At 58.9% G+C, this 57,671-nt stretch carries 50 protein-coding genes, 2 tRNA genes and 1 other RNA gene (1 of these 53 running past the window's edge); 21 read left to right on the top strand and 32 right to left on the bottom strand.

The features are described 5' to 3' along the window. From ACQRAX_RS11975 to ACQRAX_RS11960, 4 genes are all read left to right on the top strand, one after another. On the top strand, positions 1 to 146 hold the 3' end of the coding sequence (locus tag ACQRAX_RS11975; protein WP_412040301.1) for an oxygenase MpaB family protein. 724 nt of this gene lie to the left of the window's left edge; the window shows 146 of its 870 coding nt (coding positions 725-870); the start codon falls outside the window, past its left edge; it ends in the stop codon at positions 144 to 146. A 125-nt stretch (positions 147 to 271) separates the two neighbouring features. Then, positions 272 to 1,450, top strand: a complete 1,179-nt coding sequence (locus tag ACQRAX_RS11970; protein ID WP_412040300.1) for an acetyl-CoA C-acetyltransferase — start codon at positions 272 to 274, stop codon at positions 1,448 to 1,450. A gap of 79 nt (positions 1,451 to 1,529) precedes the next feature. After that, positions 1,530 to 2,546: a class I SAM-dependent rRNA methyltransferase gene (locus ACQRAX_RS11965; protein ID WP_412040299.1), complete on the top strand. Its 1,017-nt coding sequence runs from the start codon at positions 1,530 to 1,532 to the stop codon at positions 2,544 to 2,546. A 91-nt stretch (positions 2,547 to 2,637) separates the two neighbouring features. Next, on the top strand, positions 2,638 to 5,574 hold the full coding sequence (locus ACQRAX_RS11960) for a DUF748 domain-containing protein (RefSeq protein WP_412040298.1): 2,937 nt from the start codon (positions 2,638 to 2,640) through the stop codon (positions 5,572 to 5,574). Between the two features lie 121 nt (positions 5,575 to 5,695). Here ACQRAX_RS11960 and ACQRAX_RS11955 read toward each other — a convergent pair whose 3' ends face one another. From ACQRAX_RS11955 to rlmE, 16 genes are all read right to left on the bottom strand, one after another. After that, a complete protein-coding gene (locus tag ACQRAX_RS11955; protein WP_412040297.1) occupies positions 5,696 to 6,049 on the bottom strand; it encodes a BON domain-containing protein in 354 nt (117 codons plus the stop codon). Between the two features lie 259 nt (positions 6,050 to 6,308). After that, positions 6,309 to 8,414 (bottom strand): polyribonucleotide nucleotidyltransferase, encoded by a 2,106-nt coding sequence (gene pnp, locus ACQRAX_RS11950; RefSeq protein WP_412040296.1) that lies wholly within the window; start codon positions 8,412 to 8,414, stop codon positions 6,309 to 6,311. A gap of 250 nt (positions 8,415 to 8,664) precedes the next feature. After that, positions 8,665 to 8,934, bottom strand: coding sequence for a 30S ribosomal protein S15 (gene rpsO / locus ACQRAX_RS11945; RefSeq protein ID WP_010222985.1), 270 nt, complete (start codon positions 8,932 to 8,934; stop codon positions 8,665 to 8,667). Between the two features lie 152 nt (positions 8,935 to 9,086). Continuing rightward, positions 9,087 to 10,004, bottom strand: a complete 918-nt coding sequence (truB, locus tag ACQRAX_RS11940; protein ID WP_412040295.1) for a tRNA pseudouridine(55) synthase TruB — start codon at positions 10,002 to 10,004, stop codon at positions 9,087 to 9,089. A 3-nt stretch (positions 10,005 to 10,007) separates the two neighbouring features. Then, on the bottom strand, positions 10,008 to 10,406 hold the full coding sequence (rbfA, locus tag ACQRAX_RS11935; RefSeq protein ID WP_412040294.1) for a 30S ribosome-binding factor RbfA: 399 nt from the start codon (positions 10,404 to 10,406) through the stop codon (positions 10,008 to 10,010). A 121-nt stretch (positions 10,407 to 10,527) separates the two neighbouring features. Next, the gene (gene infB, locus ACQRAX_RS11930) at positions 10,528 to 13,032 is read right to left on the bottom strand and encodes a translation initiation factor IF-2 (RefSeq protein ID WP_412040293.1); all 2,505 of its coding nucleotides are present in this window, start codon (positions 13,030 to 13,032) and stop codon (positions 10,528 to 10,530) included. A 27-nt stretch (positions 13,033 to 13,059) separates the two neighbouring features. Further along, entirely contained in the window at positions 13,060 to 14,541 is a 1,482-nt protein-coding gene (gene nusA, locus ACQRAX_RS11925; protein ID WP_412040292.1) for a transcription termination factor NusA, read from the bottom strand. Positions 14,542 to 14,600: 59 nt separating this feature from the next. Beyond that, positions 14,601 to 15,059 (bottom strand): ribosome maturation factor RimP, encoded by a 459-nt coding sequence (gene rimP, locus ACQRAX_RS11920; protein ID WP_400170284.1) that lies wholly within the window; start codon positions 15,057 to 15,059, stop codon positions 14,601 to 14,603. 129 nt (positions 15,060 to 15,188) lie between these two features. Next, positions 15,189 to 15,265, bottom strand: a tRNA-Met gene (locus ACQRAX_RS11915). Positions 15,266 to 15,362: 97 nt separating this feature from the next. After that, positions 15,363 to 15,448: transfer RNA gene (locus tag ACQRAX_RS11910), tRNA-Leu, on the bottom strand. Between the two features lie 19 nt (positions 15,449 to 15,467). Next, the gene (gene secG / locus ACQRAX_RS11905; protein WP_412040291.1) at positions 15,468 to 15,854 is read right to left on the bottom strand and encodes a preprotein translocase subunit SecG; all 387 of its coding nucleotides are present in this window, start codon (positions 15,852 to 15,854) and stop codon (positions 15,468 to 15,470) included. A 3-nt stretch (positions 15,855 to 15,857) separates the two neighbouring features. After that, positions 15,858 to 16,613, bottom strand: coding sequence for a triose-phosphate isomerase (gene tpiA / locus ACQRAX_RS11900; protein WP_412040290.1), 756 nt, complete (start codon positions 16,611 to 16,613; stop codon positions 15,858 to 15,860). Positions 16,614 to 16,679: 66 nt separating this feature from the next. Beyond that, on the bottom strand, positions 16,680 to 18,020 hold the full coding sequence (gene glmM / locus ACQRAX_RS11895) for a phosphoglucosamine mutase (RefSeq protein ID WP_412040289.1): 1,341 nt from the start codon (positions 18,018 to 18,020) through the stop codon (positions 16,680 to 16,682). Between the two features lie 16 nt (positions 18,021 to 18,036). Then, on the bottom strand, positions 18,037 to 18,888 hold the full coding sequence (folP, locus tag ACQRAX_RS11890; protein WP_412040288.1) for a dihydropteroate synthase: 852 nt from the start codon (positions 18,886 to 18,888) through the stop codon (positions 18,037 to 18,039). 8 nt (positions 18,889 to 18,896) lie between these two features. Further along, positions 18,897 to 20,804 (bottom strand): ATP-dependent zinc metalloprotease FtsH, encoded by a 1,908-nt coding sequence (gene ftsH, locus ACQRAX_RS11885; RefSeq protein WP_412040287.1) that lies wholly within the window; start codon positions 20,802 to 20,804, stop codon positions 18,897 to 18,899. Between the two features lie 212 nt (positions 20,805 to 21,016). Next, entirely contained in the window at positions 21,017 to 21,640 is a 624-nt protein-coding gene (rlmE, locus tag ACQRAX_RS11880) for a 23S rRNA (uridine(2552)-2'-O)-methyltransferase RlmE (RefSeq protein WP_045182759.1), read from the bottom strand. Positions 21,641 to 21,741: 101 nt separating this feature from the next. Here rlmE and ACQRAX_RS11875 point away from each other — a divergent pair, with 101 nt between their 5' ends. Further along, on the top strand, positions 21,742 to 22,050 hold the full coding sequence (locus tag ACQRAX_RS11875; protein ID WP_412040286.1) for a YhbY family RNA-binding protein: 309 nt from the start codon (positions 21,742 to 21,744) through the stop codon (positions 22,048 to 22,050). A gap of 12 nt (positions 22,051 to 22,062) precedes the next feature. Here ACQRAX_RS11875 and ACQRAX_RS11870 read toward each other — a convergent pair whose 3' ends face one another. The 8 genes from ACQRAX_RS11870 to grpE all read right to left on the bottom strand — a co-directional run bounded on the left by ACQRAX_RS11870 (position 22,063) and on the right by grpE (position 32,462). Then, positions 22,063 to 22,458 (bottom strand): MFS transporter, encoded by a 396-nt coding sequence (locus ACQRAX_RS11870; protein ID WP_412040330.1) that lies wholly within the window; start codon positions 22,456 to 22,458, stop codon positions 22,063 to 22,065. Positions 22,459 to 22,486: 28 nt separating this feature from the next. After that, positions 22,487 to 22,963 carry a transcription elongation factor GreA gene (gene greA / locus ACQRAX_RS11865; protein ID WP_045182755.1) on the bottom strand — a complete coding sequence of 159 codons (477 nt, stop codon included), beginning with the start codon at positions 22,961 to 22,963 and terminating at the stop codon, positions 22,487 to 22,489. Further along, entirely contained in the window at positions 22,960 to 26,181 is a 3,222-nt protein-coding gene (gene carB / locus ACQRAX_RS11860) for a carbamoyl-phosphate synthase large subunit (RefSeq protein ID WP_412040285.1), read from the bottom strand. The genes greA and carB overlap by 4 nt, the downstream gene beginning before the upstream one ends. Positions 26,182 to 26,287: 106 nt before the next feature. Continuing rightward, positions 26,288 to 27,424 (bottom strand): glutamine-hydrolyzing carbamoyl-phosphate synthase small subunit, encoded by a 1,137-nt coding sequence (gene carA, locus ACQRAX_RS11855; RefSeq protein ID WP_412040284.1) that lies wholly within the window; start codon positions 27,422 to 27,424, stop codon positions 26,288 to 26,290. 312 nt (positions 27,425 to 27,736) lie between these two features. After that, positions 27,737 to 28,540, bottom strand: a complete 804-nt coding sequence (dapB, locus tag ACQRAX_RS11850; RefSeq protein ID WP_412040283.1) for a 4-hydroxy-tetrahydrodipicolinate reductase — start codon at positions 28,538 to 28,540, stop codon at positions 27,737 to 27,739. A gap of 13 nt (positions 28,541 to 28,553) precedes the next feature. After that, on the bottom strand, positions 28,554 to 29,678 hold the full coding sequence (gene dnaJ / locus ACQRAX_RS11845; protein WP_045182746.1) for a molecular chaperone DnaJ: 1,125 nt from the start codon (positions 29,676 to 29,678) through the stop codon (positions 28,554 to 28,556). Positions 29,679 to 29,889: 211 nt separating this feature from the next. Continuing rightward, positions 29,890 to 31,806, bottom strand: coding sequence for a molecular chaperone DnaK (dnaK, locus tag ACQRAX_RS11840; RefSeq protein ID WP_412040282.1), 1,917 nt, complete (start codon positions 31,804 to 31,806; stop codon positions 29,890 to 29,892). A gap of 101 nt (positions 31,807 to 31,907) precedes the next feature. Then, a complete protein-coding gene (gene grpE / locus ACQRAX_RS11835; protein ID WP_412040281.1) occupies positions 31,908 to 32,462 on the bottom strand; it encodes a nucleotide exchange factor GrpE in 555 nt (184 codons plus the stop codon). Between the two features lie 230 nt (positions 32,463 to 32,692). Between grpE and recN the strand changes: the two genes are divergently transcribed. Then, positions 32,693 to 34,366, top strand: coding sequence for a DNA repair protein RecN (gene recN / locus ACQRAX_RS11830; RefSeq protein ID WP_412040280.1), 1,674 nt, complete (start codon positions 32,693 to 32,695; stop codon positions 34,364 to 34,366). A 65-nt stretch (positions 34,367 to 34,431) separates the two neighbouring features. Here the strand turns inward: recN and fur are convergent, their stop codons facing one another. Next, positions 34,432 to 34,836, bottom strand: coding sequence for a ferric iron uptake transcriptional regulator (gene fur, locus ACQRAX_RS11825; protein ID WP_028944541.1), 405 nt, complete (start codon positions 34,834 to 34,836; stop codon positions 34,432 to 34,434). A gap of 97 nt (positions 34,837 to 34,933) precedes the next feature. Here fur and ACQRAX_RS11820 point away from each other — a divergent pair, with 97 nt between their 5' ends. After that, positions 34,934 to 35,467 carry an outer membrane protein assembly factor BamE gene (locus ACQRAX_RS11820; RefSeq protein WP_045182738.1) on the top strand — a complete coding sequence of 178 codons (534 nt, stop codon included), beginning with the start codon at positions 34,934 to 34,936 and terminating at the stop codon, positions 35,465 to 35,467. A gap of 55 nt (positions 35,468 to 35,522) precedes the next feature. Here the strand turns inward: ACQRAX_RS11820 and ACQRAX_RS11815 are convergent, their stop codons facing one another. Genes ACQRAX_RS11815 through ACQRAX_RS11805 form a run of 3 tightly spaced genes read right to left on the bottom strand, consistent with a single transcriptional unit; the run spans position 35,523 to position 37,678 of the window. Further along, complete coding sequence (locus ACQRAX_RS11815) at positions 35,523 to 35,840, bottom strand: RnfH family protein (RefSeq protein ID WP_412040279.1); 318 nt, start codon at positions 35,838 to 35,840, stop codon at positions 35,523 to 35,525. After that, positions 35,833 to 36,267 (bottom strand): type II toxin-antitoxin system RatA family toxin, encoded by a 435-nt coding sequence (locus ACQRAX_RS11810; RefSeq protein ID WP_412040278.1) that lies wholly within the window; start codon positions 36,265 to 36,267, stop codon positions 35,833 to 35,835. Before ACQRAX_RS11810 ends, ACQRAX_RS11815 begins: the two co-directional genes overlap by 8 nt. 7 nt (positions 36,268 to 36,274) lie before the next feature. Then, positions 36,275 to 37,678, bottom strand: a complete 1,404-nt coding sequence (locus tag ACQRAX_RS11805) for a sodium-dependent transporter (RefSeq protein WP_412040277.1) — start codon at positions 37,676 to 37,678, stop codon at positions 36,275 to 36,277. Positions 37,679 to 37,795: 117 nt separating this feature from the next. On the opposite strand from ACQRAX_RS11805, the gene smpB reads away from it, so the two are divergent. Continuing rightward, positions 37,796 to 38,278 (top strand): SsrA-binding protein SmpB, encoded by a 483-nt coding sequence (gene smpB, locus ACQRAX_RS11800; RefSeq protein ID WP_412040276.1) that lies wholly within the window; start codon positions 37,796 to 37,798, stop codon positions 38,276 to 38,278. Between the two features lie 47 nt (positions 38,279 to 38,325). Here smpB and ACQRAX_RS11795 read toward each other — a convergent pair whose 3' ends face one another. Then, the gene (locus ACQRAX_RS11795) at positions 38,326 to 39,090 is read right to left on the bottom strand and encodes an FCD domain-containing protein (protein WP_412040275.1); all 765 of its coding nucleotides are present in this window, start codon (positions 39,088 to 39,090) and stop codon (positions 38,326 to 38,328) included. Between the two features lie 253 nt (positions 39,091 to 39,343). On the opposite strand from ACQRAX_RS11795, the gene ACQRAX_RS11790 reads away from it, so the two are divergent. The 5 genes from ACQRAX_RS11790 to ssrA all read left to right on the top strand — a co-directional run bounded on the left by ACQRAX_RS11790 (position 39,344) and on the right by ssrA (position 46,037). Further along, positions 39,344 to 41,011: a lactate permease LctP family transporter gene (locus tag ACQRAX_RS11790; RefSeq protein WP_412040274.1), complete on the top strand. Its 1,668-nt coding sequence runs from the start codon at positions 39,344 to 39,346 to the stop codon at positions 41,009 to 41,011. A gap of 68 nt (positions 41,012 to 41,079) precedes the next feature. Then, positions 41,080 to 42,225, top strand: a complete 1,146-nt coding sequence (lldD, locus tag ACQRAX_RS11785; protein WP_412040273.1) for an FMN-dependent L-lactate dehydrogenase LldD — start codon at positions 41,080 to 41,082, stop codon at positions 42,223 to 42,225. A gap of 80 nt (positions 42,226 to 42,305) precedes the next feature. Continuing rightward, positions 42,306 to 45,116 (top strand): FAD-binding and (Fe-S)-binding domain-containing protein, encoded by a 2,811-nt coding sequence (locus ACQRAX_RS11780; protein WP_412040272.1) that lies wholly within the window; start codon positions 42,306 to 42,308, stop codon positions 45,114 to 45,116. A 131-nt stretch (positions 45,117 to 45,247) separates the two neighbouring features. After that, positions 45,248 to 45,541, top strand: coding sequence for a hypothetical protein (locus tag ACQRAX_RS11775; RefSeq protein ID WP_412040271.1), 294 nt, complete (start codon positions 45,248 to 45,250; stop codon positions 45,539 to 45,541). 104 nt (positions 45,542 to 45,645) lie between these two features. Beyond that, positions 45,646 to 46,037, top strand: a transfer-messenger RNA (tmRNA) gene (gene ssrA, locus ACQRAX_RS11770). A 75-nt stretch (positions 46,038 to 46,112) separates the two neighbouring features. On the opposite strand, the gene ACQRAX_RS11765 is transcribed toward ssrA, so the two are convergent. Continuing rightward, the gene (locus ACQRAX_RS11765) at positions 46,113 to 46,679 is read right to left on the bottom strand and encodes a TetR/AcrR family transcriptional regulator (RefSeq protein ID WP_412040270.1); all 567 of its coding nucleotides are present in this window, start codon (positions 46,677 to 46,679) and stop codon (positions 46,113 to 46,115) included. A gap of 303 nt (positions 46,680 to 46,982) precedes the next feature. Between ACQRAX_RS11765 and ACQRAX_RS11760 the strand changes: the two genes are divergently transcribed. From ACQRAX_RS11760 to ACQRAX_RS11735, 6 genes are all read left to right on the top strand, one after another. Next, positions 46,983 to 47,849: a fumarylacetoacetate hydrolase family protein gene (locus ACQRAX_RS11760; protein ID WP_412040269.1), complete on the top strand. Its 867-nt coding sequence runs from the start codon at positions 46,983 to 46,985 to the stop codon at positions 47,847 to 47,849. 150 nt (positions 47,850 to 47,999) lie between these two features. Further along, on the top strand, positions 48,000 to 49,022 hold the full coding sequence (locus ACQRAX_RS11755; RefSeq protein ID WP_412040268.1) for a 2,4,5-trihydroxytoluene oxygenase: 1,023 nt from the start codon (positions 48,000 to 48,002) through the stop codon (positions 49,020 to 49,022). Next, the gene (locus ACQRAX_RS11750) at positions 49,015 to 49,638 is read left to right on the top strand and encodes a malonic semialdehyde reductase (protein WP_412040267.1); all 624 of its coding nucleotides are present in this window, start codon (positions 49,015 to 49,017) and stop codon (positions 49,636 to 49,638) included. Before ACQRAX_RS11755 ends, ACQRAX_RS11750 begins: the two co-directional genes overlap by 8 nt. Positions 49,639 to 49,695: 57 nt before the next feature. Further along, positions 49,696 to 50,949, top strand: coding sequence for an MFS transporter (locus ACQRAX_RS11745; protein ID WP_412040266.1), 1,254 nt, complete (start codon positions 49,696 to 49,698; stop codon positions 50,947 to 50,949). A gap of 87 nt (positions 50,950 to 51,036) precedes the next feature. Next, the gene (locus tag ACQRAX_RS11740; protein WP_412040265.1) at positions 51,037 to 52,542 is read left to right on the top strand and encodes a CoA-acylating methylmalonate-semialdehyde dehydrogenase; all 1,506 of its coding nucleotides are present in this window, start codon (positions 51,037 to 51,039) and stop codon (positions 52,540 to 52,542) included. Between the two features lie 71 nt (positions 52,543 to 52,613). After that, entirely contained in the window at positions 52,614 to 53,468 is an 855-nt protein-coding gene (locus ACQRAX_RS11735; protein WP_412040264.1) for a hypothetical protein, read from the top strand. A 62-nt stretch (positions 53,469 to 53,530) separates the two neighbouring features. Here ACQRAX_RS11735 and ACQRAX_RS11730 read toward each other — a convergent pair whose 3' ends face one another. Both ACQRAX_RS11730 and ACQRAX_RS11725 read right to left on the bottom strand, forming a co-directional pair. Next, entirely contained in the window at positions 53,531 to 54,784 is a 1,254-nt protein-coding gene (locus ACQRAX_RS11730; protein ID WP_412040263.1) for an aromatic amino acid transport family protein, read from the bottom strand. Positions 54,785 to 55,046: 262 nt separating this feature from the next. Further along, entirely contained in the window at positions 55,047 to 56,057 is a 1,011-nt protein-coding gene (locus tag ACQRAX_RS11725) for a zinc-dependent alcohol dehydrogenase family protein (protein WP_412040262.1), read from the bottom strand. A gap of 143 nt (positions 56,058 to 56,200) precedes the next feature. On the opposite strand from ACQRAX_RS11725, the gene ACQRAX_RS11720 reads away from it, so the two are divergent. Then, positions 56,201 to 56,701: a sigma-70 family RNA polymerase sigma factor gene (locus ACQRAX_RS11720; RefSeq protein ID WP_412040261.1), complete on the top strand. Its 501-nt coding sequence runs from the start codon at positions 56,201 to 56,203 to the stop codon at positions 56,699 to 56,701. Continuing rightward, the gene (locus ACQRAX_RS11715; protein ID WP_412040260.1) at positions 56,702 to 57,649 is read left to right on the top strand and encodes a FecR domain-containing protein; all 948 of its coding nucleotides are present in this window, start codon (positions 56,702 to 56,704) and stop codon (positions 57,647 to 57,649) included. The last annotated feature ends 22 nt before the right edge of the window (positions 57,650 to 57,671 follow it).

Genomic DNA, 57,671 nt, shown 5'->3' with positions numbered 1-57,671 from the left:
GGGCCAGCGATCTGCTTGAACTGCAGCAACCGCCCTTGCAGCGGCGTTTGATTCGCCTGGGTATTCACAGCACCGCCCCGGTGCTGCGCTGGGCCATGCGTGATGGCTCGGCGCATCGAGCGCGGCGGCGCATGGGTATCAGCTGAGTGCGACCGGGCTGTTCGCCATTGGCAGACGCCTGGGCATCTATGCCACCATGCTGATCTATCAAGGCTCCATTGGGGCCTGTGCCGTTCTGACACCAAATCGAATAACAGTGAGGACCCGCGCCATGCAAGATGTCGTTATCGTTGCCGCCACCCGAACCGCTGTCGGTAGCTACCAAGGAGCGCTGGCCAATATTCCTGCCGTCGACCTCGGCGCGGCGGTGATCCGCCATCTGCTGACCCTGACCGGTATCGATGCTGAACTGGTCGATGAAGTCATTCTCGGCCAGGTGCTGACCGCCGGTGCCGGGCAAAACCCAGCGCGCCAGGCAGCGATCAAGGCCGGTCTGCCTCACGCCGTGCCGGCAATGACCCTGAACAAGGTCTGCGGCTCGGGCCTAAAGGCATTGCACCTGGCTACCCAGGCGATCCGCTGCGGCGATGCCGAGGTGATCATTGCCGGCGGCCAGGAAAACATGAGCCTGGCCAACTATGTGATGCCGGGTGCCCGCACCGGCTTGCGCATGGGCCACAGCACGCTGATCGACAGCATGATCAGCGACGGTCTGTGGGATGCCTTCAACGACTATCACATGGGTATTACTGCCGAGAACCTGGTAGAGAAGTACGGCATCAGCCGTGAACAACAGGATGCCTTTGCCGCCGCCTCGCAGCAAAAGGCCGTCGCCGCCATTGAAGCTCGGCGCTTCGTCGAAGAAATCACGCCGATCCTGATACCACAGCGCAAGGGCGACCCGGTTGCCTTCGCCACCGACGAACAACCGCGTGCAGGTACGACCGCCGAGTCTCTGGGCAAGCTCAAACCCGCCTTCAAGAAAGACGGTACCGTCACTGCCGGTAACGCCTCGTCGCTCAACGACGGCGCCGCCGCGGTGATGCTGATGAGTGCCGCCAAGGCCCAGCAGTTGGGGCTGCCGATTCTGGCACGAATCAAAGCCTACGCTAATGCCGGCGTCGACCCAGCGATCATGGGCATCGGACCTGTCAGCGCGACTCGCCGCTGCCTGGAAAAGGCCGGCTGGGACTTGGCCGACCTGGAGCTGATCGAAGCCAACGAGGCGTTCGCCGCACAAGCCCTGTCCGTAGGCAAGGAGCTGGGCTGGGACGCCAGCAAGGTGAACGTCAACGGCGGCGCAATCGCCCTGGGCCACCCAATCGGTGCCTCGGGCTGCCGCGTACTGGTAACCCTACTGCACGAAATGATCAAACGTGACGTCAGCAAGGGCCTGGCTACGCTGTGTATCGGCGGTGGTCAGGGCGTCGCTTTGGCGATCGAACGCTGATCACTGCAGGAGGGGCCGCAACGGCCCCTCCGTTGGTTTGAACTGATAAACTGCACGTCCGCAAACCAAGGCTACGTGCATGTCCCTCTTGAATCAGGCGCTGCGCGCCGCCCTCGACGCCCGCCAGGGCCTTATCGCCGAACTGCATGCCCAAGGCACCGACTGCTATCGCCTGTTCCATGGTAGCCAGGAAGGCGCCAGCGGCCTGACGGTTGACCGCTATGGCCCGCAACTGTTGGTGCAGAGTTTCCACCAGACCCTGGAAACCAGCGCCCTGCTTGAACTGCATGCACTGGTAGAAGCGCATTTGGGGCTTGAACTATTACTGGTCTACAACGACCGATCCCAGGGCAATAGCCGCATTGATCGGCGTGACCCGGTATACCAGGCCAGCGAAATGGCCATAGCTGATCATGTCGGCCATGAGTGGGGGCTGAACTACCGTGTTCGTGGTCGTCATGCCGGACAAGACCCTCTGCTGTTTCTCGACTTACGCAATGCTCGCGGTTGGGTCAAGCAGCACAGCGCCGGTAAAAGCGTACTCAACCTGTTTGCCTATACCTGCGGTGTCGGCCTCAGTGCTGCGGCGGGCGGCGCCCGTGAGGTGTGCAATCTGGATTTCGCCGACGGCAACCTGGCGGTGGGCAAGGAAAACAATGCCCTCAACCCCGAGCTGCCGGCAATGCAGTTCATTCAGTCTGATTATTTTCCAGCGATTCGCCAGTTCGCTGGCCTGCCCATCAGCCAGCGCCGCGGCCACAAGCTGCCGCCGTACCCACGCCTGGAACAGCGCCAGTTCGACCTGGTGTTCCTCGATCCGCCAGCTTGGGCCAAGAGTGCCTTCGGCACCGTTGACCTGCTGCGCGACTACCAGAGCCTGTTGAAACCGGCGCTACTGAGTACAGCCGAAGACGGTGTACTGATCTGCTGTAACAACCTGGCCAAGGTCAGCCTCGACGACTGGCGCGAGCAAGTCCTGCGCTGCGCCGAGAAAGCAGGACGGCCGGTACGCGACTGGCAGGTGCTCAAACCGGCCAGCGACTTTCCGTCGCAGGATGGCCAACCACCGCTCAAGACCTTGATTCTCCAGCTCTGAATCAAAAAACCGGCACTTTCTGAGCTTTCTTCGGAACCGATTTTACGTGCCATACTCCAAGCTCTTCCGTTTTAGACAGACGACGCCGCACATGCCCAAAGGATTGAAACGCGCCCTCGGCGCCATGTTGGCCGCACTGGCCTTGTACAGCCTGCTTGGCTTTCTGATTCTCCCAGGGGTTGCCCTGCGTATCGCCAATCAGCAATTGGCCAACTACGCCACCGTGCCCGCACACTTGCAGCGTATCGAGCTCAACCCATTCAGTCTTGAGCTAACCCTCTGGGGCCTGCAGATTGGTGAGCAGGGCAAGGAGCAGGTGGGCTTCGAACGCCTGTACGCCAACCTGCAGCTCGACAGCCTATGGTCCGGCGCTTTGCACCTGGCCGGTGTCGAGCTGGAAAAACCGCGTACCGAGCTGCTGTTCGCCAAGGACGGCAGCCTGAATCTAGCACAGCTGTTCAAACTTCCACCCAGCGAAGCCAAGCCTGAAGAGCCACCAAGCGATCCATTCCCGGTACGTATTGCCAGCATCAAACTCATTGAAGGTTACCTGCACTTCCAGGACCTGCGCCCAAGCGAGCCGATCGAGTTTCTCTACGACTCGATGAATCTGGAGTTGAAAAACCTCAGCACCCTGCCCGAAGACAGCACCGACATGACCTTGGTCGCAATCGGCCCCGGTGGCGGTCGTGTCGATTGGAGCGGCAGCTTCAGTGTGGTGCCGCTTGCCTCCGAAGGCACCCTGAAAATCACCGACGGCAAGATGAAGGCATTCTGGCCTTATGTCCGCGATGCGGTGCCGCTGGTACTTGAAGAAGGTGTGGTCAACCTCGACACTCACTACAAGCTGAACCTGTCCAAGCAAACCGAGCTGCTGCTCGATAACACTTCGATCAGCATCGCCCCCTTTGCCATCAAAGCGCCGGATGGCCGCCCACTGGCGCGGCTGGCCCGCCTGGATGTCAGCGAAACCTCTATAGACCTGGCCAAACAGTTGGTTACGGTCGGCAAGATCCGCAGCGACAAGCTGGAAACTTGGGCAGCACTGGAAGCAGATGGCCAGCTCGACTGGCAAAAGCTGTTCGCCAGCCAGCCAGCCAAGGCTACTCCGGCAGAAAAAGCCGAGCCGGCCGCTGCTGAGCCGGACGCCAAGGAACAGGGGGCCTCCAGCGAGCCGAGTAAGCCCTGGCAAGTGCTCCTCAAAGATGTCCAACTGCGTAACTACTTAGTCCACCTGGCTGACCGCTCACAGAAAGCGCCAGTGGCGCTGGACGTCGGACCACTGAACCTCAACTTGCAGAATTTCGACAGCCTCAACCAATCGCCCTTCACCCTCAAGCTCGACACTGGTGTAGGCAAGCAAGGCAAGCTGCAGGCGGCCGGCGAAGTCAACCTGGCACCGATTACGGCCAAGCTCAACGTCAGCACCCAGGACATCGACTTGCGTGTCGCTCAGGCCTACATCACGCCGTACATCCGCCTGGAGCTGCGCAGTGGCATGCTTGGCAGCGACCTCAAGGTCAATCTCAGCAGCGTTGAACCACTGGCCTTCAGCATTGACGGCAAGGCGCAGGTCAATCAACTGCACACCCTGGATACCATCAAGGACCGCGACTTCGTCAAATGGCAGCAGTTGAACCTGGACAACGTGTCCTATCGTCACGGTGATGCCCTGAACATTGGCAAGGTCAGCCTAAAACAACCTTATGCGCGCTTCATGATCAATGAAGACCGCACCACCAATATCGATGACTTGCTGATCCCGCAGCCGGCCACGGCGCAAACCCAAGCCAAAGCCAAACCTGCAGCCAGCAGCGAGAAGCCATTGGGAGTGCGCATCGGCGCCATCGATATCAACGACGGTTCGGCGAACTTCGCCGACTTCAGTCTGACCCCTAACTTCGCCACCGCCATCCAGCAGCTCAATGGTCAGATTGGCACAATTGACAACCGCCAGCCGAAACCGGCCAAGGTTGATATCAAGGGCAAGGTTGATCGCTATGCACCCGTGTCCATCAAAGGTGCACTGAACCCGTTCGACCCGATGGCCAGCCTGGATATCGCCACCAGCTTCAAACGTGTTGAGCTGACCACCCTGACACCGTACTCAGGCAAGTTCGCCGGTTTCCGCATCCGTAAGGGCCGCCTGAACATTGATCTGCATTACATCATCACCCAAGGCCAGCTCAAGGCCGAGAACAAGGTGGTCGTAGAGCAGCTGCAATTGGGCGAGAAAGTCGACAGCCCGGATGCGGTGGACCTGCCGATTCGTCTGGCAGTGGCCTTGCTCAAGGATACCGAGGGTAAGATCTCCATCGAACTGCCGGTAACCGGTAATTTGAACGATCCGCAGTTCAGCGTAATGCCAATTGTCTGGCAAACACTGCGCAACCTGGTATTGCGCGCGGCTCAGGCACCGTTCAAGTTCATTGGCGGCTTGATCACTGGTGGTGATGCCCAGGACTTGGGTAGCGTGGCCTTTGCTGCCGGCTCCAGCGACCTGACACCAGATGCCCAGAGCGCGCTGGACAAACTCGCTGCCGCGCTCAAGGAACGGCCTGCCCTGCGCCTGGAAATCGAAGGTACCAGCGCCCAGAGCAGCGATGGCCCGCTGATTGCCCAGCAGCGTCTGGAGCGTGAGTACCAAAGCACTTACTACAAAATGCTTCAGCGTCGCGGTGACAAAGTACCTGCGCAAGCGTCGGACCTGAAAGTACCTGACGGCGACAAAGCGGCAATGCTTGAAGGCATCTACCGCGTACGTATGAAGCAACAGCCACCGGCTGAGTGGGAACAATTGGACCGCGAGCAACGCAGTAAGCAATTGCGCGATGCGGTGCTCATGTCCTGGGGTGAGAGCCCCTTGCTCTTGCGTCAGTTGGGGCAAGCTCGAGCCAGTAGCATCAAGGATTACCTGGTCGACAAAGCCAAGCTCGAGGATGACCGGGTGTACTTCATCGATGCTAGCCTCGGCCAGGCTGAAAGCGATGGTCGAGTGATTACGCCAATGCATCTGGATGCCGAATAAACAAGGCCAACTCCCCCAAAAAAGAAGCCCCGGCAACCAGTGCCGGGGCTTTGGGTGACCAAATCCTTTTGGTCTTTCGCATGAACCTTTGAAGGTCAGCGAGTCGGGACAAACCGTGACGTTAGTTGGATTTCAGGCCATCAGCCGAAACGTCTTTCACGCCTTTAATCTTCTTAGTAAGGGCCACTGCGGTATCTTTCTGCGCATCGCTCAGAGTGACATCGGAAGACAAGGAAACCACCCCTTTGTTGGTCTCAACCTTGATGTCAGTACCTGGAATGCCTTTCTCCGTCATCAGATCAGATTTGACCTTGGTGGTGATCCAGGTATCGGAAACATCTTCCTTGGCTTCGGTGACCTCGCCAGCAGCCAGCATCAGGGGAGTATGGGACGCCTGCTGAGCGGCGAATGCCGCGTTAGCCATAGTCAGCGTCAGGGCGGTGGCAGTAGCAGCAGCAATAGCGAACTTCTTCATACGAGACACTCCTGTTTTTCGAAAAGTCTGCGCCGTAAGTCCTGGCAGCAGGGGTATGTAAACTATTGCAGGGCCTGTGCCAGTTTTAGTTAATAAAAAAAACTCAACGAATCAATAGGTTAGGGCAAGCTGAAAAAACCTCGATCATGCAATTTGCAAGCCCGGACAAAATCTTGCGTGCAAGATGCAAGTCCGCAAGGACATTGTAGCGAACATAAAAAAAGGACCCCGAAGGGTCCTTTTCTTCAACACTTCCCGCTTAGACGCCGGATGCCTTGGCCGCAGCAACGTCTTTGATCGACAGTTTGATACGACCGCGGTTGTCCACGTCCAGTACCAGTACTTCGACTTCCTGACCTTCTTTGAGAATGTCGGTCACTTTCTCGACACGAGCATCGCTCAGCATGGAGATGTGTACCAGACCGTCTTTACCCGGCAGGATGTTAACGAAGGCACCGAAGTCAACGATGCGCTCGACTTTACCCATGTAGATCTTGCCGATCTCGGCTTCAGCAGTGATGCCCAGAACGCGCTGACGAGCAGCCTCAGCAGCTTCTTTGGTTTCACCGAAGATCTTGATCGAGCCATCGTCTTCAATATCGATCGAAGCCTTGGTTTCTTCGCAGATGGCACGAATGGTTGCGCCGCCTTTACCGATAACATCACGGATCTTGTCGGTGTCGATCTTCATGGCGATCATGGTCGGAGCGTTTTCCGACAGTTCGCTACGGGATTGACCGATGATCTGGTTCATCTGACCGAGGATGTTCAGGCGCGCTTCCAGGGCCTGGCCCAGGGCGATTTCCATGATCTCTTCGGTGATGCCGTTGATCTTGATGTCCATCTGCAGCGCGGTAACACCTTTGGCGGTACCGGCTACTTTGAAGTCCATGTCACCCAGGTGGTCTTCATCACCGAGGATGTCGGTCAGAACAGCGAACTTCTCGCCTTCTTTAACCAGACCCATGGCGATACCGGCAACCGGTGCCTTCATCGGTACACCGGCGTCCATCAGGGCCAGGGAGGCACCACAGACCGAAGCCATGGAGCTGGAGCCGTTGGATTCGGTGATTTCCGATACCACACGGATGGTGTACGGGAACACGTCAGCGGCTGGCAGCATGGCCTGAACCGAACGACGGGCCAGACGGCCGTGACCGATTTCGCGACGACCTGCACCGCCCATACGACCACACTCGCCTACCGAGAACGGCGGGAAGTTGTAGTGCAGCATGAAAGGGTCTTTCTTCTCGCCTTCCAGGGTGTCCAGCAGCTGCGCGTCACGTGCAGTACCCAGGGTCGCAACGACCAGGGCCTGAGTTTCACCACGGGTGAACAGAGCCGAACCGTGAGTCTTCGGCAGAACGCCTACTTCGATGTTCAGCGGACGTACAGTCTTGGTGTCGCGGCCGTCGATACGTGGCTTGCCGTTAACGATGTTTTCGCGAACGGTGCGGTATTCGATTTCGCCGAAGATTTCTTTGACTTCAGCAGCGGTCGGTTGACCTTCTTCACCAGCGAACTTGGCGATCACTTGCTCGCGCAGCTCACCCAGGCGAGCGTAACGGTCGGCCTTGACGGTGATGGTGTAAGCGTCGGAAACCGCAGCACCGAATTCGCCACGGATGGCGCTCAGCAGTGGGGTGTTCTCGGCCTTGGCAGTCCAGTCCCAGGTAGGCTTGGCGGCTTCGGCAGCCAGCTCTTTGACGGCCTGGATGACAGCTTGGAATTCGTCGTGGGCAAACAGTACAGCGCCCAGCATCTGGTCTTCGGTCAGCTCTTTGGCTTCCGATTCAACCATCAGCACGGCGTCGGAGGTACCGGCAACGACCATGTCCAGGCTCGAAGCAGCCAGTTGCTCGTAAGTCGGGTTCAGCAGGTAGCCGGTGCTTTCGTGGAAAGCAACGCGCGCGGCACCGATCGGGCCTTCGAACGGAATGCCGGAGATTGCCAGGGCAGCCGAGGTACCGATCATCGCAGCGATGTCCGGATCGGTTTTCTTGCTGGTGGAAACGACGGTGCAGACAACCTGCACTTCGTTCATGAAGCCTTCTGGGAACAGCGGACGGATCGGACGGTCGATCAGACGCGAGGTCAGGGTTTCTTTTTCGGAAGGACGGCCTTCACGCTTGAAGAAACCACCAGGGATCTTGCCGGCGGCGTAGGTCTTTTCCTGATAGTGAACGGACAGGGGGAAGAATCCTTTGCCTGGATCGGCCTGTTTGGCACCGACCACGGTCACCAGTACGGTGACATCGTTGTCGACGGTGACCAATACGGCGCCGGACGCTTGACGAGCAATACGGCCCGTCTCGAGGGTAACGGTCGATTGACCGAACTGGAATTTCTTGATTACCGGGTTCACGGTTTCCTACCTTCTTCAGTGGCTCTGGGGGAACTGGTTCTTGCGAATTCTTGGGCAGAACGGGGAGTCGGCCCCATTGACCGTCCAGATAAAACTAGAGGTTGGGAGCCTGCCCTGCCCTTGCGGTAAACCGCTCAGGCGAGGCAGACAGCCAACCTCATAGATACGCGCGGCGTGCTCATCGCTGCCGACGCCAGGCGTCGGAAGCGAAGAATGCAGCACGCCGTGCACACCACTGACCAGGCCGCTATTAGCGACGCAGGCCCAGGCGACCGATCAGGGCGCTGTAACGAGTGGTGTCTTTGCCCTTCAGGTAGTCCAGCAGCTTACGACGCTGGTTAACCATGCGGATCAGACCACGACGGGAGTGGTGGTCTTTGCCGTTGGCCTTGAAGTGGCCTTGCAGCTTGTTGATGTTGGCGGTCAGCAGTGCAACCTGCACTTCTGGCGAACCGGTATCACCGGCAGCTTGCTGGTATTCGCCAACGATCTTTGCTTTTTCTTCAACGCTGAGTGCCATTTGGCTTCTCCAAATCAAGGGAAACCGAAAAACGGTTTCCAATAGGCCAGGGACAAATCCCTGTATTAAAAAAGTGAGGCGTAACCGTGCCTATTAACAGCCATCCTCTATGCCACCAGTGCCAGGCCAAAGCCTGACACTGAAGGTTTCGATCATTCTGACCGAATCAATCGACGCGGCGCGATGCGCCCGTCTTCGCTCACTTCACCGATACCAATGAAGCGACCGTTGTGATCTTGTACCCGAACCATGCCGAACTTCGGCGCGTCGGGTGCTCTGACCGGTTGACCGTGCAGCCAGTAAAACGCACTGTGCTCGGAAAACTGCAGCAGAGGCCAGTCCTGCAGACCGCTGTCCGAGGGCATCAGGAAGCGATCGATCGCCTCGTTGCCGCCTTCGGCGTGGACCGCTTCGAGTTCTTCGAGGGTCACGGTCTGAGCCAGTTCAAAAGGCCCCGCGTGGGTACGACGCAGTTCAGCGACATAAGCGCCACAACCGAGTACCTCGCCGATATCTTCGACCAGGGTGCGGATGTAGGTGCCTTTGCTGCAACCGACCGACAGTCGAACACGGGTGCCTTCGCACTCGAGCAATTCCAAGCGGTTAATAGTAACAGAACGCGCCTCGCGCTCCACTACTTCACCTGCACGGGCAAGCTTGTACAGCGGCTGTCCGTCGCGTTTGAGGGCGGAGTACATCGGCGGTATCTGACTGATTTCACCACGAAATTGTGGCAGAACCGCTTCAATATCGGCGCGACCAACGGTCACGTCGCGGGTTTTCAGCACTTCGCCTTCGGCGTCACCGGTAGTCGTGGTCTGGCCCAATTGCATGACCGTCTCGTAACCCTTGTCAGAGTCGAGCAGGTATTGCGAGAACTTGGTGGCTTCACCGAAGCACAGTGGCAGTACGCCACTGGCCAGCGGGTCGAGACTGCCGGTGTGACCTGCTTTCTCGGCGTTGAGCAGCCAGCGCACCTTCTGCAAGGCAGCGTTGGAGGTGAACCCCAGCGGCTTGTCGAGCAGGATGATACCGCTGACGTTACGACGGATACGTTTGACCTGGGCCACCGCTTACTCCTTGGTGTCCGGGGTATCGGCGCCCTGGTGCTGGCTATCTTCGGCAACAGCACGCTCGATAAGTGCCGACAGATGGGCACCGCGAGTCACGCTTTCGTCATAGTGGAAATGCAGTTGCGGCACGCTGCGCAGTTTCATTTCCTTGCCCAATTGCATACGCAGAAAACCTGCAGCGGAATTGAGCACTTTCAGGCTTTGCTTGATGTCTTCAGCGCTGTCCTCGCCCATCACGGTGATATACACCTTGGCGTGGCCAACATCACGACTGACGTCGACGGCAGTGATGGTCACAAGGCCCACACGTGGATCTTTGACTTCGCGACGAATCAGTTGAGCCAGCTCGCGCTGCATCTGATCGCCAATGCGTTGGGTACGGCTATATTCTTTTGCCATTTTTGCTACCTGTAACTAAAGCGGCAAACGCCCGACCAGGCTTGAGCCTGACCGGGCGTTGCGTTCAGAGTTGCTGACGACCGCCTTGCGACGGGCGTTTCGCGCCTCCCATGCTCGATGCTTAAAGCGTACGAGCCACTTGGACCTTCTCGAAGACTTCGATCTTGTCGCCGACTTTGACGTCGTTGTAGCTCTTCACGCCGATACCGCATTCCATGCCGGCACGCACTTCGGACGCATCGTCCTTGAAGCGACGCAGCGATTCCAGCTCGCCTTCGAAGATCACCACGTCCTCGCGCAGTACGCGGATTGGACGGTTGCGGTAGACCACACCCTCGAGGACCATACAGCCCGCGATGGCGCCAAACTTCGGCGAACGGAACACGTCACGCACTTCGGCGATACCCAGGATGTTCTCGCGAACATCGCTGCCGAGCATACCGGTCAGGGCTTTCTTGACGTCTTCAATGATGTCGTAGATCACGTTGTAGTAACGCATATCCAGACCTTCCTGCTCGACGATCTTGCGCGCACCGGCATCGGCACGCACGTTGAAGCCGAACAGTACTGCATTGGAAGCCAGGGCCAGGTTGGCGTCGCTTTCGGTGATACCACCGACACCGCCACCGATCACGCGAACCTGTACTTCGTCGTTGCCCAGACCGCTCAGGGAGCCCTGAAGAGCTTCGAGAGAACCACGAACATCGGACTTGAGGACGATGTTGAGGGTCTTCTTCTCTTCCTGGCCCATGTTCTCGAAGATATTTTCGAGTTTGCCAGCGTGTGCGCGAGCCAGTTTGACTTCACGGAACTTGCCTTGACGGAACAGGGCAACTTCACGGGCTTTCTTCTCGTCAGCCACAACGCTCAGCTCATCACCAGCGTCCGGTGTGCCATCCAGGCCGAGGATCTCGACTGGAATCGACGGGCCGGCTTCCTTCACAGGTTTGCCGTTTTCGTCGAGCATGGCCCGTACACGGCCGTAGTTCGAACCGCACAGGACCATGTCGCCCTGACGCAGGGTACCGTCCTGAACCAGCACCGTGGCCACTGGGCCGCGGCCCTTGTCCAGTCGCGACTCGACCACGACACCACGACCCGGGGCCGAAGGAGTCGCCTTGAGCTCGAGGATCTCAGCTTGCAGCAGAACGGCTTCAAGCAGTTCGTCGACACCTGTACCCATCTTCGCCGAAACCTTGACGAATGGCGTGTCTCCACCCCAGTCCTCGGAGGTCACGCCTTCGACGGACAGCTCGTTGCGGATACGATCGAGGTCAGCGCCTGGCTTGTCGATCTTGTTCACGGCAACCACCAGTGGAACACCAGCGGCCTTGGCGTGCTGGACAGCTTCACGGGTTTGCGGCATCACGCCATCGTCCGCCGCGACCACCAGGATCACGATGTCGGTGGCCTTGGCACCACGGGCACGCATGGCGGTAAACGCGGCGTGACCTGGGGTATCGAGGAAGGTGACCATGCCGCGGTCGGTTTCCACGTGGTAAGCACCGATGTGCTGGGTGATACCACCGGCTTCGCCAGCAGCTACCTTGGCACGACGGATGTAGTCGAGCAGCGAGGTCTTACCGTGGTCAACGTGGCCCATTACGGTCACGACTGGTGCACGGGAGAAGGTCTCACCTTCGAACTTCAACGACTCAGCCAGGGAATCTTCCAGAGCGGTATCGCTGACCAGGGTGACCTTGTGGCCCAGCTCTTCGGCGATCAGCTGAGCTGTCTCCTGATCGAGCACCTGGTTGATGGTCACCGGGGTGCCCAGCTTGAACATGAACTTGACCACTTCAGCGCCCTTGACGGACATCTGACTGGCCAAATCGGAAACCGTGATGGTCTCGCCGATCTGCACGTCACGAATAACCGGACCGGTCGGGTTCTGGAAACCGTGGGCATTGCGCTTCTTCGGCTTGCCCTTGCCACGGCCACCGCGACGGAAGCCATCGCTTTCTTCGTCGGTGGTACGCGGAGCGGCACGCGGAGTTGGCGCCTTTTCCTTTTCCTTGACCTTGACCGAAACGCGTGGCGCTTCGTTACGGCGCTCGCCACCACGACGATCGTCGTCACGCGACTTGTCGTTGCGACGCACGTCGTCTTTCTTACGGTCGGCAACCGGCGCCGGAGCGGCGTCAGCGGTCTGGATCACCGGGGCCGGAGCCGGGGTAACCGGGGCAGCAACAGGTGCGGCAGTCGCGCCAGCTGGCTGGCGACGAGCTTCTTCTTCGGCACGCTGACGTGCTTCGGCATCGGCTTTTTCACGGGCAGCGTTTTCCACTGCACGGCGCTCTTCCTGCTCGCGTTTCTGCTCGGCCTGGATTTCTTCCGGGCTGCGCTGAACGAATACTTTCTTCTTGCGTACTTCTACGCTGATGCTCTTGCTACCGGCAACACGCAGGGTGCTGGTGGTCTTGCGCTGCAAAGTGATCTTGCGCGGCTCTTCCACCTTCGCCTTGTGGCTGCTTTTCAAATGAGCCAGCAAAGCCTGCTTCTCATTGTCGGTCACTACCTGACCGGCGTCGGTGTGCGGCAGACCTGCCTCACGCATCTGCTGCAGCAGGCGCTCTACCGGTGCAGCGACCTCTTGGGCCAATTCTTTCACCGTGACTTGCGTCATGCACTTCTCTCCTCAGGCCGCGCCTAATTACTCGAACCAATGGGCTCGGGCGGCCATGATCAACTTGCCGGCACGCTCTTGGTCGATGCCGTCGATGTCGAGCAGGTCATCAATCGACTGCTCGGCCAGGTCTTCGCGGGTAACTACGCCGCGCACCGCCAGTTCCATCGCCAAATCCTTGTCCATACCCTCAAGCGAGAGCAGGTCTTCGGCCGGATGGGCGTCTGCCAGCTTTTCCTCAGTAGCGATGGCTTTGGTCAACAAGCGATCCTTGGCACGAGCACGAAGCTCATTGACGATGTCTTCGTCAAAGCCGTCGATGTTGAGCATTTCTTCCAACGGTACGTAGGCAATCTCTTCCAGGCTGGTGAAGCCTTCATCGACCAGTACCTGTGCCAGTTCTTCGTCGACTTCCAGCTCGTCGATGAAGTTGCGCAGGATGTCACCGGTTTCAGCTTGCTGCTTGGCCTGGATGTCCGATTCGGTCATCACGTTCAGGGTCCAGCCGGTCAACTGGCTGGCAAGACGCACGTTCTGGCCACCACGGCCAATCGCTTGAGCCAGATTGTCGGCTCCCACGGCGATGTCCATGGCGTGGGCATCTTCATCGACGATGATCGCCGCGACTTCAGCCGGCGACATTGCGTTGATGACGAACTGTGCCGGGTTGTCGTCCCAGAGGACGATATCCACACGTTCGCCGCCCAGTTCACCGGACACTGCCTGGACACGCGAACCGCGCATGCCGATACAGGCACCTTGCGGGTCGATGCGTTTGTCCTTGGAGCGTACGGCGATTTTGGCACGCGAACCCGGATCACGGGACGCGGCCATGACTTCGATAAGGCCCTCGGCGATTTCCGGCACTTCGATGCGGAACAGTTCGATCAGCATCTGTGGCGCGGTACGCGACAGGATCAGCTGCGGGCCACGGTTCTCGGTGCGGATTTCCTTGAGCAGTGCACGCAGGCGCACGCCGACACGGAAAGTCTCGCGAGAGATGATGTCTTCACGGGCCAGCAACGCCTCGGCGTTATTGCCCAGGTCAACGATGACGTTGTCACGGGTGACCTTTTTGACGGTACCAGAGATGATCTCGCCCAGGCGCTCGCGGTAAGCATCTACCACTTGCGCGCGCTCGGCTTCACGGACCTTCTGGACGATGACTTGCTTGGCGGTCTGGGCAGCAATGCGGCCGAACTCGATCGATTCGATCTTCTCTTCGATCACGTCGCCGACCTTGGCTTCAGGATGGGTTTCCTGAATCTTGGCAGGCCAGACTTCGATTGCTGGATCATCCAGATCCGCTTCTTCGACGACCGTCCAGCGACGGAAGGTTTCGTAGCTACCGGTGTGGCGGTTGATTTCCACACGCAGGTCTACTTCGTCGTCAAAACGTTTTTTGGTTGCAGTGGCCAGAGCCACTTCCAGCGCTTCAAAAATTACGCTGGCCGGTACGCCTTTTTCGTTGGATACCGACTCAACAACCAGCAGTACTTCTTTGCTCATCGTACGCCTCGCCTTTCGCAAGCCATTGGATCCGCGCGGTCCGCGGGACCCGGCACGTCTCAGTCAAAACTGGGAATAATGTTGGCCTTGTCGATCGAATCGATCGGCAACAGAAACTCTTGGTTGTCTACCTGAACAACCACATCCTGTTCCTCCACGCCACGGAGAAGGCCCTGAAAGTTACGACGACCTTCAAAGGGCGTACGCAGCTTGATCTTCACTTGTTCGCCGGCATGCGAAGCAAACTGTTCCAAAGTGAACAGTGGGCGTTCCATGCCAGGAGAGGACACTTCAAGGGTGTACTCAGAACTGATCGGATCTTCGACATCGAGAACACCGCTGATCTGACGACTGACAATCGCGCAGTCATCAACCAGGATTCCATCCTCTTTATCGATATAGATACGCAGTACCGAATGTTTGCCTTGAGAGATGAATTCGATCCCCCAGCATTGATAGCCAAGAGCCTCGACCACCGGGGCCAACAAGGCCTGCAACTGTTCTAGCTTGCTCGACACCTGAACCCCCTCGTGCATGCTATGCAAATAAAAAATGGGCAAAGCGCCCATCCCTGATACGCCGTTGAATACCGGCGTTATGACTGTTCAGCCAAGAAAAAGCCCCTGCAAAAGGGGCTCCGCTGAAACTGGTTGCGGGGGCTGGATTTGAACCAACGACCTTCGGGTTATGAGCCCGACGAGCTACCAGACTGCTCCACCCCGCGACAAAGCTGGGGCGAAAGTATACGACCGAACCCTATTAGGGTCAATCTAACCTCCACCTACAAGAAAGCCCGCTGTAGCGGGCTGTCTTGTTTCAATTGGTACCGAGAAGGGGACTCGAACCCCTACACCCTATGGGCACAACCACCTCAAGGTTGCGTGTCTACCAATTCCACCACCTCGGCAATACTACTTTGAAACCCGTTACTTCTGCTCTTGAGCGGGAGGAACATCGCCAGTATTAGTGGCTTCGCTCTTCTGCTCCTGGAGCACCGGTACATCATCTGTTGCCGGCTTTTGCTGCTTCACTTCCAATACCGCTGGATCTGGCAACCCTACTTGAGTCAGCTCATGAGCTTTCTCTTTAGCAAAGTATCCTAACCCAAGAGCAGTTAAGAAGAAAGAGGCAGCTAGTATAGCAGTAAACTTACTCAGAAAGGTAGCAGAACCTTGGCTTCCGAACACAGTATTTGAAGCACCTGCGCCGAAAGATGCACCCGCTTCCGCACCTTTACCCTGTTGCAGCAACACCAGCACTACCAAACCCAGTGCGCCCAACAGATGAAAAACTACAACGACTGTTTCCAGCATTTTTCAGTTTCCTGCGGCGCGACAAATTGCACCGAATTCGTCTGCATTCAGGGAAGCCCCACCAATCAGGCCCCCATCGATATCCGGCATGCCGAACAGCTCAGCCGCATTGGCCGCCTTCACGCTGCCGCCGTATAGAAGCTGCACATTCTGTGCAACTTCGGCATTCTCTGCCGCCAACTGGGCGCGGATGGCTGCATGCACATCCTGCGCTTGCTGTGGCGAGGCCGTCAGCCCTGTACCAATGGCCCATACAGGCTCATAAGCAATCACCGCATTGGCGAAGGCCTCAACACCGAAAGTTTCGATGATGCTGCCCAACTGACGCCCGACAATTTCAAGCGTTTTACCTGCTTCGCGCTCTTCGAGGGTTTCCCCTACACAGAGCACCGGCTTCAAACCACAAGCCTGTGCTGCAGCGAACTTGCGATTGAGGACCTGGTCGTTCTCGCCAATGATCTGGCGACGCTCCGAGTGCCCAATCAATACCAGCCCGCAACCTGCATCAACCAACTGACTCGGTGCAATCTCACCGGTCAGCGCGCCTTGTGCAGGCTCTACCGCAGAATTCTGAGCGCCAACGGTGATCGACTTACCTTCTAGCCCATCAACCACTTGGCTGATGTACAACGAAGGAGGAAACACCGCGACCTCAACACCGCTCGGCAAGGCTAGATTACTCAAGCCATTGATCAGCTCAGCGACGCTGGCGCGGGTACCGTGCATCTTCCAGTTACCAGCTACCATAGGGCGACGCATGCTGTACCTCGTCGGTCAAAGTGGGCGCAGATGTTACCCAACCCGATCACTGCTGGCAAGCGTATTTCAAACGCAAACTTCACTTACCAGTTTTGCCAGGGCTTCGGCATGCGCGCGAACCTGACTTTCATCGTCGCCCTCGACCATAACCCGCACCAACGGCTCTGTTCCGGACTTGCGCAGCAACACCCGGCCACGCCCGGCCATTTCCTCGGTCACCCGGGCACTGGCCTCTTGGACTGCAGGATGTTCCAGCGGATCGACCTTGCTCGCACCAAAGCGCACATTGATCAGTACCTGCGGGCACTTGCGCAGCCCCTGACGGGCCTGGGCGAGCGTCTCTTCGCGACGTTTGAGGGCCATCAGCACCTGCAGCGCGGCAATGATCGCATCACCGGTAGTGGTGTGATTGAAGCACACCACATGCCCGGAGTTCTCACCACCGAGCAGCCATTCACGCGCCTGCAACTCAGCCATTACGTAGCGATCACCAACCTTGGCACGCACGAAAGGGATATCGAGGTCTTTGAGCGCCAGCTCAAGGCCCAGATTGCTCATCAGGGTCCCCACCACCCCACCCTGGAGCTTGTTACGCTCCTGCAGGTCACGAGCGATGATATACAGCAGCTCGTCACCGTCGACGATGGCCCCCGTATGGTCAACCATCAGCACCCGGTCGCCGTCACCATCGAAGGCAATCCCCAAGTCGGCATGCCCGACCAGCACCGCCGCCTGCAACGACTCGATATGGGTCGAACCACAGTTCTCATTGATGTTCAGGCCGTCCGGCTGTGCCGATAGCACTGTGACCTCGGCACCCAGCTCGCGAAACACACTAGGCGCGACCTTGTAAGTGGCGCCATGCGCGCAATCGACCACCAGCTTGAGGCCGGCAAAGTCGGTGCTACTCGGTACGCTGCTTTTACAGAATTCGATATAGCGCCCGGCAGCATCGTTGATTCGCGAAACCTTGCCCAGCTTGCTCGACTCGACAACCGTCATCGGCTGATCAAGCAACTCTTCGATCATCAGCTCGACTTCATCTGGGAGCTTGGTGCCCTGGCCAGAGAAGAACTTGATACCGTTATCGTCATGCGGATTGTGCGAAGCACTGATAACAATGCCAGCTTCGGCATGGAAGGTCCGGGTCAGGTAGGCGATAGCCGGGGTCGGCATCGGCCCGAGCAACATCACATCAGCGCCTGCGGCCGACAAGCCGGCCTCTAGCGCGGACTCGAACATGTAGCCGGAAATACGCGTGTCCTTGCCGACCAGCACCCGGCAGGCACCCTGCTTGCGGAAGGCCATGCCCGCAGCCCAACCGAGCTTGAGCATGAAATCAGGAGTGATCGGGTATTCACCGACACGACCACGAATACCGTCGGTACCAAAATATTTTCTGCTCATAGATGCTCCATCACGCTTATTCGGCGGCTTGAACCGCTGCAATCATCCGCACTACATCGGCGGTTTCGGCGACATCGTGAACGCGCAGAATGCTCGCACCGTTGGTCATCGCCAATGCAGCCAAAGCCAGGCTGCCATAGAGTCGCTGCTCAACCGGACGGTCGAGGGTCTGGCCAATCATGCTTTTGCGCGAAACGCCCACCAGCAATGGCCGCCCAAGGCGATACAGGGCCTCCATGTGCTTGAAGAGGCTGAGGTTGTGCGCAAGCGTCTTGGCAAAGCCAAAGCCCGGGTCAAGGATGATCCGCTCGGCATCGATACCCACCGCCGCACACGCCGCCATCCTTTGTTCAAGATAGCTCGCTACTTCGGCGGTGACATCCTGGTAATGCGGATCGTTCTGCATATCGCCCGGCTCACCGCGCATGTGCATCAGGCACACTGGCAAACCAGTAGCCGCTGCCGCATCCAGGGCGCCATCACGACTGAGCGAGCGGACATCATTGATCAACCCAGCGCCCAGCCTGGCCGATTCTCGAATAACCGCGGGCGTCGAAGTATCGACAGAAATGATCACATCCAGCTCCCGATTGATCGCTTCGACCATCGGCGCCACTCGCTCCAGCTCTTCAAGCGCTGAAACCGCTCTGGCACCTGGCCGAGTGGACTCTCCACCTATATCGATGAGGGTGGCACCGGCCGCGACCATAGCCTCGGCATGACGCAATGCTGCATCACGCTGATTGAAGCGGCCGCCATCGGAAAAGGAATCGGGAGTGATATTGAGAATACCCATGACATGGGTACGAGACAAATCAAGAACCCGGTTGCCGCAAGGCAACCGGGCTGGGTACTGCTGTGAGGTCATATGAGCCCTTAGATTTGCGCCGCTGGGCCGCCGATCGGTGTTTCCGGACGATCCCCCTGCTGCGCAGGCGTGCCCGAAGTACCCGAGCCACCTTCCCAGTCACGTGGCTCGCGCGGAGTACGACCCGCCATGATGTCGTCGATCTGCTCGGCATCAATGGTCTCGTACTTCATCAAGGCGTCAGCCATGGCGTCGAGCTTGTCGCGGTTGTCGGTAAGAATCTGCTTGGCGGTGGCATAGCACTGATCGATGATGCTACGCACCTCGGAATCGATCAGCTTGGCCGTTTCGCCGGAGACACTGGCGTGCTGCGAGCCGGCACTGCGACCCAGGAACACTTCGCCTTCTTCCTCGGCATACATCAGCGGCCCCAGTTTTTCCGACAGGCCCCACTTGGTGACCATGTTCCGGGCAATCTGGCTGGCACGCATGATGTCGTTGGACGCGCCGGTGGTCACACCGTCAAAGCCCAGGGTCATTTCCTCAGCGATACGGCCGCCATACAGCGAGCAGATCTGACTGATCAGCGCACGCTTGGACAGGCTGTAACGGTCCTCTTCAGGGAGGAACATGGTGACACCCAAGGCACGACCACGCGGGATGATCGAGACCTTGTAGACCGGATCATGCTCAGGCACGACACGACCGACGATGGCATGACCGGCTTCGTGATAAGCAGTGTTCTGCTTCTCCTTCTCGGACATGACCATGGACTTGCGCTCGGCGCCCATCATGATCTTGTCTTTGGCCAGCTCGAACTCTTTCATTTCGACGACGCGCTTACCACCACGGGCAGCAAACAGCGAAGCTTCGTTGACCAGGTTGGCCAGGTCAGCACCGGAGAAACCAGGGGTACCACGGGCAATGACTGCTGGGTTGACGTTCTCGCCTACCGGCACTTTGCGCATGTGCACCTTGAGGATCTGCTCACGGCCACGAATATCCGGCAGGCCAACCACAACCTGACGGTCGAAACGGCCTGGACGCAGCAAGGCTGGGTCGAGCACGTCCGGACGGTTAGTCGCGGCGATGACGATGATGCCATCATTCATTTCGAAGCCATCCATCTCTACCAGCAACTGGTTGAGGGTCTGCTCACGTTCGTCGTGACCGCCACCCATACCAGCGCCACGATGGCGACCGACAGCATCGATCTCGTCGATGAAGATAATGCACGGTGCGTGCTTTTTGGCCTGTTCGAACATGTCGCGAACACGGCTGGCACCCACACCGACAAACATTTCGACGAAGTCAGAACCGGAGATAGTGAAGAACGGTACTTTGGCCTCACCAGCAATGGCCTTGGCCAACAGGGTTTTACCAGTACCTGGCGGGCCAACCATCAGCACACCACGCGGAATACGACCACCCAGGCGCTGGAACTTGCCCGGATCACGCAAAAACTCTACCAACTCACCGACTTCTTCCTTGGCTTCATCGCAACCGGCGACATCGGCAAGGGTGGTCTTGACCTGATCTTCGGAGAGCAGGCGCGCCTTGCTCTTACCGAAACTCATCGGCCCGCCTTTGCCGCCGGCACCACCTTGCATCTGGCGCATGAAGAACATGAACACGGCAATGATGACCAGGATCGGGAAGCTGGCGACCAGCAGTTGCGTCCAGATGGACTGTTGCTCAGGCTGCTTGCCTTCGACCACGACATGGTTGTCGACCAGATCACCGATCAGGCCGTTGTCGGTAATGGCAGGACGGATGGTCTTGAAGCTATCGCCATCGGTGCGCTTGCCAGTGATGACATAGCCATCGACCGCTACGCGCTCGACCTTGCCATCCTTGACCTGCTGAATGAAGTCGGAATAGTTGAGGGTCTGCGGCTCATTCGGGCTGGAGAAGTTGTTCATCACCGTCACCAGGACAGCCGCGATGATCAACCACAGGATCAAGTTCTTTGCCATATCGTTCAATTAGCTACCCTCTGAAGCCGGCTGACGGCGCAGCCGTGCCTCGCATGATATTCACCGGCCTAACTTACTACATAACCTACACATCTGCAGGCGCCGTCTGTAACCCTTTGTGAAACCTAGACTACACGATGTTCATCCAGGTCAGGCAGGACAGCCGATTGGAAATAACTATCGGACACCCTGAAAGCCACCGGCCTGAAGCCTTACTCGCCGCGATAACCCCTCGCCAACATGTACTGCTCACGGGAGCGATCCCGCGAGGAATCTGGTTTGAGCATTATGACTTTGTCGAACTTTTTACGGGCATCTTTCAGATACACGTCAAACCCTTCGCCCTGGAAAATCTTGATCACAAAATCACCACCGGGCTTGAGTACCCGGGTTGCCAGGTCAAGCGCCAGCTCGCACAAAAACATGGCCTTGGGCATGTCCACGGCAGGTGTACCACTCATATTGGGGGCCATATCGGAAATCACAAGGTCTACGTGTGAATTACCGACCGCCTCAAGAATCTGCGCCAACACTTCGTCTTGGGTAAAATCACCGCGAATGAAGGTGACATCCGGAATGCTGTCCATTTCCAGGATGTCAGAGGCGATCAGGCGGCCCTGACCGCCGATCAGACGACTGGTCACCTGCGACCAGCCACCGGGGGCCGCACCCAGGTCGATCACACTCATGCCAGGGCGGATCAAACGATACTTTTCCTGGATTTCCAGCAATTTATAGCTCGCACGCGAGCGATAACCATCCTTTTGCGCCTTTTTGACGTAAGGGTCGTTAAAGTGTTCTTTCAGCCAGCCAAGGCTTGTCTTGGAACGCGCCATTGGGCACCTCGATGATAAGGGTCGTGATTAACTGGGCGGATCCACGGGCCCTCGGGTAAAATGGCCGCCATTTTTACAGAATCAGACACAAGGGTCAGATTATGCCGCTCAATAACGAGCAGAAGAAACAGTACAAATCCATTGGCCACGATCTGAAACCAGTTCTGATTGTGGCAGGCAATGGGCTGACTGAAGGCGTTATCGCCGAACTCGAACGCGCTCTGGCCGATCATGAACTGATCAAGGTCGAGATTCGTTCGGAAGACCGGGGAGAACGTGCTGCCGCAATCGCCGCGCTGTGCAAAGCAGGCCGCGCCGAACTGGTGCAGACCATCGGCAAAAAGGCGCTGATCTACCGCCGCAATCCACAGCCGAACAAGCAGTTGTCGAACATCCATCGTTACAAGTGATGTTCGCCGCGGTCAGTGGCGCGCCCGGCGCGCCCTGCCCGGCACCGGCTGCATGACCAACAGCAAGCCGGTAAGCCCCAGCACCAGATAACAGAACAATTGCCAGCGCAGCTCTTGCGGCAATCCCACGCGCAAGGCGAAATACGCCATGCACGCCAGCATCGCCATCAAAAGCAACTGCCCACGCATGTCCCGCCACAAACTGGCCAGGCCCTGCGCCTGAACCAGCACCATTACCTGCACACCTGCGCAAAACGCCGCAAAGGCCACCAGTAAAGAAGCCATCAGGCTGCCAATATCTTCGATCAACAGCGGCGCCAGACCAACTTTTCCCAACGCCGGCAATAAACCAAAATGCAGCATCCACAGGCCGCCAACCCAGAACACCTGAGTCAGCTGCCAGATCACCGTGGCCGCGGCAAAGCCGCGGCGCCGATCAGATGTGTGCGACTTCGACAATCTCGTACTCGACCAGGCCGCTCGGGGTCTTAACCGCCACCACGTCGCCTTCTTCCTTGCCCATCAGGGCGCGAGCGATGGGCGAACCCACCGACAGCTTGCCAGCCTTGATGTCAGCTTCGTCCTCGCCGACGATCTTGTACTTCACACTCTCGTCCGTCTCGACGTTGGCGATTTCTACGGTGGTTCCGAAAATCACCTTGCCGGTATGGGCGATGGTGGTGACATCAATCACCACCGCGTTCTGCAGACGGCCTTCGATGTCACGGATGCGCGCCTCGACCATGCCCTGCTCTTCACGAGCGGCGTGGTACTCAGCGTTTTCCTTGAGGTCACCAAGCTCGCGAGCCTCGCCAATGGCCTGGCTCAAACGCGGACGCTCGGTCTTGCTGAGAAACTCGTGCTCTTCTTCCAGGGCACGATGGCCCTGGACTGTCATAGGGTATTTAATCATGCGTTAAGTCCTGCATGCAGATCCTGCAAGCGGCGAACGGTCTTTTCCGGACCGAACTTCAGCGCTTCGCAGATAGCTTCACCGGCCGCAATAGTCGTGGTGCAGTAGATCTTGTGCTGCAACGCATTGCGACGAATCGAGTAGGAGTCAGCGATCGACTGACGACCTTCGGTGGTGTTGATGATCAGCGACACTTCGTCGTTCTTGATCATGTCGACCACGTGCGGACGACCTTCGGTCACCTTGTTCACGCGACGCACTTTCAGGCCAGCTGCTTCGATGACCTTGGCGGTACCGACGGTGGCGACCACTTCAAAGCCCAGGGCGATCAGGTCGCGGGCAACGCCAGCCACTTGTGGCTTGTCGTCGTCACGCACGCTGATGAACGCTGTACCGCCGGTCGGCAGCACTTCGCTGGCACCCATCTGGGCTTTGGCGAACGCTTCACCAAAGCTGTCGCCAACACCCATTACCTCACCAGTGGATTTCATCTCTGGGCCGAGGATCGGGTCAACACCTGGGAACTTAGCGAACGGGAACACCGCTTCTTTGACGCTGTAGAAGTTAGGAATGATTTCCTTGGTGAAACCGATTTCCTTCAGCGACTTACCGGCCATAACGCGAGCGGCAATCATCGCCAGCGACGTGCCGATGCATTTGGAGACAAACGGCACGGTACGCGAAGCGCGCGGGTTGACTTCGATCACGTAGATCTTGTCGCCCTGCAGCGCCAGCTGCACGTTCATCAGGCCGACCACGCCCAGTTCCAGGGCCATTTTTTTGACCTGTTCACGGACCTCGTCCTGAACATGCGCTGGCAACGAGTATGGAGGCAGCGAGCAAGCCGAGTCACCGGAGTGAACACCAGCCTGCTCGATGTGCTGCATGATCGCGCCGATGACCACGTCCTTGCCGTCGCAGACCGCATCCACGTCCATCTCGATGGCGCAATTAAGGAAGTGGTCGAGCAGTACCGGGCTGTCGTTGGACACTTGTACTGCTTCACGCAGGTAGCGCTTGAGCTCGTCCAGTTCGTAGACGATTTCCATCGCACGCCCACCCAGCACGTAGGAAGGACGAACTACCAGCGGGTAACCGATGACACCGGCAGCACGAATCGCTTCATCTTCGCTGCGCACGGTGGCGTTTGGCGGCTGCAGCAGGTTCAGACGCTGAACCATGTGCTGGAAACGCTCACGGTCTTCGGCACGGTCGATGGCGTCAGGGCTGGTACCGATGATCGGCACGCCAGCTTCTTCCAGGGCACGAGCCAGTTTCAGCGGGGTCTGACCACCGTAGTGAACGATCACACCTTTTGGCTTCTCGACGCGCACCACTTCCAGTACGTCTTCAAGGGTCAGCGGCTCAAAGTACAGACGGTCGGAGGTGTCGTAGTCGGTGGAAACGGTTTCCGGGTTGCAGTTGACCATGATGGTCTCGTAGCCATCTTCACGCAGGGCCAGTGCCGCGTGTACGCAGCAGTAGTCGAACTCGATACCCTGACCGATACGGTTAGGACCGCCACCGAGAATCATGATCTTGTCGCGGGTCGACGGGTTGGCCTCGCACTCTTCCTCGTAAGTCGAGTACAGGTAGGCGGTGTCGGTAGCGAACTCGGCGGCACAGGTGTCGACGCGCTTGTAGACCGGGAACACTTCCAGCTTGTGACGGTGACGACGCAGGTTCTTGTCGGTGATACCCAGCAACTTGGCCAGACGCTGATCAGAGAAGCCTTTGCGCTTCAGACGCAGCATCAGGTCCTTGTCGATCGCCGACAGCGCGAGGGTTTTGACCTTCTCTTCTTCTTTGATCAGGTCTTCCATCTGCACCAGGAACCAGTGGTCGATACCGGTCAGGGCGAAGATTTCGTCGCAGGTCATGCCAGCGCGCATGGCGTCAGCCACGTACCAGATACGCTCGGCGCCCGGCACGGTCAGCTCGCGTTTGAGGATGCTGTTGGCTTCAGGGCTGGCCAGGTCAACTTTCGGGTCGAGGCCGCAAACGCCAACTTCCAGACCACGCAGGGCTTTTTGCAGCGACTCCTGGAAGGTCCGGCCGATGGCCATGACTTCACCCACAGATTTCATCTGGGTAGTCAGGCGGGCGTCGGCTTTCGGGAATTTTTCGAAAGCGAAACGTGGCAGCTTGGTAACCACGTAGTCGATCGACGGCTCGAACGAAGCCGGGGTACGACCACCGGTGATGTCGTTCTGCAGTTCGTCGAGGGTATAACCGACGGCCAGCTTGGCAGCGATCTTGGCAATCGGGAAGCCAGTGGCTTTCGAGGCCAGCGCCGAGGAACGCGACACACGCGGGTTCATTTCGATGACGACCATGCGGCCGGTGTCTGGGCAGATACCGAACTGCACGTTGGAACCGCCAGTTTCAACACCGATTTCACGCAGCACCGCCAGTGAGGCGTTGCGCATGATCTGGTATTCCTTGTCGGTCAAGGTCTGCGCTGGTGCGACGGTGATCGAGTCACCGGTGTGCACACCCATCGGGTCAAAGTTTTCAATCGAGCAGACGATGATGCAGTTGTCCTTTTTGTCGCGGACCACTTCCATCTCGTACTCTTTCCAGCCGATCAGCGATTCGTCGATCAGCAGCTCTTTGGTTGGCGACAGGTCCAGACCACGGGCGCAGATTTCTTCGAACTCTTCACGGTTGTAAGCGATACCACCACCGGTGCCACCCATAGTGAAGGACGGGCGAATGATGCAAGGGAAGCCAAGCTTCTCGAGCACCGCGTTGGCCTCTTCCATGCTATGGGCGATGCCGGAACGCGGGCACTCCAGGCCGATGGACTTCATGGCCGTATCGAAGCGCGAACGGTCTTCAGCCTTGTCGATGGTGTCGGCGTTGGCGCCGATCATTTCCACGCCGAACTTCTCCAGAACGCCTTCACGCTCCAGGTCCAGGGCACAGTTCAGCGCAGTCTGACCACCCATGGTCGGCAGCAGCGCGTCTGGACGCTCTTTTTCGATGATCTTGGCCACTGTCTGCCATTTGATCGGCTCGATGTAGGTGGCGTCGGCCATGGCCGGGTCGGTCATGATGGTGGCTGGGTTGGAGTTCACCAGGATGACGCGATAGCCTTCCTCGCGCAGGGCTTTACACGCCTGGGCGCCGGAGTAGTCGAATTCGCAAGCCTGGCCGATCACGATCGGGCCAGCGCCAAGAATCAGGATGCTTTTAATGTCTGTACGTTTTGGCATGGGTTGTCACTCAATTCCGCAGGTCAGTCGGCAAGCCGCATTGAACAATCTTGGGGGCGGCACCTGAACGCGGCTTGCACCGGTCCAGGGCCTTCTCGCCAGGTGCTCAGCGGCGCTTGGCCATGGCATCGATGAAACGGTCGAACAGAGGCGCGACGTCGGTCGGGCCCGGGCTGGCTTCAGGGTGACCCTGGAAGCTGAACGCGCTCTTGTCGGTGCGCTCGATACCCTGCAGGGTACCGTCGAACAGCGACTTGTGAATGGCACGCACGTTACCCGGCAGGGTGGCTTCATCGACTGCGAAGCCGTGGTTCTGACTGGTGATCATTACCACGCCAGTATCCAGGTCCTGGACCGGGTGGTTGGCACCATGGTGACCATGACCCATTTTCACGGTCTTGGCACCGGAGGCCAGGGCCAGCAGTTGGTGACCGAGGCAGATACCGAATACCGGGATCTCGGTTTCGAGAATGTCCTTGATCGCCTGGATCGCGTAGTCACATGGCTCCGGATCACCCGGACCGTTGGACAGGAACACGCCATCCGGATTGAGTGCCAGGACTTCGCTGGCTGGGGTTTGCGCTGGCACAACGGTCAGGCGGCAGCCGCGAGCAACCAGCATGCGCAGGATGTTCAGCTTGACGCCGAAGTCGTAGGCAACCACATGGTACGGCAGCTCGGCAGCCTCGAGGGTCGCATGGCTGTCGGTTTTCAGCTCCCAGACGCTGGAGCGCCATTCGTAGCTGCTCTTGGTGCTGACGACTTTTGCCAGGTCCATGCCCTTCAGGCCTGGGAAACCGCGAGCGGCAGCGATTGCAGCCTCTTCGCTGATGTTGTCGCCGGCGAGGATACAACCGTTCTGCGCGCCCTTCTCACGCAGGATGCGCGTCAGGCGACGCGTGTCGATCCCGGCGATCGCAACCACGTTGTTGGCTTTGAGGTAGTCAGGCAGCGACTGCTTGTTGCGCCAGTTGCTTGCGATCAGCGGCAGGTCACGAATGACCAGACCGGCCGACCAGACGCGGTCGGACTCGGCATCTTCCGGCGTGGTGCCGGTGTTGCCAATGTGCGGGTAAGTCAGGGTAACGATTTGCTGCGCATAGGAAGGGTCAGTCAGGATTTCCTGATAGCCGGTCATTGCGGTGTTAAACACCACCTCACCAACGGTCTGACCGTCGGCTCCAATGGCTTCACCGCGAAAAATGCTGCCATCAGCAAGGGCGAGTATGGCTGGCTTAGTCAAGAAGACCTCCCGTAAATCTAGCCTGAAGGGGCGATCGCAGGTTGCAAAAAAGCGGAATGACGTATAGACACGTCACCCCGCTTTCTTCGTCGAATTATCTGCGCGCTTTTAGTGGACACACTAAAGCTGTAGCTTACAGAAAAACGCTTTTTGGGTCTACCACTGATGTGCCTGAAAGGCGCAGGAATGCGACAGGACGTCGCCAGGAGCGCGGAACATCACGAGCAAGGCTAGCGCCTACAGTATTCGCTGGCGACTTCTGCGGGAGCTGGCCTTGCCAGCGATGGGCCGCAGGACGGCCCCAAACAGCAATCAACGCAGGTCAAGCACGTCCTGCATGTCGTACAGACCAGGCTCACGCCCGTCCAGCCACAGCGCAGCACGAACCGCCCCTTTGGCAAAGGTCATGCGACTCGACGCCTTGTGGGTGATCTCAAGGCGCTCACCTTCAGCGGCGAACAGCACGGTGTGATCACCGACCACATCGCCGGCACGCACGGTGGCGAAACCAATGGTCTGACGATCACGCGCACCGGTCTGGCCTTCACGACCATAAACCGCCACTTCCTGCAGATCCCGCCCCAACGCATTGGCAACGACTTCACCCATGCGCAGCGCGGTACCCGACGGCGCATCAACCTTGTGCCGGTGGTGAGCCTCGATGATCTCGATGTCGACTTCATCACCCAACACCCGCGCTGCCATATCCAGCAGCTTGAGGCTGAGGTTGACCCCAACACTGAAGTTGGCAGCAAAGACAATCGGTATGTCCTTGCCCGCCTCAGCCAGCAGCTGCTTCTCCTCAACACTGAAACCGGTGGTGCCGATGATCATGGCCTTGCCTGCCTTACGACAAAACGCCAGATTTTTCAGGGTCACCGAAGGGTGAGTGAAGTCGATCAGCACATCGAACTCGTCAGCCACCTTGGCCAGGTCATCAGAGAGCAACACGCCAATCCGACCCAGCGCCGCCAACTCACCGGCATCCGCGCCAACCAAGGTGCTGTCCGGACGATCAATAGCTGCAGTCAGCCCGGCACCCGGAGTCTGCTGCACCGCCTCGATCAGGGTTTTGCCCATGCGCCCTGCCGCACCCATTACCGCTATACGTCGCATGCCCTATTCCTTCTTACAAGTCGCCGAAGAAGCGCTTCACGCCTTCGAACCAGCCGTTGGCTTTCGGCGAATGGGAACTGTCACCTTCCAGCGAATCACGCAGCTCTTCGAGCAACTCACGCTGACGACGACTGAGGTTGACTGGCGTCTCCACCGCAACACGGCACATCAGGTCACCCGCACCGCCACCGCGAACCGGCGCAACACCCTTGCCACGCAGGCGGAACTGCTTGCCAGTCTGAGTTCCTTCCGGAATCTTCAGCTTGACCCGACCATCGAGGGTCGGCACTTCCAGCTCGCCACCCAAGGCAGCATCGGTGTAACTGATCGGTACTTCGCAGTACAGGTGCTTGCCGTCACGCTGGAAAATCGGGTGTTCACGCACATTGATCACAACGTACAGATCACCGGTCGGACCACCATGAGAACCCGCTTCGCCTTCGCCAGACAGACGAATACGGTCGCCGGTATCGACACCCGCAGGCACCTTGACCGAAAGGGTCTTGTACTCTTCGATACGGCCTTCACCATGGCAAGAGCCGCACGGATCAGTAATGATCTTGCCCTGACCATGGCAACGTGGGCAGGTCTGCTGCACAGAGAAGAAGCCCTGCTGCATGCGCACCTGACCAATACCGCCACAGGTCGGGCAGGTCGAAGGCGACGAGCCTTTCTTCGCACCGGACCCGTCGCACGGTTCGCAGTTGACCAGCGTCGGCACACGGATATTGACCGTGGTGCCACGCACAGCTTCTTCCAGGTTCAGCTCCAGGGTGTAGCGCAGGTCGCTACCACGCTGGGCACCGCCACGACCACCACCACGGCCGCCGCCGAAGAAGTCGCTGAACACATCGCCGAAAATATCGGAGAAGTTCGCGCCACCAAAGCCGGCACCGCCGCCACCCATGCTCGGGTCAACGCCTGCATGACCATACTGGTCATAGGCTGCGCGCTTGCTGGCATCGGAGAGCACTTCGTAAGCCTCGTTGGCTTCCTTGAATTTCTCTTCCGACTCTTTGTCATCAGGGTTACGGTCCGGGTGATGCTTCATCGCCAGACGGCGATAGGCCTTCTTCAGGTCCGCTTCACTGGAGCCGCGCTCAACTCCCAGAACTTCGTAATAGTCACGCTTTGCCATAAGTCTTTTGCACTCTTGAGGACGTTCGGCAAACCTCTGCGCTTTCCGCGCTGTGCCGCCAGCACCCGCCTTATACCCCTCCAGGAGGCCTGACAGATGCTGTAAAAATTCGGGTATTCCAGACACACCAACGCGGGAGCAAGCCCCCGCGCGGCGACATCCTACCAGCCAACCACTAAAAAGCAGTCAACCGGCCGACAACCTGTAGCAATTACTTGTTGTCTTTGACTTCTTCAAACTCAGCATCGACGACGTCGTCGTGCTTAGGTTCTTCAGCCTGCTGCGCGCCAGCTTGTGGCTGTTCGGCCTGCTGCTCGGCGTACATTTTCTGAGCAACTGGAGCCGACACTTTCGACAGCTCTTCAACCTTCGCCTCGATGACAGCCTTGTCGTCGCCTTTGACAGCGGCTTCCAGGGCAACCACAGCAGCTTCGATTGCAGTCTTCTCTTCAGCAGTAACCTTGTCACCGGCATCTGCGACCATTTTGCGAGTCGAGTGAACCAGTGCATCACCCTGGTTACGGGCAGCGGCCAGCTCTTCGAACTTGCGGTCTTCTTCCGAGTTCGCTTCGGCGTCGCGGATCATCTGCTGAATTTCTTCATCAGACAGACCCGAGTTGGCCTTGATCACGATCGACTGAGTCTTGCCAGTAGCCTTGTCTTTGGCGCCTACGTGCAGAATGCCGTTGGCGTCGATGTCGAAGGTTACTTCGATCTGTGGCACGCCACGTGGTGCTGGTGGAATCTCGGCCAGGTCGAACTTGCCCAGGGACTTGTTCTGTGCAGCCTGCTTACGCTCACCTTGCAGCACGTGAATGGTCACGGCACTCTGGTTGTCATCGGCCGTCGAGAACACCTGCGATTTTTTGGTCGGGATGGTGGTGTTCTTCTCGATCAGCGCGGTCATCACGCCACCCATGGTTTCGATACCCAGGGTCAGCGGGCTGACGTCCAGCAGCAGTACGTCTTTGACGTCACCAGCCAGTACCGCACCTTGAATCGCTGCACCCATGGCAACGGCTTCGTCCGGGTTGACGTCCTTGCGCGCTTCTTTACCGAAGAAATCGGTAACCGCTTTCTGTACCAGCGGCATACGGGTCTGACCACCGACCAAGATCACGTCGTCGATCTTGCTGACGTCGATACCAGCGTCTTTCATCGCGATGCGGCATGGCTCGATGGTGCGCTGAACCAGGTCTTCGACCAGCGACTCCAGCTTGGCGCGGGAGATCTTCACGTTCAGGTGCTTAGGACCGGTGGCGTCTGCAGTGATGTACGGCAGGTTGACGTCGGTCATCTGGCTCGAGGACAGCTCGATCTTGGCCTTTTCAGCAGCTTCTTTCAGGCGCTGCATGGCCAGCGGATCACCCTTGAGGTTCATGCCGCTTTCTTTCTTGAACTCGTCGACGAGGTAGTCGATCAGGCGAATGTCGAAGTCTTCACCACCGAGGAAGGTATCGCCGTTGGTGGCCAATACTTCGAACTGGTGCTCGCCATCGACTTCGGCAATCTCGATTACCGAAACGTCGAAAGTACCACCGCCAAGGTCATAAACGATCACGGTATGATCGCCTTTAGCCTTGTCCATACCGTAAGCCAGAGCGGCTGCGGTTGGTTCGTTGATGATACGTTTTACGTCCAGACCGGCGATGCGACCGGCATCTTTGGTGGCCTGACGCTGGCTGTCGTTGAAGTAGGCCGGAACGGTGATGACCGCTTCGGTGACAGGCTCGCCGAGGTAATCTTCGGCAGTCTTCTTCATTTTCTTCAGGATCTCAGCCGAGATCTGAGGCGGTGCCATTTTCTGACCGTTGACTTCGACCCAAGCGTCGTTGTTGTCAGCCTTGACGATCTTGTACGGCACCATCTGGATGTCTTTCTGCACGACATCTTCATCGAAGCGACGGCCGATCAGACGCTTAACCGCGTACAGGGTGTTGTGCGGATTGGTGACAGCCTGACGCTTGGCCGACTGACCCACCAGAATCTCGCCATCGTTGGCGTAGGCGATGATCGACGGCGTAGTACGCGCGCCTTCAGCGTTCTCGATAACTTTGACGTTGCCGTTTTCCAGGATGGAGACGCAGGAGTTGGTGGTCCCCAGGTCGATACCGATGATTTTGCCCATGTTAACTCTCCCGAAACTTGAATTTGGTTGCCGCAGCAGTGGTGGCTAACTGCGGTAATACTTGAATGCTTGACACCTAAATGGGGGCGCCTGAAACGATTTCAAGCCTGCTCGTCAATCGACGGCGAAACCGCTGCAGGGGCCTTGCTGACCACGACCATGGCCGGACGCAGCAGGCGACCATTGAGTTGATAGCCCTTCTGGAACACTTTGAGCACGCTGTTAGGCTCGACCTCAGCGCTTTCCTGCATGGCCATGGCCTGATGGTGCTCGGCATTGAAGGGTTCGCCGTGCGGGTCAATGGCTTCGAGGTTGTAGCGCTTGAGGGTGTCGTGGAACATCTTCAAGGTCAGCTCGATGCCTTCACGCATCGGGCGAATGCTCTCATCTTCAGCGCTGGACAGTTCCAGGCCACGCTCGAGGCTATCGATGACCGGCAGCAGGTCACCGGCGAATTTTTCCAGCGCAAACTTGTGCGCCTTTTCGACGTCCTGCTCAGCACGACGACGAATGTTCTGCAGATCAGCAGCGGTGCGCAGGGATTGATCCTGGGCCGCCGCCAGCTGCTCTTCGAGCACCTGCACGCGGGCGCTCAGGTCTTGCGCGCCAGTTTCTTCGGCGTTCAGATTCTGTTCATCCAGCTGTTCGTCAGCCATAAAATCACTCCTCTCGAATTGTGTCAGCGAGCTGAACTCGCGCTTCTGTCGGCTATATGGGGTCGTAAAACCCAGGTTCAAGGGGCAAAAGGTACAGTCGACCGATTCATTCATAACCCATCGAAATCAGAACCCCGCCGTGATAAGCAAATCGAACTAAGCGCAGCCATTGTCAGCAGACTTTAAACCACTGTATAAATAACCAGACTTAACGCCTGGGAGCCGCCCCAATGCTGGTGCACCTGTCCGTACACAATTACGCCATCGTCGAACATCTGGACCTCGAGCTTGCTCGCGGGATGAGCGTCATCACCGGTGAAACCGGGGCCGGCAAATCAATTATGCTCGATGCCCTGGGCCTGACCCTGGGTGATCGCGCCGACAGTGGCGTGGTACGCCCTGGTGCCGACAAAGCCGACATCCTCGCCACATTCGACCTTGTCGACATCCCCGAGGCGCACACCTGGTTGAGCGAGCGCGACCTGGACAACGACGGTCCGTGCATCCTGCGCCGGGTGATCACTGCCGAAGGTCGCAGCCGCGGCTATATCAACGGCACGCCCTGCCCCCTTGGCGACCTCAAGGCGCTCGGCGAGCTGCTGATTGATATCCACAGCCAGCACGAACACCAGTCACTGCTTAAGACCGACACCCACCGCCGCCTGCTCGACGAGTACGCGGGCGCCACTGATCTGGCCCGCCAGGTTCAACTGGCGGCCCAGCGCTGGCGCCAGACGCGCCAGGAACTGGAGCGGCTGTCCAACTCCGGCGACGAACAACGGGCGCAGCACCAACTGCTTAGCTACCAGCTCGAAGAACTCGACAACCTCGGCCTGGGCGACAATGAACTGGAGCAACTGGAGCAGGAACACAAGAACCTGACCAACGCCGAAGCACTGTTCGGCATTTGCCGCCAGGTGATTGATCACTGCAGCGAGAGCGACTCAGGCAATGTGCTCAATGCCCTGACCGCCAGTCTCAATCGCCTGACCGCAGTGCAGAATGCCCCCAAAGCACTGGGCGAAGCCGCCACTATGATTGCCAGCGCGCAAATCCAGGTCGAGGAAGCGGTCGGCGAGCTGAACCGCTTCCTTGATAACTTCGATGCCGACCCGGCACGCCTGCAGCAACTCGAAGAGCGCCTCGACAGCATCTACACCCTCGCGCGCAAGCACCGGGTACATCCGACCGAACTGGCCAACCTGCAACAACGCTTAATGGATGAGCTCGAAGGTCTTAATGCCAATGACGAATCCATCGAGCGTCTGGGCGACGAACTGGCCGCCTTTGCCCGCCACTACCAGGACAAAGCCGGAGAACTGAGTGCCTTGCGCGGTCAGGCGGCAACCCAACTGGCCGGCGCGGTTGAGCAGGAAATTCAGCGCCTGGGGATGCCCGGTGGCCGCTTCAGCATCGAATTGTATGCCAACAATAGTGACGAACTGTCACCTCATGGCCTGGAGCAGGTAGAACTGCTGGTCAGCGCCAACCCTGGGCAACCGCTCAAAGGCTTGGCCAAAGTCGCGTCCGGAGGTGAACTGTCACGCATCAGCCTGGCAATCCAGGTGATTACTGCGCAAACCTCACGCATCCCAACGCTGGTGTTCGACGAAGTCGACGTGGGGATCGGCGGGCCGACTGCGGAGATCGTCGGTCAATTGTTGCGCCGTCTGGGTGAGCGCGGTCAGGTGCTGACGGTAACTCACCTGCCGCAAGTTGCAGCGCAAGGCCATCATCACCTGTTTGTACACAAGGTGCGCAACAGCGATGCCACCCACACCGCCGTGGCCAATTTAGGCAAGCGCGAGCGTGTCGAAGAAGTGGCGCGGATGCTTGGCGGCATCGACCTGACCAAAGAATCCCTGGCCCACGCCCGCAAAATGGTCGTCACCAGCAAGGCCTGATGCCGCAGAAAGCACAAAGGCGACCCCAGGGTCGCCTTTGTTGTTGTGCAGCAAGAAACGTTTGCTTACTTTTTCTTGCGCACGTACAGGACCAGATTATGATCAACCAGTTCGAAACCATGTTCGGCAACGATTTCTTTCTGGCGCTTTTCAATCTCGCTATCAAAGAACTCGATAACTTCGCCAGACTCCACGTTGACCATATGGTCGTGGTGACCGCCGTCGGCCAGTTCGAACACGGCGTGGCCGCCGTCGAAATTGTGGCGCACGACCAGGCCTGCGGCTTCGAACTGGGTCAGAACACGATACACCGTGGCCAGACCGACATCCTCGCCTGCCTCCATCAGCGCCTTGTAGACATCCTCAGCACTCATGTGACGCTGCTCGGTAGAGTCGAGCATCTGTAGAATTTTTACTCGAGGCAGTGTCACCTTGAGACCGGCTTTGCGCAGTTCGCTATTTTCAACCATGGTCAGCTTTCTCGCCGATGCTGCTTCGCAGCTTCTCTGAATACGGGTATGATCGGGGTTTACGTTGTCCAGCCAAGATAGTGGAAGTCGCCCACCGATGCAAAACACCAAGCTCTTGCTAACCAGCCTCACCCTTGTGGGACTGCTCGCACTCGCCGGTTGCTCGTTCCCCGGGGTTTACAAAATCGACATCCAGCAGGGCAATGTCGTCACGCAAGACATGATAGACCAATTACGCCCCGGAATGACCCGTCGGCAAGTAAGGTTTATCATGGGCAACCCGCTGATCCAGGATACTTTCCACACCAATCGTTGGGATTACCTGTACAGCCTGCAACCTGGTGGCGGCGAACGCCAGCAGGAACGTATGAGCATTTTCTTCAACGAAAGCGATCAGTTGGTAAGCCTGTCCGGCGACTTTATGCCAGGCGTCAGCCGCGATCAGGAAATCCTCGGTGGCAGCGGCGACACCAGTGTCAGCCCAGCCCAACCAGGCACCGAACAGGTTGAACCCGTCAAGGAAACCCCGGCCAAGCCAGGCTCCCTTGAAGAGAAGATCCAGAACGAGGTCGATACCATCGAAACCATTCCGGTACCGACTCCAGCCCCACTGGAAACCTCTCCGCAGTAAGCACGCTGCTGGCAAAGAAAAGCCCGGAGATTCCGGGCTTTTTGGTCTCTGTAATTTAACGCTTGGCTTTCTTGAACACTCGCGCCACCTTGGCTGCACGCTGCTTGCGTACCTCTTTGGGGTCGGCCAGCAGAGGCCGGTACAACTCAATTCGATCACCTTCAGCAACGACCTGCTGCGCAGCCTCGGTGACGAGTTTGCCGAAAATGCCCAGCGGGAACGCTTCTATATTCAGACCGGGCACCTGCTCAGCGAGCCCTGACAAGCGCACAGCCTCACGCAACGTAGTGCCGGGCGCTACCGCTACAGACAGCAGCCATTGCTGCTCGGCCGTCGCGTAGACCACTTCAACCTGCAGCAATCGCTCAGCCATTGAGTTGCTTGGCCCGCTGACAGAAGGCATCGACCAGGGTGTTGGCAGCCTGGTTGAACAACGGCCCGAGGGTTGCCCGCACCAGCGGCCCGGCATAGTCAAAGGACAGGTCCAGGCTGATTTTACAGGCCTTCTCCCCCAACGGCTTGAAGATCCACAAGCCGTGCAGTTGATTGAACGGCCCCTCTTCCAGGTTCATCTCAATGGACTGCCCCGGCACCAATACATTGCGGGTGACGAACTTCTGGCTCATGCCCCCCTTGGCTACTTCCAGGCTGGCACGCATCAGCGTGTCGTTGTCTTCCAGCACAGTGCTGGACGAGCACCAGGGCAGAAACTCCGGGTAGCGTGCGACATCGTTGACCAGGTCGTACAACGCCTGGGCGGGATAAGGCAGCAGAGCCGAACGTTGAATATGAGTAGTCATCCAGGCGTCACTTCCAAAGCTGAGCGGCAAACACAACCAGAATGCCGAGGGGCGCCACATAGCGCATCAAGAAGAAAGTCAGAGCAAACAGCAGCGGGCTGCGCATGGCCAATTCATCGCGCACCGTTTCACGCCCCATGATCCAACCAGCGAATATCACAAAGCACAAACCGCCCAGCGGCAACATGATCCGCGAGGTGAAAAAGTCGATCACGCCGAAGAAATCCAGCCCGCCGCTCGCCCCCCATTGGTAGAACTGAAAACCGCTGCCATCGTTCACGAAAAAGCGTGCCTGTTGCCAGATATTGAACGAAAACACCGTACCCAGGCCAACCAACCAGCAACTGAAAGCCAACCAGGTGGTGATCCAACCACGCCGCACGCCAGTGCGCTCCACCAGATAGGCAACCATGGGTTCGAGCAGGGAAATCGCCGAACTCCAGGCGGCCACTGCGACCAGCACAAAGAATATGACGCCCATCAATTGGCCAAAGGCCACATTACCGAAAGCAAACGGCAAGGCAACGAACATCAGGCCGGGACCCTCGCTCGGGTTCAGACCGGCTGCAAACACAATCGGGAACAAGGCCAGGCCCGCCAACAGCGAGACGAAGGTGTCGAGCAGCGCCACGGCGACGATGGTGCCACCGATGGAAGCGCCTTTAGGCATATAGGCGCCGTAGATCAACAACGAACCGACACCGACACTCAACGAAAAGAAGGCATGCCCCATGGCCGGCAACAACCCATCGAGCAGACGCGAGGTGTCGAAGTCGAACATGAAATGCAGACCCTGCATGAAGTGCCCGGTGGTCAGGCTGTAGCCAAGTAGAATCACCAATAGCAAGAACAGCAGCGGCATCATGATGCGCAGGCTCTTCTCCAGCCCCGCGACCACGCCGCGGGCAATCACCAGCGCCGACAGCAGCATGAACAGGCTGTGCCACAGCACCAGGCGCCAGGGATCGCTGATCACGCCATTGAAGTAACCACCGACCTGGTCAGCCGTAACCCCCTCAAAATCGCCCCTGCCCATATTGATGATGTAATCGAACGACCAGCCCCCGACCACACTGTAGAACGACAGAATCAACAGCGCCGTGATCATCCCGGCGAACGCCCACCAGGACCAGCGCGGTGAGTGACCGGCCTCTAGCGCCAGGTCACGCAAGGCATTGGCCGGACTTTGCCGGGTGCGCCGACCGATCAGGGTTTCGGCGAGCATCACCGGAATACCGATCAGGGCAATACAGGCCAGAAACACCAGAACAAAGGCACCGCCACCGTACACGCCGACCATGTAGGGGAATTTCCAGATACTTCCCAGCCCCACCGCAGCACCGGTTGCCGCCAGTACAAACACCCAGCGACTGGCCCAGCTACCATGGACAGAAACCTTGTCCGTCGACATCAACACGCTCAACTGTGGAAAAAAAGAGCGCGCATTGTCCGGGATTCAACTCACAGGCTCAAGGCGCACTGCAACCCCGTAGCCGACAACGCAACGACTGCCTATAATGCCGCCCCTATGGCTAAACAAACGAAACATCCGACAGGGACCATCGCGCAGAATAAAAAGGCGCGACACGATTACTTCATCGAGCACAAGTTCGAGGCCGGATTGGTCCTGTCCGGTTGGGAAGTAAAAAGTCTACGTGCCGGCAAGGCGCACCTGACTGACAGCTACGTGGTGCTCAAAGATGGCGAGGCCTGGCTGATGGGCAGCCATATCACGCCGCTGACGGCCGCCAGTACGCATGTCATTGCCGACCCGACACGTACCCGCAAACTGCTACTCAATCGCCGCGAGCTAGAGCGCCTGCATGCTGCCGTGCAGCAGAAGGGCTACACTTGCGTGGCCTTGTCGATCTACTGGAGCAAGCACTTGATCAAGTGCGAGATCGCGCTTGGTAAGGGCAAGAAGGAATACGACAAACGCGACACCCAGCGCGAGCGTGATTCCAATCGCGAATTGCAGCGTGCAGTGCGCAACAAGGGCAAGGAAGACTAACTTTCCCACTGTAGGAGCCGGCCTTGCCGGCGATGCAAGGCAGTCTCCTACAGACCGCGCCGTTCTGCCCGCGCTGTTCGCTGCACTTCCTGACGCACCTCGTCGAGCACTTCCTGCACATACAAAATATGTCGGCTGGAAATTGCCCGCGCGTCTTCGGCCCGACCTTCGACAATCGCCTGATACAGATCGCGGTGCTGACCGATCAGCATGTCGCGGGTTTCTGCGCGCTGCTTGTACATGCCGCCAATGTTGGTGACCACGTTGCGCTTAAGTAGGTCGAACAGGCCACGAATGGTGTGCAACAACACGGCATTGTGGCTGGCTTCGGCAATGGCCAGATGAAAACGCGCGTCGGCCGCGCCCTCTTCCGCCCGACTGACTTCATCCTGGCGGGTGTAGCAATCCTGCAGGGTATCGAACGCCGCCTTGAGGCGTTGACGATCAGGCTCTGTCGCCCGAGTCGCCGCGTAATAGGCGCACGAGGCTTCCAGGGTATGACGAAACTCAAGCAGATCACGCTGAGCTTCAGGGTTACTTTCCAGCAATTGCAGCAACGGGTCGCTAAACGTCGAGCCAAGTGATTCAGCCACATAGTTGCCGCCACCCTGGCGACTGACCAGCAGCCCTTTGGCCACAAGCTTCTGAATCGCTTCGCGCAACGACGGTCGCGACACGCCGAACTGTTCGGCCAGGGCGCGCTCGGCAGGCAGCCGCTGACCGGCACTCAGGGTGCCTTCGAGAATCATCCCCTCAAGCCGTTCGACGATATCGTCGGACAAACGGCGTTGGCGGACCTGATCAAAAACCATCACATGCTCTCCACGATCCCGAGTGCATTCGGGGCTGTCTATTCTGGCGCATCCGCACGCTGCCGACACCCATCAGATAGCAAATTTCCGTGCAACTCAGGCCCTTGTTCCGACGCTCACCCGACAAAAGTTTTACCGGGACAAATTGACACACCTACAACGAGGCTTTTAACCTAGCGCCTCGACATTGTAAATTGGTCTTACCAATTATCCAATGCCAGTGCTGACCAACAACAATTAGGGGCCACCCCATATGCAAACCTGGCAACAGCTCTACAGTCCGCTTGGTAGTCTTGGCCTGTCCGCGCTCGCGGCAGTCATCCCGATCGTATTCTTCTTCCTCGCCCTGGCGGTGTTCCGCCTCAAGGGTCACGTCGCCGGTAGCATCACCCTCGGTTTGTCGATTCTGGTAGCAATCTTCGCTTTCCAGATGCCTGCCGACATGGCTATTGCTGCCGCCGGTTACGGTTTTGCCTACGGCCTGTGGCCTATTGCCTGGATCATCGTTGCTGCGGTGTTCCTCTACAAACTGACGGTCAAAAGTGGCCAGTTCGAAGTGATCCGCAGCTCCGTGCTGTCGATCACCGATGACCAGCGCCTGCAGGTGCTGCTGATCGGTTTCTGCTTCGGTGCCTTCCTCGAAGGTGCCGCCGGCTTCGGCGCCCCGGTAGCGATTACTGCTGCGCTGCTGGTCGGCCTGGGCTTCAACCCGCTTTACGCCGCCGGCCTGTGCCTGATCGCTAACACCGCACCAGTGGCCTTCGGCGCCTTGGGTATCCCGATCATCGTTGCTGGCCAAGTAACCGGTATCGACGCTTTCAAGATCGGCGCCATGACCGGCCGCCAACTGCCGTTGCTGTCGTTGTTCGTGCCGTTCTGGCTGGTGTTCATGATGGACGGCCTGCGCGGCGTCAAAGAAACCTGGCCTGCAGCCCTGGTGGCCGGTCTGAGCTTCGCCGTAACCCAGTACTTCACCTCGAACTTCATTGGCCCGGAACTGCCGGACATCACCTCGGCCCTGGCCAGCCTGATTTCCCTGACCCTGTTCCTCAAGGTCTGGCAGCCCAAGCGTTCGTTCACTACCGCCACCGGCAGTGTCGGCGCCGCCGTGGTCAATGGCGGTGGTAGCCAGCCTTCGCCTTACAGCTTCGGCGAGATCTTCAAAGCCTGGTCGCCGTTCCTGATTCTCACCGTGCTGGTCACCATCTGGACCTTGAAGCCGTTCAAGGCAGCGTTCGCTGCGGGCGGTTCGATGTACAGCTGGGTATTCAACTTCGCGATTCCGCACCTTGATCAGTTGGTTATCAAAACCGCACCGATTGTCGCCACCCCGACCGCGATTCCGGCCGTGTTCAAACTCGACCCGATTTCCGCCACCGGTACCGCGATTTTCTTCTCGGCGCTGATCTCCATGCTGGTGCTGAAGATCAACTTCAAAACTGGTCTGACCACTTTTAAAGAGACCCTCTTTGAGCTGCGCTGGCCAATCCTGTCGATCGGTATGGTGTTGGCCTTCGCCTTCGTCACCAACTACTCGGGCATGTCTTCGACCATGGCCCTGGTACTGGCCGGCACCGGCGCAGCCTTCCCGTTCTTCTCGCCATTCCTTGGCTGGCTGGGCGTGTTCCTGACCGGTTCCGACACCTCGTCCAACGCCCTGTTCAGCTCGCTGCAGGCCACCACTGCACACCAGATTGGGGTCAACGACACCCTGCTGGTCGCGGCCAACACCAGCGGTGGTGTGACCGGCAAGATGATCTCGCCACAGTCGATCGCCGTTGCCTGTGCGGCTACCGGCCTGGTCGGCAAAGAATCTGATCTGTTCCGCTTCACCCTCAAACACAGCCTGTTCTTCGCCACCATCGTCGGCCTGATCACCCTGGCCCAAGCGTATTGGCTGACCGGCATGCTGGTTCACTAAAGTGACAGAGGCCGGGCGCCTTTGAATGCGCCCGGCAGCCGCCCTTTCAATTGACGCAGCGAGACCTCATGATCATTTCTGCCTCTACCGACTATCGCGCCGCAGCCCAACGCAAGCTGCCGCCGTTTCTGTTCCACTACGCTGACGGTGGCGCCTACGCCGAGTACACGCTGCGTCACAACGTCGAAGACCTGGCCAGCATTGCCCTGCGCCAACGCGTGCTGAAGAACATGTCCGAGCTGAGTCTTGAGACTCAACTGTTCAACGAAACACTGAGCATGCCGGTGGCCTTGGCCCCAGTCGGCCTGACCGGCATGTACGCCCGTCGCGGTGAGGTCCAGGCCGCCCGTGCCGCTGCCGCCAAAGGCATTCCCTTCACTATGTCGACCGTATCGGTGTGTCCAATCGAGGAAGTGGCCCCGGCCATCGATCGGCCGATGTGGTTCCAGCTCTACGTCCTCAAAGACCGTGGCTTTATGCGCAACGCCCTGGAGCGCGCCAAAGCAGCTGGCGTCACCACCCTGGTGTTCACCGTGGACATGCCCGTACCGGGCGCCCGCTACCGTGATGCCCACTCGGGGATGAGCGGCCCGAACGCAGCGCTGCGCCGCGTCTGGCAGGCGATGACCCACCCACAGTGGGCACTGGATGTAGGTTTGCTGGGCAAGCCCCATGATTTGGGCAACATTTCCGCCTATCGCGGCAGCCCTACGGGTTTGGCCGATTACATCGGCTGGCTGGGCGCCAACTTCGATCCGTCGATTTCCTGGAAAGACCTGGAGTGGATTCGCGAGTTCTGGGATGGTCCTATGGTGATCAAGGGCATTCTCGATCCAGAGGATGCCAAAGACGCGGTGAAATTCGGCGCCGACGGCATTGTCGTTTCCAACCATGGTGGTCGTCAGCTCGACGGCGTGCTGTCCAGCGCTCGCGCCTTGCCGGCGATCGCCGATGCAGTGAAAGGCGACCTGAAGATCCTCGCCGACTCCGGCATCCGCAGCGGCCTGGACGTGGTGCGCATGATTGCCCTGGGCGCCGACACCGTGCTGATCGGCCGCGCATTCTTGTACGCACTGGCCACCGCTGGTGAAGCCGGGGTGAAGAACCTGCTTGATCTGTTCGAGAAAGAAATGCGCGTGGCCATGGTGCTGACGGGCGCCAAGACCATCAGCGAGATCACCCGTGATTCGCTGGTACGCGAACTGGGCGCCTGATTGCCGCGCCCACACCAATCACCGCCTGATTGACCGGGGCACACGGCGCGCCAGATGCCGCGGCCCCGCGAGGAGATTGCATGAGTCTGCCCGCCGCGTTCCTCGACACGGTTGAACACCTGATCCCCCGCGAGCGGCGTTTCGACGACCCGCTCTCGACCCTGGCCTTCGGCACTGACGCCAGTTTCTACCGCCTGATTCCCAAGCTTGTCATCCGCGTCGAGAGCGAAGATGAAGTGGCCACGCTGCTCAAGGCTGCTCACGCTGCACAAGTTGCGATCACTTTCCGCGCCGCTGGCACCAGCCTGTCTGGCCAAGCAGTGAGCGACTCGGTGTTGCTGGTGCTGGGCGACAACTGGAACGCACGCGACATTCGTGACGGTGGCACGCAAATCCGCCTGCAGCCGGGTGTCATCGGCGCCCAGGCCAACGCCTGGCTGGCCCCGTTCGGGCGCAAGATCGGTCCTGATCCGGCCTCGATCAATGCCTGCAAAATCGGCGGCATCGTCGCCAACAACGCCAGTGGCATGTGTTGCGGCACCGCGCAGAACAGCTACCACACCCTCGCCGGCATGCGCCTGCTGCTGGCGGACGGCACCTTGTTCGACAGTGAGCTGCCAGACAGCGTCGCGCGCCTGCAGCAAAGCCATGGCGAACTGCTCATGCAGCTCGGCGAACTGGGTCGCCAGACGCGCGCCAATACCGAATTGGCGGCCAAGATCCGCCACAAGTACCGCCTGAAAAACACCACGGGGTTATCGCTCAACGCGCTCGTCGATTACGACGAGCCTGTGGATATCCTTACCCACCTGATGGTCGGTTCCGAAGGCACCCTCGGCTTCATCAGTGCGGTGACCTACAACACCGTGCCGGACCATCCGCACAAGGCCAGTGCACTGATCGTTTTCCCCGATGTCGAGACCTGCTGCAAAGCAGTTCCCGTGCTCAAGCAGCAGCCGGTGTCAGCAGTCGAGCTGCTCGACCGCCGCAGCCTGCGCTCGGTAGAAAACATGCAAGGCATGCCGGAGTGGGTGAAGAGCCTGTCCGCCGGTGCCTGTGCGTTGCTGATCGAGTCGCGCGCCGCCACGCAATCGCTGCTGCACGAACAGCTGGCCCACATCAGTGCCTCCATCGCTGAGTTCCCGGTGGAAAAACAGGTCGACTTCAGCGAAGACCCGGTGGTTTACAACCAGCTCTGGCGCATCCGCAAAGACACTTTCCCCGCCGTCGGCGCGGTGCGCGAAACCGGTACCACGGTGATTATCGAAGACGTCACCTTCCCCGTCGAAAAACTCGCCGAGGGTGTCAATCGCCTGATTGCGCTGTTCGATCAGCACGGCTATGACGAAGCGATCCTGTTTGGCCATGCTCTAGAAGGCAACCTGCACTTCGTCTTCACTCAAGGCTTCGATTCGCCAGAACAGGTGGCGCGCTATTCGGCTTTCATGGACGACGTCGCGCAACTGGTTGCCGTGGAGTACGGCGGCTCTCTCAAGGCCGAGCACGGCACCGGGCGTAACATGGCGCCCTTCGTCGAACTGGAATGGGGGCATGACGCCTATCAGTTGATGTGGCAACTCAAGCGTCTGTTGGACCCAGCCGGCATCCTCAATCCTGACGTGGTGCTGACTGACGATCCGCAACTGCACCTGAAGAACCTCAAGCCATTGCCCGCCGCCGACGAGATCGTCGACAAGTGTATCGAATGTGGGTTCTGCGAACCGGTGTGCCCGTCCAAGGGGCTGACCCTCAGCCCGCGCCAACGTATCGTCATGTGGCGTGATATCCAGGCGAAAAAGCGCGCTGGCAGCGATACCCGCCAGCTTGAGCGCGACTACCAGTATCAAGGCATCGACACCTGTGCCGCCACTGGCTTGTGCGCGCAACGCTGCCCAGTGGGCATCAATACCGGCGCGCTGGTGAAAAAGCTGCGCGGCCAGGTCGCCGACCATGTGAAGACAGCCGATTGGCTGGCGGATAATTTCCACACCGCGCTCAGTGGCGCACGCTTTACCCTGCAGGCCGCCAACACCGCGCGCAAGTTGCTCGGAGCACCGCGTTTGAGTCGCCTCAGCAGCCGCCTCAGTGACGTCAGCCACGGCCGCGTTCCGCAGTGGACGTCAGCCATGCCGCAGCCGCTCAAGGCCATTTCATTGAGCCCCGCAAGTCACGATGCCCGGCCTCGGGTGGTGTACCTGGCCGCTTGTGTGTCTCGGGTAATGGGTCCGGCAGCGACCGACCGCGAACAAACCTCATTGCTCGACAAGACCCGCGCGCTGTTGGAAAAGGCTGGCTATCAAGTGGTGTTTCCGGAGAATCAGGACAACCTGTGCTGCGGCCAACCGTTCGCCTCCAAGGGGTATGCCGAACAGGCCGAACACAAGCGCCAGGAGCTGATCAACGCCCTGCTACATGCCAGCCGTGGCGGGCTTGATCCGATCTACTGTGACACCAGCCCCTGCACCTTGCGCCTGGTCCAGGACCTGGCCGAAACCCGTCTGGACCTCTACGACCCGGTGCGTTTTATCCGCACTCACCTGCTCGACAAGCTGGAGTTCACCCCTCAGGACGAACCGATTGCCGTACACGTGACCTGTAGCACCCAACACCTGGGTGAAAGCCAGGCACTGATCGACCTGGCCCGGCGTTGCAGCAAGCAAGTGGTGATTCCTGAAGGTATTCACTGCTGTGGCTTTGCCGGTGACAAAGGCTTCACCACGCCGGAGCTCAATGCCCACTCGCTGCGTAGCCTCAAGGATGCGGTGCAGTATTGCGGTGAAGGGATTTCAACCAGCCGCACTTGTGAGATTGGTTTGTCGAACCATGGAGGTATTGATTATCACGGTTTAGTCTACTTGGTGGACCGCGTTACACGACCTCGAGCCATCTGAGGGCATCGGCACCGTGTCAGCTATAGCGCGGTGCCAGGCAGATCTATCAATCCCATCTGAACCCCTGCAACACCGTGCAGTCCACCCTGATAGAGGCCTCATACGAGGCTGTCCTAGCCAAGGAGATTCACATGAAGCGTACTGCGATTTCCGGACTGTTCATTGCCGCCGCACTGCTTGCCTCCCCTGTGTTCGCGGCCGAAGACCTGTGCACCCTTAACCTGCAGAAAATCGACGACGCCACCGCCACGGCCGGCGCTGGTGCCTCGGCCGAAAGCACTGGTCAAGAGGTCATGGATCAGGTCAAGGATGCCAAAGCTGCACAGGCCGCCGGCAATACTAAAGACTGCATCGCCATCACTACCAAAGCCTTGGACACCCTTGAAAAAGCCGACAAGAGCAGCAATGGTGGCAGTAGTCAGTAACGCCTCAGCCGGGCGGCGCCAGACCAGCAGTCGACGTCGCCTGAGCGATGGCGTATACTCGACCACAAGCGTTGAAAAGCGCTTACAGCTAGAGCGCAACAAATGGGGCCGATTAGGATTCGACGCCGGTAGTGAAACTCTAGGTGCATGCCGAGTTGGTAACAGAACTCGTAAATCCACTGTTGCAACTTTCTATAGTTGCCAATGACGAAAACTACGAGGGTTACGCTCTCGCTGCGTAAGCAGCCGAGCCCGCTCTCCTGGTAGCTTCGGCTCCAGCAATCACTAGGGGATGCCTGTAAACCCGAAGTGATTGTCATACAGAACAGGATCGCCGTGCAGTACGTTGTGGACGAAGCGGCTAAAACTTACACAACTCGTCCAAAGCACCCTGCCCGTCGGGCGGCTGCGGATTAACTCAATAGACACGGCTAAGCATGTAGGACCGACAGCGGAGCACTGGCGGACGGGGGTTCAAATCCCCCCGGTTCCACCAAATGCAACACAAAAAAGGCATCTGACGCTCTGCGCAGATGCCTTTTTTGTTGCCTAGAGAAATCCCATTTCTCGCCTACTTCGTCGCCAAGCCCTGAATAAACACTGCTATCGCCTCACCAATCAGCGCCTCGCGCTCCTCCTGCAACGGCGCGCCTTGCAAACCCAGCAGGCAGCGCAACTGAAAATTGCCGGTCAGCGCATCGAGGAAAATGATCGCCCGGTTGCGCGCATCGCCCGGAATGATCAGTCCTTCACCCTGCGCCCAGTCGAAGTAATCGCACAGACAACAGTACGCCGTGCCTGGCGCCGCCTCGAAGAACGAGCGAGCAGCCTCCGGGGCACGCAGCGCCTCGGCGACAATCAGGCGATGCAGAGCAATGGTCCGCGGGTCGAGCACCACCTCCAGGAAGGTGTGGGCAATGGTCGACAAGGCATCACGCAACGATTGGTGCTTGAGGTCCATATGCGTCAGCGGGTTTACGATGTCTTCGCACAACTGCGCGACAATCGCTGCGAACAACCCCTCTTTGCCACCAAAGTAGGCATAGAGCGTACGTTTTGAGCCACCGATTCGCGCAATGATCGCGTCAACGCTGACCCCGGCATAACCTTCCTCAAGAAACATTTCGGTAGCAGTCATAAGAATGTTCTGCCGCTTTTCCACTTGCCTTGGACGTTCCATGCACCCGCGCCTGACCGGAATACAACGTTCCGGCGAATTGATCTGTCTGGCTGCACAGAGTACCCCCGCAGCGTACCGGCCTTCCAGCGCTTCGGTTTAACCGACGGGTATAGCGCGGCGCTCGGTTATTCCAAAAAAGACCGATCCAGCCATTGACGCGCTATACGTTTAAGTTCAAATTCGGCAAAAGGGTACGGTAACGTACCGTACCAAAAAAGCTTTGACCGATTACCCCAAAGAACAACAACAGAGGTAGTGATCATGCGTTTTGTCCAATTCAGCGAAGGCACCCAGCATGGGCTGGCAGTAGAAAACAATGGCGTGCTGCATGGCATGACCGCTAATGAGCCAGGCTACCCCGGCTCGTTGCAGCAGCTAATAGCCAAAGGCAGCGCAGCCCTGCAGGCCGCTCACCGGGTGTTGAGCAGCTCACGGCAGATCGAGCGCGCAGCGATCCGCCTGCTACCGCCCCTGTCGCGCCCAGGCAAAATCATTTGTGTCGGTCTCAATTATGCCGACCACACCAAAGAAAGCCCTTACGAACAACCGGATTACCCCACCTTCTTCCCCCGTTTCGCGTCCACATTGATCGGCGGCGATGAAGCCATTGTTCGCCCCAAGGCCTCGGAGCAACTGGACTACGAAGGCGAGCTGGCAGTCATCATTGGCCAGGGTGGTCGCCATATCAGCCGGGCCAACGCCCTGGAGCATGTCGCCGGTTACTCGATCTTCAACGAAGCGTCGATCCGCGATTACCAGTTCAAATCCCCGCAATGGACCATCGGCAAGAATTTCGATGCCACCGGCGCCTTCGGCCCGCTGTTCGTCAGCGCCGATGAATTGCCCGCAGGGGCCAAAGGTCTGGGACTGATCACGCGTCTGAATGGTGAAATCGTCCAGCAAGGCAACACTGCCGACATGATCTTCGATGTCGCCGAGCTGATCAGTGTCCTCAGTGAAGCTCTGACCCTGGAGCCAGGCGATCTGATCGTCAGCGGCACCCCAGCCGGTATCGGCTGGGCGCGCAAACCGCCGCTGTTCATGAAGCCGGGCGATCTGTGCACGGTCGAGATCGAAGGGATCGGTACCCTCAGCAATCCGATCGTCGACGAAGCCTCCATCGGCTAAACCACGCCCGCTTTAGTCGGGCGTTACTCCCTATCGCGCATCTGTCCGAGCCATTCAGTGGCCCGCGCACTCGGCCGTCTGGGGTTTGGCCTCTACATCCGGATTGATGCCCGTTCGCCTGGTCCGCGTACGAGCCAAGGAGGATCCACCGTGTTGCAGCTTAAAGATGTCAATCACGTTGTCTACCGTCATGCCGACCTTGAGTCCATCGAGCGCTTTCTGCTCGACTTTGGCCTGGTTGTCGCCCACCGCAACGAGCAGCGTGTGTACCTGCGAGGTGCCGGCCCACTGCCCTATGTGTATGTGATCGAACGGTCGGCAGAACCCGGCTTTGCGGCAATTGCCTTCGCCGTGGAGCGCTTCGAAGATCTACAGGCTGCACAAAGTCTGCCGGGGGCTTCGCCAATGCATGCCTTGGACGCTCCGGGTGGCGGTCACTGCGTGGTACTGGCCGACCCCTCCGGACGGCGTATTGAGCTGGTTCATGGCATCACCCCAGTCGAACCCATGCCCGTGCGCGCGGCGTTAACGCTCAACTCGGCGCAACACAAACAGCGCTTCGGCGATGTTCAGCGTCCCGGCAAGGGACCGGCCCAGGTCCTACGTCTGGGCCATGTGGCCATCGGCGTGAACGACATGCAAAGCCTGTTGCAGTGGTACTGCCAGGTTCTGCAGATGTTGCCATCGGACCTGATTGTCGACGGCCACGACCACAGTTGCCCCAGCGCAGCCTTTCTGCGCCTGAACCGTGGCCCACAGTGGACCGACCATCACACCATTGCCTTGTTCCAGGCCGATCGCGACTTCGTTCATCACGCCTCCTTCGAGGTTCAGGACTTTGACGCCCAATGCCTGGGGCATGCCTGGATGACCGAGCAGCAGTGGACGCCTTTTTGGGGCGTGGGCCGCCATGTGTTGGGCAGCCAGATTTTCGACTACTGGCGCGACCCGTCCGGCAACCTCATCGAACACTTCACCGATGGTGACCTGTTCAATCACCACTCCCCCACCAACGCCACCGCCGCCTGCGATTCGAGCTTGTACCAATGGGGCCCGCCGATGTCGGTGGAGTACTTCCTCGGCGGCACTCAACACTCAGCGCCATTGGCACCGCGTTCAGCGCAGGCCCGCCAGCGCAACCAGCAGCCCCAGCAAGGAGGTCGCCATGACTAATCGCCTGTCCGACAACGACCTCGACCTGCTGTTTCGCAGCGCCCGCAGCCACAACGCCTGGCGTGACCAGGCGGTTAGCGATACAACACTCAGAGCCCTCTACGACCTGGTGCGCTGGGGACCGACCAGTGCCAACAGTTGCCCGGCGCGCATCCTGTTCCTACGCAGTAGCGAAGCCAAACAACGCCTGCTGCCAGCGCTCAACCCCGGCAATGTGGAAAAGACCTTGCAGGCGCCGGTGACGGCAATCATCGGCTACGACCTAGATTTCCATGAACAACTACCGCACCTGTTCCCCCACAACCCTGGGGTCCGTGACTGGTTCGCCGGGCAAGCGCAATTGATTCAAACGACGGCCCTGCGCAACAGCTCGCTGCAGGGGGGCTACTTCATTCTCGCCGCGCGAGCGTTGGGGCTGGACTGCGGGCCGCTGTCAGGCTTCGACGAGGCCAAAGTTGACCAGGCATTTTTCTCGTCCCAGCAGCAGGACGGCACCTTCGTCAGCAACGGGCGGGTGAAAACCAACTTCATCTGCAACCTGGGCTACGGCGACCACCAGCAACTGTTCCCACGCAGCCCGCGCCTGATGTTCGAGGAGGCTTGCCTACTGCTCTGATCCCTTGCGTGCACAGCCTTGCCTCAAAACAAAAACAACAATCGCAGGAGAACTCACATGTCACCTACCCTCACCCTCGGGCGTAGCGGCCCGGCGCGTTGGCACGTACTGATCGGCGGCTTTCTCGCCTACCTGTTCGATGCCATGGAAATCATCTTGTTGACCATCGCCCTGCCGGTGATGCGTCAAGACCTTGATCTGAGCATTAACGATGCCGGCATGCTGGCATCGGCCACGCTGCTGGGCATCGGTCTGAGCGGTGTCGCTACCGGCTGGTATGCGGACAACTTCGGCCGGCGTAAGGCACTTCTCGCCTCGCTGATCATCTTTGGCAGCCTGACCATGCTGGTCGCCAGCACGCGGGAATGGGGGCTATTGCTGTTGCTGCGCTTTCTCTCCGGGATCGGTCTCGGGGGGGTGTGGGGTATTGTCTCGGCCTACATCTGTGAGACCTGGCCACCGCACCAGCGGGCGCGGGCGACTGGCTTTGTGCTCAGCTCGTTTCCAGTAGGCGCCGGCATCGCCGCCTTGTTGGCCGGCGCCTTGCTGCCCAACTGGCCCCTGCTATTTCTGCTGGCAGGCATCTCGACGCTGATCCCGGTGTTGTACATCCTGCTGTTCGTTCCCGAATCGGCCGAGTGGAAGGCGAACAAGGCACAGCGCCAACACTCAGCGAATTTCGCCGCCCACGTATCGATCAAGGAGATTTTCGCGCCGCAACTGCTGCGCCTGACATTGCTTGGCACCTTCGCCGCGACCTGTGCCGTTATCGGTTTCTGGGGCGCCAGCACCTGGCTGCCGACGTACCTGGTACAAGAGCGCGGGCTAAACGTAAGCATGATGTCGAGCTTCATCGCCATGCTCAATCTCGGCGCCTTCATCGGCATCAATGCCTTTGGGCTGATTGCCGATCATATCGGTAAACGCAATGCCACCCTGTTGTCACTGCTCGGTTGCGCGGTGATGTTGGCGATCTACTCGCAAACCGATCAGAACAGCCTGCTGTTTTGGCTGGGGCCGGTGTATGCCTTTTTCTATGCCTTCGCCAGCTTGTTCGCCTCTTACTTCAGTGCCCAATATCCCCTGCGCGTGCGCACCCTGGGTGCCGGATTCTGCTTCAACTTCGGCCGCGGTCTGGCGGCATTCGCCCCACTGTTATTGAGCAGCATCGCCAGCAGCTACAGCCTGGCCCTGGGGTTGCTGGTGTGCGCGGGATTCTTCGCGGTGGCCACGGTGTGCATGTTCTTCATGCCGGCTGATGACACTGTGGGCGCCCAAAACACATCCGCGCTGCCGGCAACCAACCGCTAAGCCACTCCCCCTTTCCCTTCACAACCCCTGGCCTGTCCGGCGCCGTTCGCGCACCGGGCACGGCCCCCTACATGCGGAGATTTGTCCATGAGTCTGACCTTGCACCACTACATTGACGGCGAACAGGTGCCTGGCACCAGCCAACGCTTTGCCGATGTCTACGACCCGGCGACCGGTAAAGTCGGCGCCCAGGTGCCACTGGCCACAGCCCAGGAAATGCAACGCGCGGTTGCTGCCGCTCAAGCCGCTTTCCCCGCCTGGGCTGCAACCCCGGCATTGCGCCGTGCGCGCATCCTGAGTCGCTTCAAAGACCTGCTGGAAGAGAACGCCGACACCCTGGCCGCACTGATCACCCGTGAACACGGCAAGGTGCATTCCGATGCGCTGGGTGAAGTGACCCGAGGGCTGGAAGTGGTCGAGTTCGCCTGTGGCGCACCACATCTGCTCAAAGGTGAAGTCAGCGAAAACATCGGCACTCGTATCGACTCCTATGCCTTGCGCCAGCCCTTGGGTGTGGTGGCCGGCATAACCCCGTTCAACTTCCCGGCCATGGTTGCCCTGTGGATGTTTCCGGTGGCGCTGGCCTGCGGTAACACCTTCATCCTCAAACCGTCAGAGCGTGATCCGTCGGCCGCATTGTTTCTTGCTGATCTATTGCAGGAGGCCGGGTTGCCACCGGGGGTGCTCAACATTGTCCACGGTGACAAAGTCGCCGTGGATGCCCTGCTGGTACACCCGGACATCCAGGCCATCAGCTTTGTCGGTTCGACACCTATCGCCCGCTACATCTATGCCACGGGAGCGGCCAACGGCAAACGTGTGCAGGCGCTGGGCGGCGCCAAGAACCACATGCTGGTAATGCCCGACGCCGACCTCGACAAAACCGCCGATGCGCTGATGGGTGCGGCTTACGGTGCGGCTGGTGAGCGCTGCATGGCCATCTCGATTGCAGTGGCAGTGGGCGATACGGTTGCCGATGGTTTGGTTGAACGCCTGGCGCCACGAGTGCGCGCCTTGAAGGTCGGCCCCGGGCATGACCCACAGAGCGAAATGGGCCCGCTGATCAGCGCCGAGCATCGCGACCGAGTCAGCAGTTACATCACTTCAGGCGTGGAGCAAGGTGCCGAATTGTTGGTCGATGGCCGTGAACTGCAGGGCCATCGGCCAGGATACGAAGACGGCTTCTTCCTCGGCGGCAGCCTGTTCGACCGAGTGGCTGCCGACATGCGCATCTACCAGGAAGAAATCTTCGGCCCGGTGCTGGGCATCGTCCGCGTGCCCGACTACAAGACAGCCGTGGCCCTGATCAACGCCCACCCCTACGGCAACGGCACAGCGATTTTCACCCGTGACGGCGATTCGGCACGCAGCTTTGCCCATGAGATCCAGGTCGGCATGGTCGGCATCAATGTGCCCATCCCGGTGCCGATGGCGTTTCACAGTTTCGGCGGCTGGAAGCAGTCGTTGTTCGGTGACCACCACATGCACGGCCCAGAGGGTGTGCGTTTCTATACCCGCCTGAAAACCATCACCTCGCGCTGGCAGAGCGGACTTCGCGACGGCGCCGACTTCGTCATGCCGACCATGCAGTAACCCCACGCAATCGTTGCCCTCAGGCCTGGCAGGGGCACTGCCAGGTCGCTGAACATTCGGAACCACTACCTATGAACGTACAACAATTACAAAAACGCTCTTTCAAGGTATTACTGGCCAGCCTGGCCCTGCCTCTGGCCAGCAGCGTGCAGGCCATGACCTGGAGCGATACTTTCATCGGCTATCGCTATGGCACTGACTTCACCGAGCCGGGCATCCCCGACAAGGTCAAGAAGAACATCCTGCAACTGGGGCATGCCAGTGGTTACTCACTGGGGCAGCATTTCTTCAACCTCGACGTATTGCGCTCTGATCATAACGACCCGAAGAAAGACAGCCACTCCGGTGCCACCGAGGGCTACCTGGTGTACCGTCATCAGCTGTTTCTCGGCAAGGTCTTTGACCGCTCGCTGGCCTTTGGCCCGGTCAAGGAAGTGGCGTTGACCACTGGCATCGAACTCAACTACAAGAACACCGAGTTCGCCAACCGCAAGCGCATGCTGGAGGTGGGCCCGACGCTTAAATTCGACGTGCCCGGCTACCTCGATGTCAGCCTGTTGTATGCCTATGAATGGAACCATTGCGGTGTATCGAGTTGCGCCACCGAGAACATCGATTTCGATCCTCACTACTTGCTGCATGTGGTCTGGGGGATCCCCTTCGAACTAGGCGGTGTGCCGCTGAAATTCCAGGGCTTTGGCCTGTACAAGACCGACAAGGGCAAAGACTACTTCAACGCCGATACCTCGGAAGAAACCCAGATCCGCACCGCATTGATGGTCGATGTCGGGCAAATGACCTTCAACCGCAAGAACAAACTGCTGATCGGGCCGGGTTATGAATACTGGCGCCATAAGTACGGCTCCCACGGCAAGCCTGGTACGCATACCAAAGCGCCGACTCTGCATGTGGAATGGCATTTCTAAACGCAATAAAAAGGCCGGTACAAACTTTGCACCGGCCTCTTCATATCGACACAAAGGACGCCTTACCAGCCGCCAGGCAACCAGCCCAAGGCACTGGCAATCGCATAGGCCATGCTGCACAGGTACAGAATCACCACCATTACTTGAATCAGCGGATGAGCGATCCAGCCACACTGCCAGGCCGGCACGATGTCGCCGTTCTTGCGTGCAGAGCGCAGCATCAGGATCGGCATGATCGACAGGATCACGCCACTGAACACGCCAGCAAAGTACAGCGCGTTGACGAAGCCGACCATGCCACTGTAGGCCAAGATGAACGGTGGTACGCAGACAATGCCCAGCACCAGCAAGCGGTTCTTCGGGTTGCTTTCCGAGCCCAGGCTTTTGAACTTGTCGAAGATGTTAGTCAGAAAGCTACCGCCCAAGCCCCAGTACGAGGTCATCATCGCGCACAGGGCAAAGGTGTTGGCGGTGTAGAACGCCCACTGGCCCAGGGCCTGGCCCCACGCCAGCGTGGCCACTTCGGTCTGGTTTTCCAGGCCGTTGAGGGCAATCACCGACATCGGCACGATGGCCAGCAGGATGAAGGTAATGACCATGCCGGTGATCACCGCCACAGGCAGGCGCTTGGGTGCATGGCTGAAACCACGGGCCATTTCCGGCACCACGTACTGCGCCGAGAAGCAGAATACGGCGATGTTGAACACCGGGATCATGTAGATCCAGCTACCCTCGAACAGGTTGCCGAAGTTGGTTTTTTCGTTGATCAGGGTTGCCGCAACCAACACCAGAGTCATCGAGACCATGCCGATGCTGATGAACTTCTCACCCTTGCCGATGGCCTTCAGGCCCAGGTACAGGACAAATGCCGCCGGCAGGAAGAACAGCAAACTGCCCAGCGCCGGGCTGATGCCAAAGAACTCGCTGAGGATCTTGCCGCTGCCGCTCATGTAGGCAGTCAGGGCACCGATGCTGTTGACCGCCACCGACAGGAAGATCGCCCAGGCACCGAAGGAGCCGACGTAACGTTGCGCCAGGCCACTCAACTGATGGTGGCTACGGGTACGCAAGGTGGTTTCCGAAACATAGAGCATAGAGATGGTGGTGAAGACGCCGGCCACCGCCAGCCATAGCAGCAGCGGCATATAACCGGCCAAACGGCTGGCATAGGCCATCGACAGCACGCCAGCACCAATGTTGGTGCCAACGATCATCGCCACGGCTTCAACGAAGGTCAGGCGTTTGACCTCCAGGCCCGACGATTCGGTAACGGACGCGTCAGCACCGCCCACGGCGGTGTTGGGGGTTGCACTCATGATCACACTCACTACGTATTTATATTTATTACCGGAAGCACCTGAAGCGATGCGTCACAGGCCCATTGGGCGCTGTGCCATGGACTATTCGAGCGGCGGGCAAAATATCACACAAGGTGTTCGAAATAACACCCAATGAAGGCGAAAGAATGTGATCTCGGGTTTCCGAAAAATTATTGAAAAGCAGAGAGTTAGCGATTTCCCGCGAGAGCGGACAGCGGTCAAGCCCGACCAAGGTCGGGCTGCCGCAGGGAGAGGTTGATCAGAATTCCAGGCAAATCTTGCCGAAATGCTGATTGCTTTCCTGATGGCGGAACGCGTCGCTGATCTGCTCCAAGGCGAAGGTTTTGTCGATCACCGGACGCAGGCCATTGGCATCGATTGCCCGCACCAACGCCTGCTGATGAGCCCGGCTACCGACCAACACACCTTGCAGGCGGATCTGGCGCACCAACGCCTGTATCAGCGGCAACTGGCCGGCAACCCCAGTGAGAATGCCGATCAGCGAGATGTGCCCACCAATCCGCGCAGCGATCATCGACTGCTCCAAGGTCGCTGGGCCACCCACCTCGATCACATGGTCAACACCTCGATTGCCCGTAAGCTGACGCACGGTTTCACCCCAGGCCGGGGTTTTCCGGTAGTTGATCAAATGATCGGCGCCCATGGCCTTGAGACGCTCAAGCTTCTCATCGCTGGACGAGGTAGCGATCACCGTAGCGCCGGCCAGCTTGGCAATTTGCAGGGCGAAGATCGACACACCACCGGTGCCTTGAACCAGCACGGTATCACCAGGCTTGAGCGAATCATCGGCCATCAGCGCCCGCCAGGCGGTGACGCCAGCGGTGGTCAGAGTCGCTGCCTCGGCATGGCTGTAACCCTTGGGGGCATGGGTAAAGGACGTGACGCGGGCGGTGACCTGCTCGCGAGCATAACCGTCGATTCCATCACCTGGGACCGTGGCAAAGCCTTCCACCTGCGCCTGGCCATCCAGCCAGTCTGGGAAGAAGGTGCTGACCACCGCATCACCCACGGCGAATTCAGTGACGCCCGCCCCCACCGCAGTCACCACGCCGGCACCGTCGGCCATAGGGATGCGCGACTCGCTCGGCCCCCAGATGCCACTGACGACGGCAAAGTCGTGATAGTTGAGGGAGTTGGCGTGCAGACGAACGGTAATCTCCCCCGCTTTCGGCGCTGGCGCTTCGTACGTGCCGACCTGAACCTTGTCGTAACCGCCGCCCGCCTGAACGTAAATGGCCTTGCTGGACATGAGCCTCTCCTGAACTGATCCGACCAATAGCAGGTCAGTCTTGGTCGAGCTTTAGCTGGGGTCAAGCAGCAGCGCTTGCGAAATATCCTGACAAACTACAATAATGCGACTAATTATCAGTTACTGCATTGGTCATGCCGTTCATGTCTGCTCCCGATCACGCTGCCCTGCATACGCTTTACAGCGAACACAACGGTTGGTTGAAGAACTGGCTGCGCGCCCGCCTGGGCAACGCCAGCGATGCCGCCGACCTTGCCCAGGACACCTTTATCCGGGTGCTGAGCGCGCGCAATGTCCACACCATTCGCGAACCTCGCAGCTATTTGGGCGCCATCGCCCATGCGCTGATGGTCGACAAATTTCGCCGCAAGGCGCTGGAGCAGGCTTACCTTGCCGAGCTGGCCAGCCGCCCGGAACGCCACGCCGATTCACCCGAAAGCCGTTTGCTGATCCTCGAAACCCTGGTGGCCGTGGATACCCTGCTCGACGGCCTGGGTGAACGCACCCGACAGATCTTTCTGGCCGTGCAACTCGAAGGCTTGAGTTATGTAGCGACTGCTGAGCGTCTTGGCATTTCGGTCACCACCGTCAAGAAGCATCTGATCCGTGCCATGACTCACTGCCTGCTGCTGACGGACGACTAAATGGCCCAGCCCCTGGATTACCACACCTTAGAAGCGGCGGCGACCTGGTACGTCCGCCTCAATGCCGCCCAGCCCAGCGACGCTCAATTGCGCGCCTGGCAGGATTGGCTGGGCAAGAACCAGGCCCACGCCCAAGCCTGGGCGCGGGTGGAGAAACTGCAGCGCCAGTTGGGCAACCTCCCCGCCGATGTCGCCCTGCCAACGCTAGCCGGTGTGCGCGCCCGCCGACGTGCAGTGCTCAAGACCCTGGCCATGCTCTTGGCCGTCGGCGCCAGCGGCTGGGCCGTGCACGACAGCAATCCAGCGCAAGCACTGATGGCCCAACTGCGTACCGGCAAAGGGCAACGACACCAGGTCAGGCTGAGCGACGGCAGTCAGCTGGAACTTAACGCCGACAGCGCGGTGGATATCCACTTTGACGGCGCGCAGCGGCAATTGCGGCTTTACCGCGGCGAAATCATGGTGCAGACCGCCAGCGATGGCGCCGGTCGACCATTCATGGTGCGTACCGCCGAAGGCGTGGTTCGCGCCCTGGGCACCCGCTTTAGCGTGCGCAGTGAAGAGGGCCTGAGCCGGGTCAGTGTGCTGCAGCACGCGGTGGAAATTCGCCCTGTGGATAAACCGCTGTCGATGCTGCGTCTGGATGCTGGGCAGTCGACCAGTTTTGACCGTCAGCAAATCGGCAACGCTCATGCCTTGGCGCCTGGCACTGGCGCCTGGACCCAGGGCATGTTGACGGTGATCGAGTGGCGGCTGGCCGATTTTGTCAGCGAACTGCGGCGCTATCGACCAGGCGTACTGCGCTGTGCCGAAGGCATCGCCGACTTGCGCCTGTCCGGTGCCTTTCGCATCGATGATACCGACACCATCCTGGAAAACCTCAGTGCCACGCAGCCCGTCAAGGTGAGCTACCTGACACGCTATTGGGTCAGCATTGAACCGGCCTGAACAATTTCCATAAAAGGGTTGC

Source organism: Pseudomonas sp. UM16, assembly GCF_050312595.1.
Classification (GTDB): Bacteria; Pseudomonadota; Gammaproteobacteria; order Pseudomonadales; family Pseudomonadaceae; genus Aquipseudomonas.
The sequence above is the reverse complement of the archived record's forward strand: the minus strand, read 5'-3'. Positions and strand labels throughout refer to the sequence as shown.

Coding starts and splice junctions, on each gene's coding strand:
- ACQRAX_RS11715 (WP_412040260.1), top strand. CDS start 56,702: ATGGCCCAGCCCCTGGATTACCACACCTTAGAAGCGGCGGCGACCTGG.
- nusA (WP_412040292.1), bottom strand. CDS start 14,541: ATGAGCAAAGAAGTACTGCTGGTTGTTGAGTCGGTATCCAACGAAAAA.
- ACQRAX_RS11970 (WP_412040300.1), top strand. CDS start 272: ATGCAAGATGTCGTTATCGTTGCCGCCACCCGAACCGCTGTCGGTAGC.
- secG (WP_412040291.1), bottom strand. CDS start 15,854: ATGCTGGAAACAGTCGTTGTAGTTTTTCATCTGTTGGGCGCACTGGGT.
- rlmE (WP_045182759.1), bottom strand. CDS start 21,640: ATGGCGCGTTCCAAGACAAGCCTTGGCTGGCTGAAAGAACACTTTAAC.
- ACQRAX_RS11775 (WP_412040271.1), top strand. CDS start 45,248: ATGAAGCGTACTGCGATTTCCGGACTGTTCATTGCCGCCGCACTGCTT.
- grpE (WP_412040281.1), bottom strand. CDS start 32,462: ATGGCTGACGAACAGCTGGATGAACAGAATCTGAACGCCGAAGAAACT.
- dnaK (WP_412040282.1), bottom strand. CDS start 31,806: ATGGGCAAAATCATCGGTATCGACCTGGGGACCACCAACTCCTGCGTC.
- ACQRAX_RS11760 (WP_412040269.1), top strand. CDS start 46,983: ATGCGTTTTGTCCAATTCAGCGAAGGCACCCAGCATGGGCTGGCAGTA.
- ACQRAX_RS11960 (WP_412040298.1), top strand. CDS start 2,638: ATGCCCAAAGGATTGAAACGCGCCCTCGGCGCCATGTTGGCCGCACTG.
- dnaJ (WP_045182746.1), bottom strand. CDS start 29,678: ATGGCAAAGCGTGACTATTACGAAGTTCTGGGAGTTGAGCGCGGCTCC.
- ACQRAX_RS11810 (WP_412040278.1), bottom strand. CDS start 36,267: ATGACTACTCATATTCAACGTTCGGCTCTGCTGCCTTATCCCGCCCAG.
- rpsO (WP_010222985.1), bottom strand. CDS start 8,934: ATGGCACTCAGCGTTGAAGAAAAAGCAAAGATCGTTGGCGAATACCAG.
- greA (WP_045182755.1), bottom strand. CDS start 22,963: ATGATTAAATACCCTATGACAGTCCAGGGCCATCGTGCCCTGGAAGAA.
- ACQRAX_RS11820 (WP_045182738.1), top strand. CDS start 34,934: ATGCAAAACACCAAGCTCTTGCTAACCAGCCTCACCCTTGTGGGACTG.
- ACQRAX_RS11740 (WP_412040265.1), top strand. CDS start 51,037: ATGAGTCTGACCTTGCACCACTACATTGACGGCGAACAGGTGCCTGGC.
- glmM (WP_412040289.1), bottom strand. CDS start 18,020: ATGAGCAGAAAATATTTTGGTACCGACGGTATTCGTGGTCGTGTCGGT.
- rbfA (WP_412040294.1), bottom strand. CDS start 10,406: ATGGCAAAAGAATATAGCCGTACCCAACGCATTGGCGATCAGATGCAG.
- ACQRAX_RS11790 (WP_412040274.1), top strand. CDS start 39,344: ATGCAAACCTGGCAACAGCTCTACAGTCCGCTTGGTAGTCTTGGCCTG.
- recN (WP_412040280.1), top strand. CDS start 32,693: ATGCTGGTGCACCTGTCCGTACACAATTACGCCATCGTCGAACATCTG.
- ACQRAX_RS11735 (WP_412040264.1), top strand. CDS start 52,614: ATGAACGTACAACAATTACAAAAACGCTCTTTCAAGGTATTACTGGCC.
- ACQRAX_RS11875 (WP_412040286.1), top strand. CDS start 21,742: ATGCCGCTCAATAACGAGCAGAAGAAACAGTACAAATCCATTGGCCAC.
- ACQRAX_RS11965 (WP_412040299.1), top strand. CDS start 1,530: ATGTCCCTCTTGAATCAGGCGCTGCGCGCCGCCCTCGACGCCCGCCAG.
- folP (WP_412040288.1), bottom strand. CDS start 18,888: ATGACCTCACAGCAGTACCCAGCCCGGTTGCCTTGCGGCAACCGGGTT.
- ACQRAX_RS11815 (WP_412040279.1), bottom strand. CDS start 35,840: ATGGCTGAGCGATTGCTGCAGGTTGAAGTGGTCTACGCGACGGCCGAG.
- ACQRAX_RS11745 (WP_412040266.1), top strand. CDS start 49,696: ATGTCACCTACCCTCACCCTCGGGCGTAGCGGCCCGGCGCGTTGGCAC.
- ACQRAX_RS11750 (WP_412040267.1), top strand. CDS start 49,015: ATGACTAATCGCCTGTCCGACAACGACCTCGACCTGCTGTTTCGCAGC.
- ACQRAX_RS11720 (WP_412040261.1), top strand. CDS start 56,201: ATGTCTGCTCCCGATCACGCTGCCCTGCATACGCTTTACAGCGAACAC.
- ACQRAX_RS11725 (WP_412040262.1), bottom strand. CDS start 56,057: ATGTCCAGCAAGGCCATTTACGTTCAGGCGGGCGGCGGTTACGACAAG.
- smpB (WP_412040276.1), top strand. CDS start 37,796: ATGGCTAAACAAACGAAACATCCGACAGGGACCATCGCGCAGAATAAA.
- tpiA (WP_412040290.1), bottom strand. CDS start 16,613: ATGCGTCGCCCTATGGTAGCTGGTAACTGGAAGATGCACGGTACCCGC.
- lldD (WP_412040273.1), top strand. CDS start 41,080: ATGATCATTTCTGCCTCTACCGACTATCGCGCCGCAGCCCAACGCAAG.
- ACQRAX_RS11805 (WP_412040277.1), bottom strand. CDS start 37,678: ATGTCGACGGACAAGGTTTCTGTCCATGGTAGCTGGGCCAGTCGCTGG.
- infB (WP_412040293.1), bottom strand. CDS start 13,032: ATGACGCAAGTCACGGTGAAAGAATTGGCCCAAGAGGTCGCTGCACCG.
- ACQRAX_RS11780 (WP_412040272.1), top strand. CDS start 42,306: ATGAGTCTGCCCGCCGCGTTCCTCGACACGGTTGAACACCTGATCCCC.
- ACQRAX_RS11730 (WP_412040263.1), bottom strand. CDS start 54,784: ATGAGTGCAACCCCCAACACCGCCGTGGGCGGTGCTGACGCGTCCGTT.
- fur (WP_028944541.1), bottom strand. CDS start 34,836: ATGGTTGAAAATAGCGAACTGCGCAAAGCCGGTCTCAAGGTGACACTG.
- dapB (WP_412040283.1), bottom strand. CDS start 28,540: ATGCGACGTATAGCGGTAATGGGTGCGGCAGGGCGCATGGGCAAAACC.
- ACQRAX_RS11795 (WP_412040275.1), bottom strand. CDS start 39,090: ATGGTTTTTGATCAGGTCCGCCAACGCCGTTTGTCCGACGATATCGTC.
- carB (WP_412040285.1), bottom strand. CDS start 26,181: ATGCCAAAACGTACAGACATTAAAAGCATCCTGATTCTTGGCGCTGGC.
- ACQRAX_RS11765 (WP_412040270.1), bottom strand. CDS start 46,679: ATGACTGCTACCGAAATGTTTCTTGAGGAAGGTTATGCCGGGGTCAGC.
- ftsH (WP_412040287.1), bottom strand. CDS start 20,804: ATGGCAAAGAACTTGATCCTGTGGTTGATCATCGCGGCTGTCCTGGTG.
- ACQRAX_RS11955 (WP_412040297.1), bottom strand. CDS start 6,049: ATGAAGAAGTTCGCTATTGCTGCTGCTACTGCCACCGCCCTGACGCTG.